Annotated in this window: 46 protein-coding genes (2 of these 46 cut by a window edge); 28 read left to right on the top strand and 18 right to left on the bottom strand. The window is 71.7% G+C overall.

What is annotated here, in order from left to right; translation table 11 throughout:
* A protein-coding gene (locus Aph01nite_RS00720) for a hypothetical protein (protein WP_204038708.1) crosses the window boundary here: on the bottom strand, positions 1-1,772 show its 5' portion. Its footprint begins 763 nt before the window's first position; 1,772 of the gene's 2,535 nt are visible here — the first part of the coding sequence; the start codon lies at positions 1,770-1,772; its stop codon lies beyond the left edge, outside the window.
* 307 nt (positions 1,773-2,079) lie between these two features.
* Between Aph01nite_RS00720 and pstC the strand changes: the two genes are divergently transcribed.
* The 5 genes from pstC to Aph01nite_RS00695 are packed head-to-tail and all read left to right on the top strand — an operon-like array spanning position 2,080 to position 9,349.
* The gene (gene pstC / locus Aph01nite_RS00715; RefSeq protein WP_204038707.1) at positions 2,080-3,084 is read left to right on the top strand and encodes a phosphate ABC transporter permease subunit PstC; all 1,005 of its coding nucleotides are present in this window, start codon (positions 2,080-2,082) and stop codon (positions 3,082-3,084) included.
* 1 nt (position 3,085) lies between these two features.
* Entirely contained in the window at positions 3,086-4,234 is a 1,149-nt protein-coding gene (gene pstA, locus Aph01nite_RS00710; RefSeq protein WP_204038706.1) for a phosphate ABC transporter permease PstA, read from the top strand.
* Positions 4,231-5,055 (top strand): phosphate ABC transporter ATP-binding protein, encoded by an 825-nt coding sequence (locus Aph01nite_RS00705; protein ID WP_204038705.1) that lies wholly within the window; start codon positions 4,231-4,233, stop codon positions 5,053-5,055. Before pstA ends, Aph01nite_RS00705 begins: the two co-directional genes overlap by 4 nt.
* Positions 5,052-6,974 (top strand): phosphate ABC transporter substrate-binding protein PstS, encoded by a 1,923-nt coding sequence (locus tag Aph01nite_RS00700; protein ID WP_204038704.1) that lies wholly within the window; start codon positions 5,052-5,054, stop codon positions 6,972-6,974. The genes Aph01nite_RS00705 and Aph01nite_RS00700 overlap by 4 nt, the downstream gene beginning before the upstream one ends.
* Before the next feature lie 17 nt (positions 6,975-6,991).
* Complete coding sequence (locus Aph01nite_RS00695; RefSeq protein ID WP_204038703.1) at positions 6,992-9,349, top strand: Ig-like domain-containing protein; 2,358 nt, start codon at positions 6,992-6,994, stop codon at positions 9,347-9,349.
* Here the strand turns inward: Aph01nite_RS00695 and Aph01nite_RS00690 are convergent.
* A complete protein-coding gene (locus Aph01nite_RS00690) occupies positions 9,346-10,209 on the bottom strand; it encodes a class I SAM-dependent methyltransferase (RefSeq protein WP_204038702.1) in 864 nt (287 codons plus the stop codon). The two genes, Aph01nite_RS00695 and Aph01nite_RS00690, sit on opposite strands and share 4 nt — an antisense overlap.
* Positions 10,210-10,478: 269 nt before the next feature.
* Here Aph01nite_RS00690 and Aph01nite_RS00685 point away from each other — a divergent pair, with 269 nt between their 5' ends.
* Positions 10,479-11,759 (top strand): phytase, encoded by a 1,281-nt coding sequence (locus Aph01nite_RS00685; RefSeq protein ID WP_204038701.1) that lies wholly within the window; start codon positions 10,479-10,481, stop codon positions 11,757-11,759.
* A gap of 15 nt (positions 11,760-11,774) precedes the next feature.
* Here the strand turns inward: Aph01nite_RS00685 and Aph01nite_RS00680 are convergent, their stop codons facing one another.
* From Aph01nite_RS00680 to Aph01nite_RS00660, 5 genes are all read right to left on the bottom strand, one after another.
* Complete coding sequence (locus tag Aph01nite_RS00680; RefSeq protein ID WP_239161295.1) at positions 11,775-12,239, bottom strand: XdhC family protein; 465 nt, start codon at positions 12,237-12,239, stop codon at positions 11,775-11,777.
* A 230-nt stretch (positions 12,240-12,469) separates the two neighbouring features.
* Positions 12,470-12,769: a hypothetical protein gene (locus tag Aph01nite_RS00675; RefSeq protein WP_204038699.1), complete on the bottom strand. Its 300-nt coding sequence runs from the start codon at positions 12,767-12,769 to the stop codon at positions 12,470-12,472.
* Between the two features lie 32 nt (positions 12,770-12,801).
* Positions 12,802-14,256: a heparinase II/III domain-containing protein gene (locus Aph01nite_RS00670; protein ID WP_204038794.1), complete on the bottom strand. Its 1,455-nt coding sequence runs from the start codon at positions 14,254-14,256 to the stop codon at positions 12,802-12,804.
* Between the two features lie 189 nt (positions 14,257-14,445).
* On the bottom strand, positions 14,446-15,456 hold the full coding sequence (locus Aph01nite_RS00665) for a CU044_5270 family protein (RefSeq protein ID WP_204038698.1): 1,011 nt from the start codon (positions 15,454-15,456) through the stop codon (positions 14,446-14,448).
* Entirely contained in the window at positions 15,449-16,051 is a 603-nt protein-coding gene (locus Aph01nite_RS00660) for an RNA polymerase sigma factor (protein ID WP_239161294.1), read from the bottom strand. The genes Aph01nite_RS00665 and Aph01nite_RS00660 overlap by 8 nt, the downstream gene beginning before the upstream one ends.
* 151 nt (positions 16,052-16,202) lie before the next feature.
* Between Aph01nite_RS00660 and Aph01nite_RS00655 the strand changes: the two genes are divergently transcribed.
* Together Aph01nite_RS00655 and Aph01nite_RS00650 are read left to right on the top strand one after the other, a co-directional pair.
* Complete coding sequence (locus Aph01nite_RS00655) at positions 16,203-16,703, top strand: SigE family RNA polymerase sigma factor (protein WP_204038696.1); 501 nt, start codon at positions 16,203-16,205, stop codon at positions 16,701-16,703.
* The gene (locus Aph01nite_RS00650; protein WP_204038695.1) at positions 16,700-17,896 is read left to right on the top strand and encodes a hypothetical protein; all 1,197 of its coding nucleotides are present in this window, start codon (positions 16,700-16,702) and stop codon (positions 17,894-17,896) included. Before Aph01nite_RS00655 ends, Aph01nite_RS00650 begins: the two co-directional genes overlap by 4 nt.
* A 48-nt stretch (positions 17,897-17,944) precedes the next feature.
* Here the strand turns inward: Aph01nite_RS00650 and Aph01nite_RS00645 are convergent, their stop codons facing one another.
* The 6 genes from Aph01nite_RS00645 to Aph01nite_RS00620 form a co-directional block, all read right to left on the bottom strand.
* Complete coding sequence (locus Aph01nite_RS00645) at positions 17,945-18,388, bottom strand: hypothetical protein (protein WP_204038694.1); 444 nt, start codon at positions 18,386-18,388, stop codon at positions 17,945-17,947.
* Positions 18,389-18,570: 182 nt separating this feature from the next.
* Positions 18,571-18,822, bottom strand: a complete 252-nt coding sequence (locus Aph01nite_RS00640; RefSeq protein ID WP_204038693.1) for a hypothetical protein — start codon at positions 18,820-18,822, stop codon at positions 18,571-18,573.
* A 307-nt stretch (positions 18,823-19,129) separates the two neighbouring features.
* On the bottom strand, positions 19,130-21,226 hold the full coding sequence (locus Aph01nite_RS00635) for a M6 family metalloprotease domain-containing protein (protein ID WP_239161293.1): 2,097 nt from the start codon (positions 21,224-21,226) through the stop codon (positions 19,130-19,132).
* Positions 21,227-21,322: 96 nt separating this feature from the next.
* Complete coding sequence (locus Aph01nite_RS00630; RefSeq protein ID WP_204038692.1) at positions 21,323-22,210, bottom strand: ADP-ribosylglycohydrolase family protein; 888 nt, start codon at positions 22,208-22,210, stop codon at positions 21,323-21,325.
* Entirely contained in the window at positions 22,200-24,146 is a 1,947-nt protein-coding gene (locus Aph01nite_RS00625) for a hypothetical protein (RefSeq protein WP_204038691.1), read from the bottom strand. Before Aph01nite_RS00625 ends, Aph01nite_RS00630 begins: the two co-directional genes overlap by 11 nt.
* Entirely contained in the window at positions 24,143-25,714 is a 1,572-nt protein-coding gene (locus Aph01nite_RS00620) for a P-loop ATPase, Sll1717 family (protein ID WP_204038690.1), read from the bottom strand. Before Aph01nite_RS00620 ends, Aph01nite_RS00625 begins: the two co-directional genes overlap by 4 nt.
* A 414-nt stretch (positions 25,715-26,128) precedes the next feature.
* Between Aph01nite_RS00620 and Aph01nite_RS00615 the strand changes: the two genes are divergently transcribed.
* The 5 genes from Aph01nite_RS00615 to Aph01nite_RS00595 are packed head-to-tail and all read left to right on the top strand — an operon-like array spanning position 26,129 to position 34,158.
* Complete coding sequence (locus tag Aph01nite_RS00615) at positions 26,129-27,391, top strand: glycosyltransferase family 2 protein (protein ID WP_204038689.1); 1,263 nt, start codon at positions 26,129-26,131, stop codon at positions 27,389-27,391.
* A gap of 1 nt (position 27,392) precedes the next feature.
* The gene (locus tag Aph01nite_RS00610) at positions 27,393-29,669 is read left to right on the top strand and encodes a right-handed parallel beta-helix repeat-containing protein (protein ID WP_204038688.1); all 2,277 of its coding nucleotides are present in this window, start codon (positions 27,393-27,395) and stop codon (positions 29,667-29,669) included.
* Positions 29,669-31,603, top strand: coding sequence for a right-handed parallel beta-helix repeat-containing protein (locus Aph01nite_RS00605; RefSeq protein ID WP_204038687.1), 1,935 nt, complete (start codon positions 29,669-29,671; stop codon positions 31,601-31,603). The genes Aph01nite_RS00610 and Aph01nite_RS00605 overlap by 1 nt, the downstream gene beginning before the upstream one ends.
* A 3-nt stretch (positions 31,604-31,606) precedes the next feature.
* Positions 31,607-32,788, top strand: a complete 1,182-nt coding sequence (locus tag Aph01nite_RS00600; RefSeq protein WP_204038686.1) for a NosD domain-containing protein — start codon at positions 31,607-31,609, stop codon at positions 32,786-32,788.
* Between the two features lie 38 nt (positions 32,789-32,826).
* A complete protein-coding gene (locus Aph01nite_RS00595; protein ID WP_204038685.1) occupies positions 32,827-34,158 on the top strand; it encodes a UDP-glucose dehydrogenase family protein in 1,332 nt (443 codons plus the stop codon).
* Between the two features lie 58 nt (positions 34,159-34,216).
* Here Aph01nite_RS00595 and Aph01nite_RS00590 read toward each other — a convergent pair whose 3' ends face one another.
* Positions 34,217-34,396, bottom strand: coding sequence for a hypothetical protein (locus tag Aph01nite_RS00590; RefSeq protein ID WP_204038684.1), 180 nt, complete (start codon positions 34,394-34,396; stop codon positions 34,217-34,219).
* Between the two features lie 515 nt (positions 34,397-34,911).
* Between Aph01nite_RS00590 and Aph01nite_RS00585 the strand changes: the two genes are divergently transcribed.
* On the top strand, positions 34,912-35,799 hold the full coding sequence (locus Aph01nite_RS00585) for a hypothetical protein (protein ID WP_204038683.1): 888 nt from the start codon (positions 34,912-34,914) through the stop codon (positions 35,797-35,799).
* Positions 35,800-35,888: 89 nt separating this feature from the next.
* Positions 35,889-36,527 carry a CpaB family protein gene (locus tag Aph01nite_RS00580; protein WP_204038682.1) on the top strand — a complete coding sequence of 213 codons (639 nt, stop codon included), beginning with the start codon at positions 35,889-35,891 and terminating at the stop codon, positions 36,525-36,527.
* A 3-nt stretch (positions 36,528-36,530) separates the two neighbouring features.
* On the opposite strand, the gene Aph01nite_RS00575 is transcribed toward Aph01nite_RS00580, so the two are convergent.
* On the bottom strand, positions 36,531-40,763 hold the full coding sequence (locus Aph01nite_RS00575) for an nSTAND1 domain-containing NTPase (protein ID WP_275418156.1): 4,233 nt from the start codon (positions 40,761-40,763) through the stop codon (positions 36,531-36,533).
* 168 nt (positions 40,764-40,931) lie between these two features.
* Positions 40,932-42,443, bottom strand: a complete 1,512-nt coding sequence (locus Aph01nite_RS00570; RefSeq protein ID WP_204038680.1) for an SDR family oxidoreductase — start codon at positions 42,441-42,443, stop codon at positions 40,932-40,934.
* A gap of 239 nt (positions 42,444-42,682) precedes the next feature.
* Between Aph01nite_RS00570 and Aph01nite_RS00565 the strand changes: the two genes are divergently transcribed.
* The 9 genes from Aph01nite_RS00565 to Aph01nite_RS00525 all read left to right on the top strand — a co-directional run bounded on the left by Aph01nite_RS00565 (position 42,683) and on the right by Aph01nite_RS00525 (position 51,131).
* Positions 42,683-42,949, top strand: a complete 267-nt coding sequence (locus tag Aph01nite_RS00565; RefSeq protein ID WP_239161301.1) for an MSMEG_0570 family nitrogen starvation response protein — start codon at positions 42,683-42,685, stop codon at positions 42,947-42,949.
* A complete protein-coding gene (locus Aph01nite_RS00560) occupies positions 42,946-44,217 on the top strand; it encodes an MSMEG_0569 family flavin-dependent oxidoreductase (RefSeq protein ID WP_239161292.1) in 1,272 nt (423 codons plus the stop codon). Before Aph01nite_RS00565 ends, Aph01nite_RS00560 begins: the two co-directional genes overlap by 4 nt.
* On the top strand, positions 44,217-45,032 hold the full coding sequence (locus tag Aph01nite_RS00555) for an amidohydrolase family protein (protein WP_204038678.1): 816 nt from the start codon (positions 44,217-44,219) through the stop codon (positions 45,030-45,032). The genes Aph01nite_RS00560 and Aph01nite_RS00555 overlap by 1 nt, the downstream gene beginning before the upstream one ends.
* Positions 45,033-45,043: 11 nt before the next feature.
* Positions 45,044-45,556, top strand: a complete 513-nt coding sequence (locus Aph01nite_RS00550) for an MSMEG_0572/Sll0783 family nitrogen starvation response protein (RefSeq protein ID WP_155334508.1) — start codon at positions 45,044-45,046, stop codon at positions 45,554-45,556.
* 8 nt (positions 45,557-45,564) lie between these two features.
* On the top strand, positions 45,565-46,611 hold the full coding sequence (locus Aph01nite_RS00545) for an MSMEG_0568 family radical SAM protein (RefSeq protein ID WP_204038677.1): 1,047 nt from the start codon (positions 45,565-45,567) through the stop codon (positions 46,609-46,611).
* A gap of 110 nt (positions 46,612-46,721) precedes the next feature.
* Positions 46,722-48,290, top strand: a complete 1,569-nt coding sequence (locus tag Aph01nite_RS00540) for an MSMEG_0567/sll0787 family protein (protein ID WP_239161291.1) — start codon at positions 46,722-46,724, stop codon at positions 48,288-48,290.
* Positions 48,287-49,126 carry a carbon-nitrogen hydrolase family protein gene (locus Aph01nite_RS00535; protein WP_204038675.1) on the top strand — a complete coding sequence of 280 codons (840 nt, stop codon included), beginning with the start codon at positions 48,287-48,289 and terminating at the stop codon, positions 49,124-49,126. The genes Aph01nite_RS00540 and Aph01nite_RS00535 overlap by 4 nt, the downstream gene beginning before the upstream one ends.
* A 107-nt stretch (positions 49,127-49,233) precedes the next feature.
* Entirely contained in the window at positions 49,234-50,070 is an 837-nt protein-coding gene (locus Aph01nite_RS00530; protein WP_204038674.1) for a carbon-nitrogen hydrolase family protein, read from the top strand.
* Positions 50,067-51,131: an MSMEG_0565 family glycosyltransferase gene (locus tag Aph01nite_RS00525; protein WP_204038673.1), complete on the top strand. Its 1,065-nt coding sequence runs from the start codon at positions 50,067-50,069 to the stop codon at positions 51,129-51,131. The genes Aph01nite_RS00530 and Aph01nite_RS00525 overlap by 4 nt, the downstream gene beginning before the upstream one ends.
* Here Aph01nite_RS00525 and Aph01nite_RS00520 read toward each other — a convergent pair.
* Positions 51,118-51,594, bottom strand: a complete 477-nt coding sequence (locus tag Aph01nite_RS00520; RefSeq protein ID WP_204038672.1) for a winged helix-turn-helix transcriptional regulator — start codon at positions 51,592-51,594, stop codon at positions 51,118-51,120. The two genes, Aph01nite_RS00525 and Aph01nite_RS00520, sit on opposite strands and share 14 nt — an antisense overlap.
* Positions 51,595-51,709: 115 nt before the next feature.
* On the opposite strand from Aph01nite_RS00520, the gene Aph01nite_RS00515 reads away from it, so the two are divergent.
* Positions 51,710-52,390 (top strand): SDR family oxidoreductase, encoded by a 681-nt coding sequence (locus tag Aph01nite_RS00515; RefSeq protein ID WP_204038671.1) that lies wholly within the window; start codon positions 51,710-51,712, stop codon positions 52,388-52,390.
* A gap of 12 nt (positions 52,391-52,402) precedes the next feature.
* Here Aph01nite_RS00515 and Aph01nite_RS00510 read toward each other — a convergent pair whose 3' ends face one another.
* Entirely contained in the window at positions 52,403-54,226 is a 1,824-nt protein-coding gene (locus tag Aph01nite_RS00510; RefSeq protein WP_239161290.1) for a glycoside hydrolase family 15 protein, read from the bottom strand.
* A gap of 215 nt (positions 54,227-54,441) precedes the next feature.
* Between Aph01nite_RS00510 and Aph01nite_RS00505 the strand changes: the two genes are divergently transcribed.
* The 3 genes in view from Aph01nite_RS00505 to Aph01nite_RS00495 are tightly spaced (at most 27 nt apart) and all read left to right on the top strand, a layout consistent with a single transcriptional unit that may run on beyond the window.
* A complete protein-coding gene (locus Aph01nite_RS00505; protein WP_204038669.1) occupies positions 54,442-55,932 on the top strand; it encodes a condensation domain-containing protein in 1,491 nt (496 codons plus the stop codon).
* Positions 55,933-55,936: 4 nt separating this feature from the next.
* Positions 55,937-57,190 (top strand): condensation domain-containing protein, encoded by a 1,254-nt coding sequence (locus Aph01nite_RS00500; protein ID WP_204038668.1) that lies wholly within the window; start codon positions 55,937-55,939, stop codon positions 57,188-57,190.
* 27 nt (positions 57,191-57,217) lie between these two features.
* Positions 57,218-57,671, top strand: partial view of a glycosyltransferase gene (locus tag Aph01nite_RS00495; RefSeq protein ID WP_239161300.1) — the 5' end (the start) only. The gene runs 716 nt beyond the window's last position; only the first 454 of its 1,170 coding nucleotides appear in the window; it begins with the start codon at positions 57,218-57,220; the stop codon falls past the right edge of the window.

Below are 57,671 nucleotides of genomic sequence, written 5' to 3'. Positions count from 1 at the left end.
CGGAGGAACCCGGCGACGGCCAGGCGTTTGCCCTCGGGCAACGGGTTGGCGCCGTCGCTCCCGTTCGCCGGGACCGCCAGGTAGTGGATCATCGGCATCGGGTACGCGCCGGCGGCCCCGGTGGCGCCGAACGCCGGGGTCCGCGTGCCGTCCGCGTTCTCCGTCATCAGGCCGAACCCGGCCAGGATCGAGGCCGCGTCCGGCGGCACGTACTTTCCGGCCGCGTTGCGCAGCGGCGACACGCCCAGCGGGAAGCCCCGCTCGGCCAGCGCGCCCACTTCGGTGACGTCCACGTAGCCGAGCCCGCCGGTCTCGCCGCGGACCCGGGCCGCGTTGGGGTCGTCGTCCTTGACCGTGCCGTACCGGCTGGCGATGCGCTCGCTGGCCTCCCAGCCGAAGATGTAGCCGCTGTAGCCCGGGTAGAGCGGCACCAGGCGGGTGCTGCCGGGCGGGGTCTCGAAGAGCTTGCCGTACTGGTCGGGGGTGAGGTTGGCGGCCATCCACTGGGAGAGCAGCCGGCTCTGGCCCGACGCGCCGAGCCGTACGCCCCGGTTGACGGTCTTCTTGGGCGGGAGCTCGCAGCCGCGGTTCTGGGCGGCGAGCAGGGTCGGACGGGTGGACCCGCCGAGGGATCCCCACCCGGGCACGTGGGTGGCGGACTCGCCCGAGTCGCCGTTGAGCATGCGGGCCACCGTGTCGGCGTCCAGGCGGGCGTCCCGCACGATCGCCCCGGCGTACTCGGCGCTGTTGGCGATGGCGAGCGCGGTGAGGGAGATCGGCGCGTACACCACCTTGCCGGTCAGCGCGCCGCTGTCCGGGGTGTCGAGCAGGTCGAACGGCACGCTGGTGACGGTGAAGTCGGCGCCGCGCGCGAACGCGCTGTCGAAGCCGGCCTTGAGGCTGGTCGCGCCCAGTTCGGACGTGGAACGGGTGACCGAGACGTCGACGTGCCGGGGGAGTTGGAGCGCGCCCTCGGTCCACGCCTCCATGACCGCCGCGATGTTGCTGCTCCCGGAGAGACTCACCTGGTCGCCGAGGCGGGGGGTGGTGGGCGGGTCGGGGAGGGGCGGGATGTTCGGTTCCGGCACCGGCGGTGGCTCCAGCGGCGGGATGTGCGTGGTGATCGGCGCTCCGGCGGCGTCGTTCTTGAAGCGGAGCAGGCCGCTGATCGCGGCGACCGCCACCCCGGCCGGGTCGCCGGGCGCGGTGGCGCGGGTGCGCGCGGTCGGCGGGGCGGTGGCGGGGTCCAGGTCGAGCGGCTGGCTCCACTCGCACTCGCTGACCACGATGGTGCAGGTCAGCTCCTGCGGCCTGGTCTTGTTCTGGCCGTTGCACGGGAACGGGAGGTTCGCGGCCCGGCCGCCGTTCTCCCACTCGGAGACCACGCTGGGGTCGATGATGCCGACCCGGACCGGGAAGGCCGCCGAGCCGGTGCCGTCGGGCCCGGTCATGCCGCGGACGCGGGTCTGGTGGGCGCACCCCTTGCGGTCGTCCCAGACCGGGAGCTGGCCGGTGATGCTGAAGTACATCCGGGACGGGTTGACGCACTGGGTGAGGGAGACCGCGGTGTTCGGGGCGAAGTTGCGCCACCGGACCGTCACCGTCTGGCCGGGGTCGAGGTCCACGACGCCGGGACCGTCGGCCCGGGTGCCCCCGGCCGGCTCGGTCCAGACCTCCACGGTGGGCAGTTCGGCCGCGGCGGCGGCCATGGCGCTGGTCGGTTCCCGGGGGGGAAGCGTCAGGACGGCCGCGGCGATCGCGATCGCCCCCACGACGGCGATAGTCCTGCGTGACGCTCGCAACACGGTGCTCTCCACTGGCGAATGGCAGTAATCCCCCAAAAGAAAAGCGTTCGGGTAGGCCCCCGGCAATGGCATCGACGCCCGCAGATGAGTGTTCACTGGCGCGTCGCGCCGCGGACACGGGAATCGCGGCGGAATTCACCTGACCTCGTCATTCGCCGCGACTGGCAATTGTCGCGCCCGTTCTCGTTAACCCGGGATTGGTGATGCGGACAGCTCACCATGGCGACACTTCGGACTGTCATATGCCTTCGAGAGGCTTAGTGAAAGGAAGACGGTGGAAGCGAACGACTCCGAGGGACCCACCGGCCTCGCGGCCCTCGGGCTGGGGGAGCCCCCGGAAGCGGACGGCCCGCGCCGGATCGAGGCCAGGATGAGCCGGAGCGACCGCTTCTACCGGGCGCTGGCGACGACCGGGGCCGGGATCACCCTGCTGATCATCGTGCTGATCGGCGTCTTCCTGCTGCTGGAGGCGCTGCCCGCGTTCCGGGCCGCCGGGTTCGGCTTCCTGACCACCCAGCGCTGGGACCCCGACTCCGTGCCGCCCGAGTTCGGGGTGGCCGCCATGATGTACGGCACCGCCGTGACCGCGATCGTGGCCATGCTGGCGACCGTGCCGCTGGCCCTCGCCACGGCCGTCTTCATCAACGAGTACGCCCCCAGGGCGCTGCGCGCCGCGCTCACCTCGCTGGTCGACCTGATGGCGGCCATCCCCAGCCTGATCTTCGCGCTCTGGGGGCTGTTCTTCCTGGTCCCGTGGCTGCAGCCGATCGAGGGCTGGCTGGTCGCCCAGCTGGGCGGCACGCTCCCCTTCATGCGGGCCATCGCGACCGGCTCCTCGCTCTTCAACGCCGGCCTGGTGATCGCGCTGATGGCCATCCCGATCACCACCTCGATCATTCGCGAGGTGCTCTCGCAGGCTCCCCGGCACGAGTGCGAGGGCGCGCTGGCGCTCGGCGGCACCCGATGGGGCATGATCACCACGGTCATCCTGCCGTTCGGGCGCACCGGCATCGTCGGCGGCTCGATGCTCGGGCTCGGCCGGGCGCTCGGCGAGACCATCGCGGCCACGCTGATCCTCAACATCCGCTTCGAGATCAAGCCGCAGATCCTGGAGACCGGGGGCATCACCGTGGCCAGCGGTATCGCCGTCGAGTTCTTCGACGCCCAGGAGCTGGGCCTGAGCGCGCTCATGGCGGCGGGTCTCTCGCTCTTCCTGGTGACCATCGTGATCAACCTGCTGGCCGCGACCGTGGTCGAGCGCGCGAAGTCGGCGGCCTGACATGGCCGCGACCCGCGCGATCGCCCCCAAGCCCGACGAAAAGCCTGATATTTCGGATAAATCGGCAGAAGTGGCGATGCGGGCGCCCCGGCGGAGGCCGCGGGCCTGGCGCTGGGCCGATGTCGGCGAGTTCGCCGGATCCGCCGCCTCCGCGCTGCTGCTGACCTGGCTGATCTTCGACAGGTTCCTCCCGTTCCGCATCCAGGGCGTGGCGTTCGCCGTCGCCTGGTACGCGCTCACGCTCCCCATCTACTGGCTGGTCGTCCGGGACGGCCACGGCCCGGTCGCCGCCCGGGACCGGCTGGCCTCCATCCTGATCACCACCGGCGCGGCCCTGGCCCTCTCCCCGATCTTCCTGGTGGTCGGGTACGTCACCATCCGCGGCCTGGGCGTGATCGACTTCGGCTTCCTGACCGAGACCATGGAGCTGACCGGGCCGCTCTCCGAGGCCGGCGACGGCGGGCTGCTCCACTCGCTCGTCGGAACCCTGCAGCAACTCGGCATCGCCACCCTCATCGCGGTGCCGCTCGGCGTGCTGACCGCCGTCTACCTGAGCGAGATCACCGGCCCGCTGGCCCGCCCCACCCGGCTGGTGGCCGACGCGATGACCGCGCTGCCCTCCATCGTGGCCGGGCTGTTCGTGTACTCGATCGTGGTCATCCGGACGGGGTGGGGGTTCTCCGGGTTCGCGGGCAGCCTGGCCCTGACCATCCTGATGCTGCCCACGGTGACCATCGCGGCCGAGCAGGTGCTCCGCGTGGTGCCCGGCAGCCTGCGCGAGGCGGCGCTGGCGCTCGGCTCGCCGTACTGGCGGAGTGTGCTGCTGGTGGTGCTGCCGACCGCGCGGGCGGGGCTGGCGACCGCGGTGATCCTCGGCATGGCCCGGGTGGTCGGGGAGACCGCGCCGGTGCTGCTCACGGTGGGCGGGACCAACATCCTCAACGTCAACCCCTTCTCCGACTACCAGGACAACATCCCGCTCTTCGTGTTCAACCAGATCAGAAGCTCCAAGGAGACCTTCGTGGAACGTGCCTGGGGCGGCGCGCTGCTGCTGCTCATCCTCGTGCTGGTGCTGTTCGTGCTGGCCCGGCTGGCGGGCGGCGCCGGCCCCGGCGGGAAGAGCCGCCGCCGGAGAGGGGCGGCGAAATGAGCACCCAGGAGACCGAGGCCCGCCAGGAAGCCACAGCTGTCGTCCAGCCGGCCGGGGGGACGCTGCGCGGGGTCGGGGTGTCGGCCTGGTTCGGCTCCCGCCGGGTGCTGGAAGGCGTCGACATCGACATGCGCGCCGGGGTCGTGACGGCGCTGATCGGCCCGTCCGGCTGCGGCAAGTCCACCTTCCTGCGGATCCTCAACCGCATGCACGAGCTCGTCCCGATCGCCACGCTGGCCGGGAGCGTGCTGCTGGACGGCGACGACATCTACGGCACCGCGCTGCCCATCACCGAGGTGCGGCGGCGGATCGGCATGGTCTTCCAGAAGCCCAACCCGTTCCCCGCCATGACGATCGGCGACAACGTCATGGCCGGGCTCAAGCTGACCGGCCGCAAGGCCCCCAACCGGGAGCAGCTCATCGAGGAGAGCCTGCGCCGCGCCGGCCTCTGGAACGAGGTGCGCAACCGCCTGAACGCCCCGGCGGGCGGGCTCTCCGGCGGCCAGCAGCAGCGGCTCTGCATCGCCAGGTCGCTGGCGGTCCGGCCGGACGTGCTGCTCATGGACGAGCCCTGTTCGGCGCTCGACCCGACCTCCACCCGCCGGATCGAGGAGACCATCCATGAACTCAAGGACCAGGTGACGATCGTGATCGTCACCCACAACATGCAGCAGGCCCAGCGGGTCTCCCAGCACTGCGCCTTCTTCCTGGCGGCCGAGGACGAGCCGGGCCGGGTCGTCGAGCAGGGCGCCACCGAGCACATCTTCGGCTCGCCCGAGGACCCGCGCACCGCCGACTACGTGAACGGGAGGTTCGGATGAGCCGCGTCGTGGTGTCGCTGCTGATGGTCGCGCTCTTCCTGGGGGCCGGGCCCGCGCCCGCGAGCGGCGCGGACCTGCCGACCGTGAACGGGGCCGGGTCCACCTTCGCCTACCTGGCGATCCAGCAGTGGATCGTGGACGTACGGCGGCAGGGGCTGTCGATCAACTACCAGCAGGTGGGGTCCACCGCCGGGCGGGACCGGTTCGCGAAGCGGGAGAACGCCGACTTCGCGTCCAGCGACGTGTCGTACCGGTTCCCGGAGGGGCTCGGGACCGAGGCGGTGCCGGAGTTCCCGTACACGTACATGCCGCTGGTGGGCGGGGGCACGGCCGTCATGTACAGCATCAAGGACAACGCCGGGCAGGCCATCACCGGGCTGAAGCTGTCCGGGCCGCTGCTGGTCAAGATCTTCACCAGCGCGTACTACACCCAGTACCGCGGCGAGCCGGAGATGTTCTGGGACGACGCCGACATCAAGGCCGAGAACCCGGAGATCGCCGCCCGGCTGCCCCACCACCCGATCTACCCAGTGGTGCGCAAGGGCGGCTCCGGGACGACCTCGGTGTTCACCGAGTACCTCAGCAAGCAGGCGGGGGACCGGTGGCGCGGGTACATGGAGGGCGGCTGCGCCCGGAGCGAGGGCTGTCCCGGCCTGCCGCCCGCCTCCCCGTCCGAGGACTGCAAGAACAACACCTGCGGCGCGACCGACGAGTGGCCGGAGAACCGCGGCTCGGGCGTCGAGTACAAGAACGGCTCCGACACGGTCGCCATCACCGTGCAGCAGGGGCAGGCGGGCAAGGGCGCCATCGGGTACGCCGAGTACGCCTACGCGATCCAGGTCGGCCTGCCGGTGGTCAAGCTGAAGAACGCCTCCGGCAACTACGCCGAGCCGACCGCCTGCAGCCAGGCCATCGCCCTGACCGCCGCCCGCCGCAAGAGCGACGGCACCTACGACCTGACCGACGTGTACGCGCATCCGCACGCCAACGCGTACCCCATCTCCAGCTACAACTACATCATCGTGCCGACCGACGGGTACGACGCCGCCAAGGGCGAGGTGATCAGCAAGTTCACCCTGCACGCGATCACCGACGGGCAGAAGAACGTCGACCAGATCGGCTACTCGCAGCTCCCGACCGAGCTCATCAACCAGGGCCTGAGCGCGCTCGCGTCGGTGCCCGGCCATCCGGCGCTGCCCACCGCCGGTGACCAGTGGGGCCAGTACTACAAGAGCCTCGCCCTGCCGAACGGGCAGAAATGCGGCGAGGAGGGCGAGGAGGCGGTCGAGGAGAATCCGCCCGGAAACAACAACCAGAATCAGAACAACGAGCAGAACAACAATAACAACGACCAGAACAACGAGAACAACAGCAACAACAACAGCAATAACAATAACAACAACAATGCGCAGAACAATTCGGCCAGTCCCAGTGCGAGTCCTTCCCCGGGAGCAAGTGGTTCCGGGGGCGGCGGGTCAGGCGGAAATCCCAGCGAATCCGCCAAGCCCGGCGGCTCCAGCCCGACCGGCGGCTCCGGCAAGCCGGGCACCGGCGGCACGGGGGACACGGGCGGGACGGGCGGCCTCACGCCGGACTCCGAGGACGGCGGCGGGGGCGACGCCCCGGGCACCGGCACGCCGACCGGCCAGGAGACGCCGGCGGTGACCGGCGAGGGGACCACGCCCGGCGTCGCCACCGACGGGCAGGTCCTCCCGCTGGCCGGCTCGGGCACCGGCGGCGGCAACAGCAGCATCAATCCGCAACTGGCCGGCGGCGCCGCGGTCGAGGTCAAGAAGGTGGCGGAGGCCGCCGGCACGCCCTGGACGCTGCTCACGATGGTCCTCGCGCTGGTCGCGGTCGTCTTCGGTCCCGCCCTGGCCGGGACGGTGGCCCGGCTGCGCCGCGCCCGCCGGCACTGAGAGACAGGCCATCGAACGTGAGAATCCGACGGCTCGTCGTCGCGGCCCTGCTGGGCGCGGCGGTCATCGTGGTCCCGCCGTTCGCCGGGAGCGCGGTCGCCGCGCCCACGGCGCAGATCATCACGCCCGGGGAGGGCACGCCGCACTCCCGCGCCCCCGTCACCGTCCGCGGCACCGCGACCGGGGCGGTCTCCGTCCGGGTCGCCGTCCAGGACCGCGCCGGCAAGCTCTGGTGGCGGCCGGGCGCCTGGGGCGACTACCAGGCGCAGAGCGTGGCCGTCGGCCCGGACGGCGCGTGGAGCTACACCTGGCCGGGCGGGGAGCCGGGTGACTACCTGGTTCAGGCCGTGGCGACCGCCGCCGACGGCTCCACCGACCCGGCCCTGCCGTTCCGCCGGTTCACCGTCACCGAACTGCCCGCCGCCACCGGGGCCCAGCCGGACGCCGCGATCGCCGAGCCCGCCAAGGACGCCATCGTCCCCCGGGGCCGGGAGCTGGTGCTGCGCGGCCTGGCCACCGACGACGTGGCGGTCACCGACATCCGGGTGGCCGTACGCAACGTGGGCACCCAGCAGTGGTGGCATCCGGACGGGACCTGGGACACCACGTACGAGGCCCTCCAGGCCGCGCCCGCCACCGGCACGGGGACGTTCGCGTGGACGTTCCGGTGGACGCCGCCGGAGGACGGCCAGTACACCTTCGCCGTCAAGGTGCGGGACGGGTCCGGCGCCACCCGCGACGTCAGCCGGAGCTTCTTCGCCGACGCCGGCGCCCCCACGGCCGGCGTCACGACCACCCGGCGGGCCTTCCCCGGCGGCGGGCCGGTGAAATGGGAGGGCGTCGCGGACGACGCGCGCGGCGTCGCCTCCGTCGCCGTGGCCCTGCTCGACCGGGGCACCGGCAAGTGGCTGCGCTCCGACGGGACCTGGGGCGCCTACCAGCGGCGCGCGGTCACGCTGACCGGGCCGCGCGACGGCGGCCGGGCCTCCGTGGCCAACGGGCAGCAGATCTTCACCCGGACCGGCTGGTCCTTCACGTGGACGCCACCCGGCCCCGGCGCCTACCAGGCCGAGTTCATCGCCGTCGACGCGGCCGGCCAGGAGGACCCGGCCTATCCGCGCGTGCCCTTCACGGTCGGCGGGCCGGACTCGGCCGCGTTCGCCCCCGAGGTGGCGATCACCGCGCCGGTTCCCGGCAAGGGGTACGGCACGGGCCCGATCGCCCTGTCCGGCACCGCCACCGACGACACCGCAGTGAGCGACGTACGCCTCCACGTCGTCAACCGGGACACCGGCCAGTACTGGCAGCCCGCCACCGGAGGCTGGGGCGCGGCCTTCGCCTTCTTCCGGCCCGTACGGCAGGGCGCGGCCTGGTCGGCCACCTGGACCCCGCCCTCGTACGGCAACTTCACCCTGCGCGTGGAAGCGGTGGACGACCGGGGCCTCACGGCCACGGCAGCCACGCCGTTCAGCCGGGGCAGCGGCGCCGGGCCCGGGTACGTCACGCTGCTCGCGAGCCGTACGCAGCTCGGCGCGGTCGACCAGAACTGCCTGCCCAGGCGCGGCTCCGTGCCGCTCTTCGGGGATCTCGCCGACGATCTGCGCGGCCGGGGCATCCCGGTGACCGGCTCGGTCGTGGTCCGCTACGCCGGCGAGAACGTCTGCGACGCCACCCTCGCCGACTACGCCACCTGGCCGGAGACCGAGCGGCTCCGCGACGAGTACGGCTGGAGCTTCGTCAGCCACAGCGCGAACTACCTCAACCTGACCCCGCCCGCCGGGCAGCCCCAGCCGTCCCCGCAGACCCTGCGCGCGGAGACCTGCGGGTCGCTCGACGCCTTCGCCGCGCACGGCCACCACCGGGCCTGGGGCCTGTTCCTCTACCCCGGGTACGCGGGCAGCCCGCCCACCCCGGCGGTCCAGCTCGACCCGGTGGCCACCTGCTTCGCCTACGCCCGCCAGTACGGCTACGGCGTGAATCTGCGGGAGCAGGCCGTCTCGCCGTACTTCGTGAGCGTGCAGGGACTGGCCGGCAACTGGTGCAACGACCCCGCCCTCACCTGCTACCACTGGGTGCCGGCGCTCGGGACGCGTACGGACGGGACCCGCTACACCCCGCCGGAGCAGGTGGCCGCGATGCTGTCGGGCGTGCCGGGGCAGTGGCGCATCCTCCAGATCTACAAGCTCCTGCGCGGCAAACGCCTGGGCGGCACCGGCACCCAGTGGGACTGCACCGGCGACTGGCGGACGCACTGGACCAGCGACGGGGAGTCGTACTGCGCGAACGACTTCGCCGCCGCGCTCAACCAGGCGCGCGGCGCGACGTACGCGGATCCGGCGACCGTCGCGACCGCGTGGGGCCGGGGCGGCCCCTAACGCGCGCAGACCACGCTGAAGGTCAGCGTGCCCAGATCCGTGCGATGCCGGTACGGCCTGGCCAGGCCGGGCCGTACCCGCTCGACGTAGGCGTCCGTGGCGACGCGGCCGGGCACGATGCGCGCCCGCCAGCCCGACGCCTCGGCCGCCGCCAGGTAGTCGCTCGCCCGCAGCCGGTTGGGCACGCCGGGGAAGCTCATCCGCCGGTAGGTCCAGTCGGAGTAGCGGAGCAGGTTGAGCGGGTCGCGGGGGCGGATGCCGCGCATGTGCACCATGCCGTCCACGTGGTGGGTCATGGTCGCCCCCGGCGCGGCCAGTTCGGCCAGCCGGGCGAACGTGGCGGGCACGTCGTCGAAGTGCTCCAGCGCGGCGCTGCTCACCACCACGTCGTAGGGCCCGGCCAGCCCCGGCAGCCCGGGGAACGCGGTCACGTGGTAGCCGAGCCGGTCCAGGTCCACGGGCACGCCCAGGCGTTCCCCGAGCGCGGCGTAGTAGGGCGCGCCCGCCTCCCCGGCCAGCGGGAACAGGTCCGCCGCCGTGTAGGAGACCGCGCCCCGGGACAGGATCACCGCGCCGGTCCCGAGGTCGGGGCCGGGCCCCAGCTCGAGCACGCGCAGGCCCTGCCAGCTCCGGACGCCGTCCGCCTCCCACCGGTCGACGACGGCGACCACGTAGTCCACGCTCCGCCCGACCTCCTCGGTCGAGTACGGCCTCGGCCGCCGGTATCCCCTCCCGCGGTGGCGTAACGCGTTGGCCAGGCCCAGGCCGAGGCCGAGGGTCCACCAGAGGGGGTTGGGATGGCGGGCGGCGGACAGGCTCAGCCGTCCCGGGCCGATGATCGGCGTGTCGGCGTTCGTCATGGGGGATTCCTAGCGAGACCCCGCCAACGGGGGCGATCCAGCCGGGGAACAGCCGGGGAACACCGGCCCGCGGGCGCGGCGTGGAGTTCTTCACCGGTCCATGCGTGGGTGTTGTCACGGCGTTCGCCCGGGGTTCGTCCCACTTCGCCATGATCGGCCGCCCTCGCTGTTGTTCGGCGTGGCTCGCCGTAAGTTCCCGACTGCGAATCCCGACTGCGAATCCCGACTGCGTTTTCCGACTGCGTTTCCGACAAGGTGGAGTGACTCCTGTGCGAAGGCTGCCGATCGCCGGGGCCGTGGTGGCCGCCGTCGCGCTGGTGACGGCGGTCTCCGCCGGCGTGGACCTGACCGGCACCGCCCTGCTGGCGGACCCGGAGGTCGACATCGTGGTGGCCCCCACGCCCGAGCAGCCGGCTCCCACGCCGGCCGCCACCGCGCAGCCGAAGCCGCGGACCGAGGCGGAACCCCGGAACCAACCCCGGAACCAGGCGCAGGGGCAGGTCTATGTGCGCCCGCGTGGCGTGGCCCAGGTCTCCGGCGGGGTGGCCGCCGGGGTGGGCATCTGGCGGCACCCGACCGACCGGCGCAAGAGCGTGGTCGTGGGCGCGGCCGAGGACGGCGGCATCGCCGCGTACGACCTGGCCGGCCGCCGCCTGCTCCGCCTGCACGGCCCGGGGGTCCGGCTGACCGGGGTGGACGTGCTGTACCGGTTCCGGTTCGACCCCGGGTGGACCAACGACCTCGCGGTGGTCGCCGACGGCGGGACCGGCAGGCTGCACGCGCTGGCGTTCCGCCCGGTGGCCGCGAGATTCGGGAACCCGCTCGTCGAGGAGGTCACCGCGCCCGAGGCGCCGGTGGTCTTCCCCGACGGGTCTCCGCGCGACGTCGCCGTCTGGCAGGACGGCAGCGGGGTGTACGCGGTCGTGGCCCAGGACGGCGCCGCCCGGCTCGCCCTGGTGCGGCTCGTGCCCGCCACCGGTCGCAAGGTCGTCTACGAGGTCGTCCGGACCATCGACCTGCCGACGGCCTTCGTCACCCACGACATGAACCCGTGGACGCCGTGCGGTCCCGCCCCCGTCGTGGGCCTGGCGGCCGACGCGTCCGCCCTCTACGTCGCGCAGCGCGGCGTCGGCATCTGGCAGCTCGCGCCGGACCTCGCCGGTGAACCCGAACTCGTCGACGTGGTCTCCCGGTTCGGCGCCCCGCAGGCCGCCGACGGCACCTGCGGCGTGGGCGAAGGCAGCGACAGGCTGGACGACGTCGGCGCGCTGGCCCTCTACCGCGCCCCCGGCGACACCGGCTACCTGATCGCCGCCACACCCGGAAACGGCCGCTTCGCCGTGTACGGCCGCCGGCCCGTCCGTTACCTCGGGAAGTTCCGCGTCGGCTCCGTCCCGGCGAACGGCAGCCTCGCCGTCAGCAATCTGGCCCTCGGCGCTCCGTACGGAAAGGGCATGCTGGCCGCGCGTACCGGGGGGAACGGGTTCGCACTGGTGCGATGGGACGAGCTGGCCCGGGGGATGGGTCTGATCGTGGACACCCGGAGCTGATTCACCCCGGCCGGCTCATCCGCCGAACTCGAAGCCGCCCGGGCGGTGGTTCCGGTCGGCGATCAGCCCGGCGAGCGTGGCGATGGCGATCTCCGGAGGGGTACGGGATCCGATGTCGAGCCCGATCGGGCGATGCACCCGGGCGATCTCCTCCGCCGGTACGCCCAGGTCGGTGAGGGCCTGGATGTGCGGTCCCCGGTGGCGGGGGCTGCCGATGATCCCGACCCAGCGGACCGGGCAGGCCAGCACGTCCCGGAGCACGGGGCCGATCCCGTCCCGGTGATGGTCGGTGACGACGACGTCGGCCGTCTCGTCGAACTCGGCGGTGGGCTCGGTGACGCGCTTGACTCCGGCGAGGTCGATCTGATGTTCCGGGTCCGGTTCGAACAGCAGCGGCCGATATCCCAGATCGGCGGCGTATTTCAGCAGAAATCCGGCCATCGGAGAGGCGAAGACCGCCACCAGCGTCCTCGTCTCCACACGGGGAGGAGCATCCCCATGGGCAACCGCGCAAGACGCATCATGAACGTGAACCATCTCGGCACCTCCTGGTCCTGTCAGAGTACGCCGCCGGGCTCGACCGAGCGGTTCTGAAGCCTCGAACGAAAGCGGTTCCGAGTCTCTGACGGATGCGGCCGGCGGCATTTGGCGCCGGTACGGCGAGTAGTGTCACCTGCGTCAACGGCGCCGGATAACGGTGAGAAGCGGTTTCAGAGGTGGCGCCGATGCGGCAGGGAGAGCGGTTCCGCGGCGGCGAGCCAGGCTTCGGCGTCGGTGGCGGTGATCGGGTAGACGTAGTGGAAGTCGGCGTGGCCGGAGGTGATGCTGTCCTCGCCCCACAGGCGTCCGCATCGCGTACAGCGGGCGACTCCGAGCCATCGCGAGTTGTCCCGGACCACGATGTCCAGAAGTTGCCGGATCTTGTCGTAGTGCAGGGAGAGGGCGTATCCGTCCTCCCACGTCACCGGCTCGAAGTACAAATCGTGGCCGCACGGGCATTGATCGCTCATACCGATATAAGGGCATGTGGGCGATGGCGGCGTCAAAGGCCACGCGGGAACGAGACGCCGCTGATCGTGACGACGCTGTCGGATACTGATATTTCGGGATTGTCCGTCCCTGGCACGATCAGGGTCAGCACCGACCTCGCCGGGGCGGAGAGCACCGTCGTCGTCTCCGCCTTGCGCAGGTAGCCGGGGGAGACGATCCCCGGGCGCACCTCCGCCCCGCCCGCCGGAAGCATGATCATGGTCGCCCGCCAGTCTCCGTCCGCGAGCACCACCCTGCCGTCGCGGTTCGAGACCACCCGGAGCGACGGCGCGAGATGCCACAGACTCCGGACCCTCGCCCGCCCGGGAACCTCGTCCAGCACCGCCATCACGTCGGGGCCATGGCTGACCCGCACCGACCGCGTCCGCACCACCCCGTACGCGTCGTCGGCCAGCTGGAACGTCTGCCGATCGGCGTCCGCGTGCTCAAGCCGTGTCGCCACACCCGGCCGGAACACCCCGCCCACCACGATCGGCACATTGTGCGCCTCCGGCGACGCCGTCCACTCCCGATACGCAGTCTTCTCGTACGAGTGGAAACCCGCCTCGACCAGGATGTCCCGGCCGTGCGCGTGATACGTCACGCCCAGGTGATCCTCGTGTCCGTGCAGCTTCCGTCCCGGTCCGAACCTGATGGAGTAATACGCGGATTTCCGGTCGTTCCATCGCGTACGCCCGAAGACGTAACCAGCGTCGAACACCTTGACGTTCGCCTCGTCGGCCCGGAAACCGGCCGGACGCGTGTCGGCGGGGCTGTCGCCGATCGGCGCGAGTCGCCCATCCGGCTGCGTGGCATGGCTGACGTACGCCTCCAGGGACCGCCGCCGCCGTACGAGATCCGCGGGTATCCCGACCCCGCAACCCTTGATCGCCTCCAGTGCGACTCCGAGCCGTTTGTGCACGTAGATGCCGTATCGGGGTGCCTGCTCGTGGAGTGCTCCCTGGTCGTCGATGGCGTACGCCGCCGACGCGGTCATCCTCCTGATCGCCAGTTCCGTCCAACGCCGCCGCCGGAACCGGCAGCCGATCATCAGCAGCGCGATGTCCTGATCCAGCCCGTGGTTGTGCCCATGCCGATAGAGCGAACGATCACACAGCACCCGCGCATGCTCCGCCAAACTCCTCGCCAGCCAGTCGGCGCGGACATGCGCGCTCAGCCGTACCAGCGCGGGAGCCCGCAACGCCACCGCGTGCTCGGCCCAGGCCCACGGACTGACCCCCGCCCTCCCCGCCGGATTCCCCCGCACCCACTGCTCCGCGATCCCCGCCGCCCGCTCCAGAACCCCCCGATCCCCCGACTTCTCGTACGCGACGACCAGCGCCCCCATCCACCGCAACGCATGCAGGTTCAACATCCACGACCGATTCCGATGCGGATCCGCCCGCCAATCGACCTCCCGCCCCAACTCCACAGCGGGCAACCCGACGAACCCGACCCGCCCTCGCATCACCTCGTCCACGTCGATGCTCGGCAGCCCACCGCTCCCGGCGACGACCGGCCCGTCAACGGCCAGTGAAAGCCGCGAATCCACCACCTTGTGGAAGGCATGACGAAACAAGCGATTGCTCCAATGAAGAGAGAGAAGTACGCCAGCGACCAGGGCCGTCGCTAACGAAAGAGGCCCTCGGCTACCGGTTTATGGGGTCCCGGGTGGCAGGTCCGGAGCGGTCGGCTTCTCGTTTGTCCAACCGGCTTCCAGGACCAGTTCGACCTGGTCGTCCCTGACGCCGGCCGCGTCGGTGACCGAGGAGAGGACCTGCGAACTCCCGGTGTCGATGATCAGAGTCCGTCGCACCAGGCCGATGGGCTCCCGCAAGGTGAATGTGAATGCCGCCCCGACACGACCGGACTCATCAGCGCGCTGACCGAGATACCTGACCTCGGGCAGCTCCGCGAGCGCCCGATAGGCGGCCGCCCGCACGTCCGGCGGAGAGGGTTTGCTCCACAGGAGACCACTCAGCGCATCCGCCACGAGACCGTCGTCCGCCCCCGTGGAGGACACGATCTCCTCAACCTCAGCCCGCAGCCCCACAGGATCAGTCGCCAGCGCCCGAATCCGCGCGAACGTCATCGATTTCCCGGCCATGCTGAACGCCACCCCACCCGGAACGGCCTCCAGCGTGCCCTTCCCGGCAGACGTGGACAGCCGATGCCCAGGCCACCGCACCGGCGACCCGTCCCGCCGCCACGCCTCCTCGTCGGCCCGGCCGGCAGGCGTCGCCCCCAACTCCGCAGAACCCGCCCAGACCTTCCCACTCCTGGACATCCACTGCTCGGCCACCCGCGACTCGGCCATCCAGTACCGGTTCTGGCCGCTCCCCAGCATCTCCGGGTACCGCTCCCGCACCAGCTTCCTGACCCGCCAGTACGCCCCGGCGTCAGCCGTACCCGACTCGGCAGTGATCGCGGCCGCCAGCAGAATCGACCGCCCCGACTCCACCCCGGGAGCCTCGTCGGGCGACTCGGCGGCCACCCCCGCGAGCACCACTCCCGCCACGACCGCCGCCGCCGCGAGACCGGCCACGGCCATGGACCACGGCCTGCGCAGCCGCCGCCGGGCCTCGGCCTCCAGCAGCGCGCCCACCCGGGTCTTCAGCGCCGGATCGGGCGCCGGCTCCCCGTAAAGCTCCCGCACCAGCTCATCCACGGCCGGCCTCCTCCGGATCGAGCATCGGATTGCTCTCTCCCAGCACCGCCCGCAACTTCCGCCGGGCCCTGCTCAACCGCGACCCCACCGTCCCGTACGGAATGCCCAGCGCGCTCGCGATCTCCTCATGACTGAGATCCGCCAGCGCGACCAGCAGCAGCACGTCCCGATCCCGCTGGTGCAGCCCGGCCAGCGCCGCCGCGATGCTCGGCCGCAGGCTCTGGGCGCTCACCTGCGCGCTGACCTCATCCTCATGTCCGGGAACATCCGGATCGGGACCGTGCCGTCCGAGGGCCCGCAGGGTGCGCAGCTCGGTGCGATGATGGCGGCGGATGAGGTTGGTCGCGATGCCGTACAGCCAGACGCGGACGCTCGCGCGCGACGGGTCGTACCGGGTGCGTTTGCGGAACGCGGTCAGGAACGTCTCCGCGACCACGTCCTCCGCGCTGTCGGCCCCCAGCCGCTGGGCCACGTACCGGTGGATCTCCCCGAAGTACGCGTCGAAGATCACGCTGAAGCGCTCGGACTCCACCAGCGACCCCCGCACCACCTCGGCGTCCCCGGCCAGGGGCCCGGCCCAGGACACCGTGGTCACGACGCTCTCCCCGTCATCTGCGTTCCTTCGGCTGCGATCAGCGGACATCCTGTATCTCCCGATCCGCCGATCCACTTTCACGCCGCCGGGATTCAACACTTTCGCACCCGCCGCCGTCAGAGGTACGTCGGACTGTGAAAGGTGGAGGCATTTGGAGAACGACTCGCGCTTCGAGGACTTCGTCGCCGAGCGTGCCGACGCCCTGCTGCGATACGGCTACGTGCTCAGCGGCAACCCGCACGACGCGGCCGACCTGACCCAGGAAGCGCTGATCCGGCTGCACCGGGCGTGGTCCCGGGTACGCCGCAAACAGGACCCCGAGCGCTACACCCGGGTGATCATGGCACGGCTGCACATCAGCGTGTGGCGGTCGCGGCGGCGGGAGCAGCTGGCCTGGGATCCGCCCGAGGAGACGCACCTGGACGCGCTCCCCTCCGACCTGGAGGAAGGGCTGTGGCAGGCCATGGACGGCCTGCCGCGCAAACAGCGGGCCGTGCTCGTGCTGCGCTACTACGAGCAGCTGACCGACGAGGAGATCGCCCGCGTGCTCGGGATCTCCCGGGGGACCGTCCGCAGCCACGCGTCACTCGGCCTGAGCAGACTCCGTACGACCATCGCCGGCCATGCCGCCGCGAACGGGAGCACCCGATGAACCAGGAGCTGGAAGCCGACATCCGCAGGGCCCTCGACCACGCCTCCGCCCGCGCGCCGCACGCGCCGACCGGCCTGGCGGACCGCATCGTCGCACGCTCACGCCGCCGCCGGACGCGCGCCCAGGCGCTGGTGGCCGCGCTCACGGTCGCGGCGGTGGCGGCCGGGGTCGGCGTGGCCGTACGCGGCGGGGACACGCTCGACCAGACCGCCGTGACCCCGACGCCGAGCCCGACGGCGACCGCGCCGCCCCCCGCCCCGGAACCGGTGGAGAAGGTGTGGCCGGAAGCCGTCTGGAAGATCCCCGCCAAGCTCCCGGACGGGCCTGCCCTGCGCCCGCGGGTGTTCATCTACGGCCGCACGCTGCTGCTGGAGACGTGGGCGAGCTTCGAGAAGGCCAACGCCCTCTACACGTACGACCTGGCCACCCAGGAGATCCGCAAGATCGCGGATATCCGTACGAAGAAGGGGGTCTACGCGTCCGGCTACGCCGCGGGGGCGGGCCTGGTCGTCTGGCAGACCATCGAGAAGGTCGAGGGCAGGATGTCCAGCAGGTTCTGGTCGGTACCGATCTCCGGGGGCGAACCGGCCGAGATCCGTACCGACTCGGTGCCCGGCCGGGCCGACACGCTGGCCGTGGCCGGCGACCGGCTGGCCTTCTCCGTCATGGAGGGCGGCGTGTTCACGGTTCCCCTCGGGGGCGGCACCGTGACGCCCGTCCCCGGCGCCGACCGGTACCACATCCTGCGCTGGCCCTTCGTCGGCAGCGTGGGCAGGTACACCCCGAACGGGGAGACCGCCTTCCAGGAACTCCTCAACGTCGACACCGGCGCCACCAGCAGGGCCGTGGTGCGCCCCGGCGAGAAGAACGTCGTCTGCGGCGTGTGGATGTGCAGCGGCGGCCGCCCGGACGGCACCCCGTTCTACCGCCCCCGCGACGGCTCCCAGGAACGCGACCTCCCCAGCTGGAGCCTCTTCGGCCTGGCCGCCGACCGCTTCATGACCCTGTACAGAGGCGACCTCGGCATCGACGTCCTCCACGACCTGCGCACCGGCAAATCCGGCGACTACGGCTACCGCGACGACGACTCCGGCAAATCCATCGGCGTGGAACCCGCCCTCGGCGACGGCCGCCTGCTCACCTACCCCCTCGGCGACCACAACGTGGTCATCGACCTGTCCCGGATCGACTGATCGCCGGGAGGCGGCGGCATCTCTCGCCCGCCGCCTCCCGTGTGGGTGTCACGCCACGACGCTGATGAGGCCGAGGTCGACGAAGCCGCCCATGGCGCCGGGGGTGCCGGCGACGTTGAGGTAGCTGAGGGAGGCGACGAGGGCGTAGCTGCTGCCGCCGGGGCCGGCGGGGAGGCCGTTGGTGACGATGATGTTGTCGGTGTACGCGTTGACGCCGGTGAGGGGCTTGAGCTGGGGGGTGGCGGGGAAGGGGGCGTCGTGGGGGCCGCCGATCTCGTCGATGAGGAGGCGGAGTTGCCAGGTGCCGCCGATCATCGGGGCGAGTGAGCCGGTGATCTCCCAGCTGAAGTTGACCTGGAAGGCGTCTCCGGCCTTGAGGACGTCGGCCGGTGGGCCGCCGCCCACATCCACGAATTCCGCCTGGATGTTTCCGCTGAGCAGGGCCGGGGCCAGGCCGAACGGAATCTGGAAACTGCCGGATTTGAATGCCATGCTTCCTCCCGATTGTTCTGATGGTTGAACAATAGGAAGAAGGGGTATTCGAGGGCTTCGGGGGTTGTGCCGGGGAGTTCCCTGGTGCCGCGGGCGCGAGTCTCCCGGGGTTCGGGGAGCACGGCGTCCCAAGGGTCTTTCCTAGGGCAGGGTCACCCGCGCGGGAACTTTGGGTTTCGGCGTCATTTTCCCAGCACGCGTTCGGTCAGTTTGTCCACCGACATCCAGGCCAGCGCGCATCCGGCGAGAGCGGCGAGAAGCGCCCACCAGGCCAGCCATTCCCAGAAGATCGCAGCCCAGACCCCGTAGCCGGTGGCGGCCACGGCGATGGACGCGATTCCGCCTTCCCTGCCGTATCGGGTGACGATGGCGAGGATCGAGCTCACCACCAGGATTCCCGCCATCAGGGCGATCGCCCACAGCACGATGCTCACGTTGCTGGGAACCTGGCCGGCCCCCGGAGCCCCTGGTGGTGACGTGCCGGGATTGTTCGGAGAATTTCTAATATCGACCATCAGGGCGATTATGGCCACAAAAAGTCCTAAGACTGCGGCTATGTCAGCGAGTATGGCTAAGGGGGATCGCCTCACAGTGACATTCTGCATCACGGGAACATCCGCATGACTCGCGAAGCCACCGAATCAGCGCATTTAAGAAATTTCACAAGCCGCGTCAAAATGGTGCCCGAGAACGGCTGAGCCGAGGGTACGGCCCACGCCGTGCCCCTCGGCTCAGTTCAGATCAGCGGCCGATGGCGAGACAGGTCGCCTTCGCCGTCTTGGTGGGGTCGCTCTCCGAGATGGCCGTCAGCTTGATCTTCGCGATCAGGCTGCCGCCCTTGGCGCGGAGCGCGTTCACCGGGACGGTGACCTGCTTGCCGAACTCGGCGGTGGCCAGGTGGTTGGGCAGCGAGACCGTCCAGCCGCGACCCTCCGCCTCGGCGGTCAGCCGGTAGACGTCGCCGTTGAGGTACGCGGACACGTCCTCGGGGTGCGCCGCCGTGACAGCCGCCTTCTTGCCGGTGTTGAACAGCGGGAACTTGCAGGTGGCGACGGAGTCGCCGGCGGTGATGTCGATGCTGGGGAGCAGCTTGACGCCGCGCTTCTGCGGGCCGGAGCCGTCCAGCGAGCGGACGGCCACCTTGTAGGTCAGCACGCCCTTGCTGCGCTTGAGGTCGAGCACGTAGAAGTGCAGGCGATTGGCCTCGTCCACGTACTCGTACTCGCTGCCCGAGTCGGCGCCCGCGTGGAACAGGGCGTCGGAGAGCTGCCGGTAGTCGCCGATGGTGATCGGGACCGCGGTGCCGTCCGGCAGGACGTAGTCGGTCATGCCGATGTCTTGCGGGTTGGCGTCGATGACCCACTCGAAGGGCGCCTGGTCGGCGTTCTTGGTCTTGGCCAGCAGGACGCCGGAGTCGGGCGTGAACGAGTCCGCGCCCATCCGGTCCACGACCTCGACCGTGTAGTTGTTGTAGCGGCCGCCGTCGCAGAGCGGGTCGGTGGTGGCGGAGCAGGTGGGGCTCAGGTCGGCGCCCATCGCGATGTTGACGCCCATCAGGCCGTTCGCCCCCGGCTGTACGGCGCGGGCGGTGACCTCCGCCACCACCAGGCCGGACTCGTCCAGCGCGTCCCGGTCCAGGCGCAGCACGTTGGCCTCGTCGACCATGTTCAGCTTGATCTTGTTACGCAGCATGTGCTGGGCGCCCATGGAGCCGCCCGAGGTGGGCGGGATCAGCCAGCGGCTGTGCGGGCCGCCGGGCCCGTTGAAGCTGCCCCGGCTGAGCATCTCCCAGATGCCGGTGTACGCGCGGCGCACCGGAATCGCGTACGGGTTGTTGTAGTTGTCGGCGATGCCCATGATGTGGCTCAGCTCGTGGGCGTACACGCCCATGCCGGAGCTCTCGGCCTGGACCGAGTCGACGCCGAAGCGGGCGTTGGGCCAGAAGGTGGAGCCGGCCTGCCACGAGGTCCACGAGACGTAGCGGGTGGGCGACCAGTTCGGCAACGCCGGGTCGTCGGGGCCCCACTCGTCGGTGACGTCGTTCTGGGTCGGGAACTTCATCATGCCGAACTCCTGCCAGGTGGACGACTCGTCCTGGCCGGCGCTGACGTAGAAGATGAAGTCGAACTGGGCCGCCGTCTCCGGGCCGACCGCCGCCAGCCAGGCCGCGTTGCCGTCGCGGCGCAGGTCCTTGTTGCAGGAGTCCCCGGCCGGGCAGGAGTTGCGCTGGTACTCAAGCGCGTACTCGTGGTCCTTGCCCGGCATTGTGTAAGGCCCGAAGCCGGTGAGGTCCACGCCGTAACGCCCGCCGGAGTCCTCCATCCAGTACTCGTGGATGGTGTGCCCGCGGTTGAGGTCGTTCGGGGTGTTGAGGAAGTCCTGGTAGAACTTGGCGACCTGGTCGCGGGGGATGTCGTGGGCCTCCGCGGTGGGGTTCTTGAAGACGGTCGAACCCTTGGGCTGGGTCACCACGAACGGCTGGTTCGGGTAGTCCAGCAGGACCAGCGCGCCCTTGAAGGTACGCACCGAGCCGGGCACGGAGGGATCGGCCCAGTTGGTGCCCGGCACCTTCTTGTAGTCGGCCCACGTCATGTGGTCCGGGTTCTTCCACTTCTGCGGGTCGATCGGGGCGGGGTGACCCGCTTGACCGCCCTGGGTGCGCAGCTGCTGCGCCGAGCTGGGTTCGTCCTGCTGCCACGGCTGGGTCTGCGGCCAGTGGTCGTAGCGCCAGGGGAGTTCCGGATCGGGGGCCGGTTCCGCGGTGGCCGAGGTAACGGGGAGTAATGAAAGGGGCAGGATTGCCACGGTCGCCAGGAGCAACCTGAGGGGGCGTCTCATACTATGTCACGTTATATAGGGGCAAATTGGAGATCAATTGACACACTGTCAGGAGAAATGACAGAGGCAGGGCACGGCCGGTTCGGCAGACGGGTGTCAGCGGGGAGAGGTCTCGTAGGCCCAGGCGGGCAGGGGTTCGCAGGAGTTCAGCCAGCCAGGGGGTAGCGGGGCACGGGTGCCGATGATGCCGCCGACGATCGCGCACGTGGTGTCGATGTCGCCGCCCGCGGCGGCGGTGGTCCAGAAGGCCTGCTCGTAGTCCCCGAGGTGGCGGGCGGCGGCCCACAGGGTGAAGGGCACCGTGTCCTGGGCGGAGACCTCGCGGCCGTTGCCGAGGGCGCGCGCGGCGAGGACGGGGTCGGCGAGGGGGAGCAGTCGCCGGGCTTCGGCGATGCCCTCACGGACCAGGCTCGGCGGGGTGTGCGAGAGGACCTGGTCGAGGAAGCTTCCCGGGGTCAGGTCGGCCGATCCGGCGGCGACGGAAGCGGCCACCGCCACGGCGACGGCGCCCGCGACGGCCTCCGGATGCGTGTGGGTGACCTCGGCCGACGCTCTCGCCTCCCGTACGGCCCGCGCGGGATCGCCGGCGAACCACGCGCCGAGCGGTGCCACCCGCATGGCGGCTCCGTTGCCCCACGAGCCACTGCCGTCGAAGAGCCCGGAGGCCAGGGCGCGCCAGTCGCCGCCCTCGCGGACCAGGCGCAGCATGCGGTTGGTGGCGGGGCCGTACCCGCGGTCGAAGTCGTGGCGGGCAGCGAAGCTGGCGGCGAGTTCGTCCTGGTCGATGGTGCCGCGGCGGGTGAGGACGCGGTGGACGGAGCAGGCCATCTCGGTGTCGTCGGTCCACTGCCAGGGGCCTGGCGGCAGCAGCCGGTCGTCGCGGGCCTGGCGGTTGGCGGGGACGTAGAACTGGGAACCGAGCGCGTCGCCCAGGGCCAGGCCGTAGAGGGAGTCGCTCGCGCGGGATCGGGATTCAGGCGGCATCACCGACGATTGTGTCATCGATCACGTTCGCCGGGCCGGGCGTGGCGGCGAACACCGGGATCAGGTCGGCGGCGACCAGGCCGCGCTGGAAGAGCCACCGGCCGAGCGCGATGTACGCGTCCACGTCCCGCGCGGCCAGGAACTGGTTCAGGGTCGAATGACGCGGGAAGGCCGTACGGTCGGCCGCCAGGGCGACGAGATCGCTGGGCATGTCCTTGCTGATGTGCGAACGCATCAGGATCAGGTACGCCTCGGGGTCGTCCTCCGTGTCGTCCGGATACCGGAACGGGATCTTCAGGACGGGCGCGCGGGATTCCAGCAGCAGCCCGTCCGCGTCGAACTCGACGCCCAGCTCGGCGCGGGCCAGCGAGATCATCCGCAGCGCGTTCCCCAGGCGGAACTCGTCGACGGAGGCGTCCACGGCGAACACCGTCCGGCAGCGCCTGCGCAGCAGCTCCACGACGCCGGAGTTGTCCCAGTGCCCGCCGTCGGAGATGAAGATGTGGCCGTGCGTGACCGAGAGGTCGCCCAGGGCCTCGCGCCACGTGGACAGCGGGCCAGGGGCGTACCAGGTGTCGGCGAGGCCGGCGGGGAGTAAGTCCCTGATCCGGTTCCCGGGCCGGCCGACCAGGGGGTTCTCCAGCCAGAGGCCGAGCCGGAGGTTCATCAGGGCGAGCGCGATCCGGCTCGCCCTGCCGGTGTAGCGGCCCATGTTGGGCGCGACGGCGGCGCCGGAGGCGGCGACCAGGCTGGCGGCGTCGAGCCGGCACGCGAACGCGGGCAGATCACCCGTCCCGATGGCGGCGCTGCCCACGTAGTCGGCGGAGAACACGAACGACGCGCAGCCCTCGCCCTGCGCGGACTCCTCGGCGCGCAGGTTGACCGAGGTGCACACCAGCAGCCGCGGCAGGCCGTCCGTGTGGGTGTCCGTGAGCAGCACCTCGGACAGGCGCACCGGACGCTCCCCGGCACGCACCACGTAGGCGCGGTCGAGCCGCCGCGAGTACGCCCGGTGCAGGGAGGTCCTGTTGGCCGGCACCAGCAGCCCGAAGACCAGCAGCAGGAGCACCGCCACCGCCGCGACCACCCCGATCGTCCGGTACGGCAACTGGCTGACATGCCCGATCGACAGCAGCAGCGGCAGCACCAGCACCGCGCCCATGATCGTGTCGAACAGGATCCGCACGAGCTGCCGCAGCGTCTGCCGGACCCGGCTGGCGGAGAACCCCCACTGCGAGCGGAACACCGCGAACGCCACGGCGGCCATGAGCGCGCCGAGCCCGAGCAGCCGGGGGATGGACGAGCCGTCGAACATGCTCGCCCGCAGGACGTGGGTGCCGGCGGCGACCACGTCGGGCAGCAGCAGGACGAGGACGACGCCGAGCACCACCCGGCGGACCACCCTCTCGGCCCGGCCGAGCTTGAACTCCGCCAGCACCGCGACGGCGGCGATCACGGCGGCCACCGTCCAGCGGGCTTCGGGGAACCGCGCGTACAGGGCGTCCTCCCCGCCGAGCAGCGCGCCGGCCTTGTAGACGCCGCCGAGGACGCAGGCGGCCAGCGCGACGGCGGCGGCGAAGGGCACCAGGTTGAGCACCGCGCTGACCAGGTAGCGGACCATGCTGAGGAAGAGGTCGGGGAAGTCCTCGCCCAGGTAGCGCAGGTTCCTGCGAAGATGGGCCTCCTCCGGCGAACCGTGGCTCCACGGGGCCGCTCCACCCTCGGGCCGGGACGCCGCCCGGGCGGAGATGAAGGCCGTGGCGGTGTAACTCCCGCCGGAGACCGCCGACACGTACGCGGTCCTGCCCAGCAGGCCCGACTCCTCCGCCACCTGCAGGGCGCCCAAGCCCAGGCAGGCGGCCCGGACGCCGCCACCCGCCAGGGCGATGCCGATCCCGTCCGCCTGGGTGCCGACGTAGTGGTACCGCGTGCTCATGGTGCTCCCTCCGGGGTCCCCGACGGATAGACCGGTTTGCCGCCCTTCTGCGGCGACCGCACGTCCTTGGCGTTGTACCGGCGCACGAACAGCGGATGCAGGCAGTACTCCTCGTCCGGGGACAGCACCATCTGGCCCTCCGCCGCGTACGCGAACTCGGCCCGCAGATAACGCTCCGTCTCGTCCTGGAAGCGCCCGATGACGCCCACGTCAGTGAACATCTCGCGGACCTCCAGGTAACCGAGCCCGAACTCCGCCCTGATCCCGGCCCGGTTGCACATCCGGTGCAGGTACGGATCGTCGAACCGGAACGGCAGGTACGGGATGAGCCGCCGCGCCACCGCGTGCGCCTGCGGGTACCGGAACCGGTGCGCGGAGAACACCTCGGCGCACAGCGTGACCTCGGTCTCCGCGATGGTCGCCAGCAGGTGCTCCGCCCGCAGGTACGGCCTGCCGGTGCTCGCGATCGACCGGTGCAGGGCCTCGTTGAAGACGTACAGGACCTGGCGGGGCAGCAGCTGGGTGTGGCGCAGCAGGTACGCGATGGTGGGTTCCGCCCTCCCGGTGGGAGAGGTCAGGCTCGGCGGCAGCAGCCGGTACACCAGCTCCTCGGGGTCGGCTGCCGGCAGCCCCTTGAGCTCTCCCGGGAAGTGCAGCCGCAGGAAGGTGTGCAGCCGCCCGCCGACGGCCTTCACGAGATCCTTCCAGTGCCAGCGCAGCACCATGCGCCCGCTGAAGTCCTTGACCGGGTTCGCCGCCACGTGGACCAGCGCCGGCCACAGCTCGCTGGGGAAGCAGCACTGCACCCGGAAACCGGTCCGGCCGGTCCGCAGCCCGATGCCGCCGACCAGGTGGAACAGCCCCTGCAGGCAGCTCTGGATGGGCTCGATGTGGCCGCCGATGTCCTCCAGCGAGTCGATCAGCACGAAGACGGGCGTACGGCGCGCGCGGATGAGCTCGCCCGCCACGTCGACCGCCTCGCTCCAGGGGCGGCGGCCGAGCCGGAAGCCGCGCCTGAGGTTCTCCAGGCTGATCGAGGTCCCGCCGTTCTTGACGTGGTCGATGAGCCGGAGGGTGGCGAAGTCGAGGGCGTCGTCGTCCTGGGTGGCCGGGTCGCCGAGGTGGTGGCGGATGGCCGCCGTCTCGTCCCAGAGCAGCTGCCTGGCCCGCGGCGGGTCGGCCGGGGACGGCGGCTGCGAGACGACGAGCCGGGTGATGACGGGCGCCCACAGGAGCATCTCCCAGATCTGGGCCACCCCCTCGACCGTGAGCATCATCGAGTCGCCGATGAGCCGCACGGCGGCCTGGATCCGGGAGAAGACGCCGGCGGCGCTCAGCCGTACGGACAGGGTCTGGGCGTCGAACTCGCGGGAGAGCAGCAACGACGTCTTGCCGGAGCCGCGGCGGCCCACGATGAAGGTGGGCGGGCTGGTCTCCGACTGGAGGTGCAGGTTGACGCGGGTGTCGTAGAGGGCCCGCAGGACCGGCAGGCTCTCGCGGTCGGAGATCGCGATGGGGCCCAGCGGGTTCTTCATGGTGAACAGGGCGTCAAGGCCATTGGCGGACATGGCACTCCACGTGATGAGATTGCCGCTCGTCGTCACCTCTAGGAGTGCGGTCCCGCCGCGTTGATACAGCGTGCGGGGAAATTTCGGTGAAGTCATACCGAAGTTATGGATAACATCCTCGGCGGATCATGACCGAGTAGCGTTTGCCCTGGTCATAGTTAAGGTGGCTTCCCATAAAATGTGATCTAAATCACATTTGGATCATGTAACGAAGCCCGTCCGATATGGGATGATCTTAGCCCCTGTCTCATTAGCCCCATATACCCCATGTGCAAAGTTCGTCAGGCTTATAACAATTGCAACGTTCCCGCCGATGTACAGCACCTTGACCCATAGGTTCTCCACGTCTGTGAAGGGCTAGTTTGCCCAGGATGATTTGGGCATATGGGGGCGAATCGCCCAGGAGGATCAAACGTGGCGTCAGATTCGAACTGGCTTGATGCTGCCTATGAATGGGTCGTCCGGTCCAGTGCCAACGGGACCTGGCGAGACCTGATCCCGCTGGGTCTGGCCGGCCTGCTCGTCTGGGGTCTCTGGCTCTATCGGGTGGTGCTGTCCCGGCTCGCGAAACCGGTCGTGAACAGTTATCGCACGACCGTCTCCGTCGTCGTCCCGTCCTACCGTGAGGACGCCGAGATCCTGGTCCGCTGCCTCGCCAGCTGGCTGGAGCAGGACCCGTACGAAGTGATCATCGTGGTGGACGTGGCCGACACCGAGTGTCACGCCAAGCTGCACGAGGTGACCGACCCCCGGCTGAAGGTCCTGGTCTACGAGCACTCCGGCAAGCGCTCCGCGCTGGGGGTGGGCATCAGGGCCGCCCGGGGCGAGCTCGTGGTCTTCGCCGACTCCGACACCTGGTGGCAGCCCGGCCTGCTGGACGCGGTGCAGATGCCGTTCGAGGACCCGGCGGTCGGTGGCGTCGGCACCCAGCAGAACGTCTACCAGCGCACCAGCAGCGTCTGGCGGCGCATCGCCGACTGGCTGGTCAACCTCCGCTACTACGACTACGTGCCGGCCATGGGCAGCCGCGGCGGCGTGGCCTGCCTGTCCGGCCGGACCGCCGCCTACCGGCGCTCGGCCATCCTCCCGGTCGTGCACAACCTGGAGAACGAGTTCTTCCTCGGCCGGCGGTGCATCGCCGGCGACGACGGCCGGCTCACCTGGCTGGTGCTGGCCTCCGGGTACAAGACGGTGCACCAGTCCTCGGCCCGCGCCATCTCGATGTTCCCCGACTCCTTCCGCGCCTTCGTCAAGCAGCGGGTCCGGTGGAGCCGCAACTCCTACCGCTGCTACCTGACCGCGCTGTGGAAGGGGTGGCTCTGGAAGACGCCGCTGGTCACCAAGGTGACCGTGCTGCAGATCCTGCTCACCCCGGTGACCATGGGCGTCACGCTGGCGTACCTGTTCTTCAGCCGGCTGGAGCTGACGGCGCTGGGCATCTCGCTGGCCGTCGGGTGGCTGCTGCTGGGCCGGGGCATCCGCGGCTGGTCGCACCTGCGCCGCCACCCGGGAGAGATCCTGCTGCTGCCGCTGCTCTGCCTGGTGGTCATCATGATCGCCCTGCCGATCAAGCTGTACGCGTTCCTGTCGATGAACAAGCAGGGCTGGCTGACCCGTACGTCCGACCAGGTGGGCGGAGCGGGCCAGAGCGCGGCCACGCTCAAGGGAATGGTCTGAGATGGCGCGTACCGCCACATGGCACGCCGCGATCTCGGTCGCGGGACTGGTGTTGTGCCTGAGCGCGGCTCCCGCCGCGGCCTCGCCCGCCTTACTGGCCGAGAACGCCGGCAGCCCTGTCGAGCCCGCCGGACCCACCGCGTTCCCCGAACCCACCCCGTCGCCCGAGCCGAGCCCGTCGGCCGAACCGAGCCCGTCGCCCAAGTCCACCCCGTCGGCCAAGCCGAGCCCGTCGCCCAAGTCCACCCCGTCGGCCAGGTCCACTCCGTTGGTCAAGCCGAGCCCGACGGCCAAGTCCACCCCGTCGGCCAAGTCCATCTCGCCCCCAGTGCCCGTCCTGTCCCCCGAGCCGACCCTGTCCGCCGAGCCGACCTTGGCCGCTGAGTCCGGCGGGTCCGCGGACCCCTTCGACCCGAGCTTCACGGTCTCCGCGGAGGACGCCGAGACGCAGGCCGCGCTGGTGGACATGGAGGACCAGCGGCTCGTGCAGACCAGGGCGGCCCTCACCGCCCTGCTCCAGACCGGCGGCATCGAGGCCGCCACGCGCAAGCAGCCCCAGGTCTTCGTCTCCTCGCACGGCCGCACGCTGGTGCTGCCCGCGCGCAACACCACGGCCCCGTACACGCTGCGCGACCTGATGGCCGTCGAGAAGGGCCGCTACGTCCGCCGGATGAAGGACGGCTCCTACCTGCTCGGCGTGCACGTCTTCGTCGCCGACGGCGCCAAGCTCCAGCTGCGCGGACCCCTGACGCTGCGCATGGGCAGCCTGCCCGGCTCGTTCAGCTCCATCATCGCGTTCGGCGGCGGCATCGAGATCAAGGGCGCCCCGGGCAAGCTCGTACAGATCACCAGCTGGGACGTGACGACGAACCAGCCGGACCGTTCCACGGCCGACGGCCGCGCCTACATCCGCGCGGTCGGCGGCGAGTTCAAGATGGAGTACGCCAACGTCTCCCACCTGGGCTTCTGGAGCGGCCGTACCGGCGGGATCGCGCTCACCGGCACCGAGCGGCCGGCCAGCGCGTACCGGCACAGGACCAAGTCGCAGCGCCACCAGGACAAGGCGGACCGGCTCTCCCGGACCCCCTCGCGGGGCAGCGGCAGCTACGGCGACGTGGAGACCATCCCGATCGGCCCCGGCACCGCCTCCCACCTGCTCGGCGACGAGCTCGTGTCCGGGTCGATCACCAACAGCCGCATCACCGGCGACGCGTACGGGCTGTTCGTCTCCGGCTCCAACCAGACGAAGATCGTCGACAACATGATCGTGGACAGCGTGGTGCACGGCGTCTTCATGCACCGGTTCGCCAAGAACGCCACGATCGAGTCGACCAAGGTGATCAACAGCGGCGGTGACGGCTTCGTGCTGTCCCGGGCCACCGAGAAGGTCCGGGTCACCGACTGCGTGGCCGAGCGGAACGGCCGCAACGGCTTCACCCTGAACGGCCGCGCCCTCGCCATCGGCCCGTCCGCGAGCGGCGAGTCCCTGGCCGTGTACGGCGACAGCTCCGTCAACAACAGCGTCGCCCGCGACAACGGCCGGTACGGCATCGAGGTGCTCGGCGGCAGCCGCCTGGCCGTGCAGACCAGCGAGGTCATCGGCGGCGACATGGGCATCGTGGTCCGGGAGGGCGCCAGCGGGGTGCAGATCTCCGGCAACAAGCTCACCAACCAGCGCCGCCAGGCGATCGCGCTCCGCGACGGCACGACCGACGCGCACGTGGCCGGCAACACCATCAGGGGCGCCCCCACCGGCATCTACCTGCGCGACGCCGACGGCATGGTGGTCGGAAACAAGATCACGACGCTGCGCACGCCGAAGTCCCACGGCATCACCGTGGTCGGCGACGCCGGCGACTCCGAGATCACCCGCAACACCCTGATCGGCTCGGGCACCAGCGCGGTCAGCGTCTCCCGGGCCGCGGACCGGGTGAACAAGCACAACAACGACGAGGACAAGTGGGTTGACACCTCGACGTTCTGGGTGCAGGCCAAGCGGTACGTGAAGCCGATGAACGTGATCTGGGCCGGCGTCTTCCTGCTGGTGGTCGTCTCGGCCATCCGGTCGCGCGGGATCATGGAGCGGCAGCGCCGCCGGGCCGGGATCCGCGATCCGTACGAGCACCAGAAGTGGCTGGAGGAGAAGCCGATCATGCTGCTCCGCCACGCGACGCCCTCTCCGATGGAGCGGCACGTCACCAACGGGCACGCCAACCGGCACCTGCACCCGTCGGTGCCGATGCACGCCGGATCCACTCCCACGGCAGGGGGCAGCTGATGAGCCGCAAACTCCTGACCATCCTGGTGATGGCGCTGACGGCGGCCGGCACCTGGGCCTACCTCTCCTGGATCGAGCGCCCGCCGCCCACGCCGGGCGTCAACGAGGTGCCGGCGGCGGAGGCGCAGCAGCAGTCCACCCTGGTCGACCAGGAGGACCTGCGGATCATGGAGACCCGGGCCACGCTCACCTCGGCGCTGGCCCGGGGCGGGCCCGCCGCCGCGCGGGTGCGGGTGCCGCACATCTCCAGTTCGGCCAACGGGCAGACGCTGGTGCTGCCGCAGCGGCGGGAGCCGTACCGGGTGGCGGATCTGGAGAAGCTGGGGCTGGAGCAGTTCCAGAAGCAGGAGGACGGCTCGTACGTGCTCAGCATCAACGTGTTCGCCGGTCCGGGCGCCAAGCTGGTGCTCCAGAACGCGACGGGCCCGCTGGTGATCCGCATGCGCAGCGAGCCGGGCTCCTTCGTCTCCATCGTGGGCTTCGGCGCGAGCATCCGGATCAACGGCTCCGCGCAGAACCCCGTACGGCTGACCAGCTGGGACTCCCACACCAGGACGGCGGACACCAAGGTGGCCGACGGCCGGGCCTACCTGCGGGCGGTCGGCGGCGAGCTCAAGATGAGCTACGCGGTGGTCGAGCACCTCGGCTTCTGGAGCGGCCCCACCGGCGGCGTCGCGCTGACCGGCAGCGACCGGCCGACCAGGAACGCGGAGCGGGTGATCGCGCCCGTCGGGCAGGCCTCGCCCGGGGCGACACCGTCCGCCACCCCGACCGCGTCGCCCGATCAGACCGGCCGGCGCCTGGTGCTCCTGCCCAACGGCAGGTACGCGCCGAGCGGCGGCGGTGACGACGAGATCGAGATCAACGACGGCACGGGCGGCCGGAAGGTGGCCTACCAGCTGCCGGAGGCCAACCTGGTGACCGGCGACATCACCGACACCACGATCACCGGCAACGCGTACGGCATCTTCATCACGGCCTCCAACGAGACCCGGCTGACCAACGTCACCGTCACCGGCAGCCTGGTGCACGGCGTGCTGCTGCACCGGTTCGCGCGCAACGCCTCGATCGAGAACACCACCGTGCGCAACAGCCGGGGCGACGGGTTCGTCCTGTCGCGCGGCACCCAGAACGTCACGATCACCGGCTCCTTCGCCGAGCGCAACGGCGGCAACGGCTTCACCATCAGCGGCCTGCCGCTGGCCCGGGGCCCGTCGGCGTCGGGGGAGTCGCTGCGCAGCTTCGGCGGCAGCTCGGTGATCAGCAGCACGGCGCGGGACAACGGCCGCTACGGCGTGGAGATCAAGGGCGGTCTCAAGCTGTCCGTGCAGACCAGCGAGGTCATCGGCGGCGAGATGGGCATCGTGGTGAGTGAGGACGCCACCGGGGTACAGGTGTCCGGAAACCGGCTCACCGACCAGCGCAGCCAGGGGATCGCGTTGCGGGACGGCGTCCGGGCGGCCCGGATCAGCGGGAACATCGTGCGAGGCACGCAGACCGCGATCTACCTCAGGGACGCCGAGGCGACCATCTCCGGCAACACGGTCCAGTCGGCCTCGCTGCACGCGATCTCGCTGCTCGGCGACGCCACCGGCACCAAGATCACAGGCAACACCCTGGGCGGGGCGGGCCGCAGCGCGATCGACACCGTGCGCGCGACCGGCGCCAGCGCCGTCTCGGGCAACAACATGGACGGCTGGCAGAACACGGCCGGGTTCTGGACCATGGTCAGGCGCGTCGCCAAGCCGATGAACCTGATCTGGTTCGGGGTGATCGCCCTGATCGTGATCTCCGCACTGCGGGCGCTGCGCAACGACGGACCGCGGGTCGGCCGTCAGTTCGTCCACCCCTATGAGAGGCAGTCACTGCTGGAGGAACGGCCGTCGCGGGTCCTGGAGACCGTCGCCGGCAAGACCCCGGCCGGGAGGAGCTAAGGCATGCGCCTGGACATCGACCGCAAAACGCTGAGCGGGATGCTGGCCGGGGCGATCATCACGGTGATCGTCGTGGTCATCGTCCGCGGGCTTTTCGGCGGATCCGGCGACCCGACCATGCGGGTTGAGGATGTTCGTCCGCTAAATGATGGAACGAGCGACTCCTCCCAAACGTCCCAAGAACAACAGGAAACGCCTGATTTGCAGGTGGAGGATGAGAAGGAGGACGACGACGTGGTCGAGTTCACCCCCCTGCAGGAGCCGCCCGCCATCGCCGTCCCCACCGGCGACGGAATGATCGAGTGCCCGGACGCCACGGTCACCGTCAGCGACTCCGCCGGCCTCACCGAGGCGCTGGCGGCGGCCGAGCCCGGCACGGTCATCCACCTGGAGCCCGGCGTCTACCTGGGCAAGTTCGTCGCCACCACCCCCGGCACCAAGGATGACCCGATCTTCGTCTGCGGCACCGCCGAGGCGATCATCGACGGCGGCGGCGTCAAGAAGGGCTACGCCTTCCACCTCAACGGAGTCGACCACTGGCGGCTCATCGGCTTCTCCGTCCGCAACAGCCAGAAGGGCGTGATGGCGGACAAGACCAACCACTCGATCATCCAGGGCCTCACCGTGCACCACATCGGCGACGAGGCCATCCACCTGCGCAACTTCAGCAGCGACAACGTCGTGCAGTACTGCATGGTGTACGCCACCGGGCTGCGCAGGGAGAAGTTCGGCGAAGGCGTCTACCTCGGCACCGCGGAGAGCAACTGGGCCACCTTCTCCGGCGGGCAGATGGACCGCAGCGACCGCAACCTCGTACGCGGCAACGTCATCAGGGCCACCGCCGAGGCGATCGACATCAAGGAGGGCACCACCGGCGGCCGGATCGTCGGCAACATCTTCGACGGCTCCGTCCTCGGCGGCTCCAAGCACAACGACTCCTGGGTGGACGTCAAGGGCAACGACTACGTGATCGAGCGCAACAGCGGCAGCAACACCAACGCGGACGGTTTCCAGACCCACAAGATCGTGGACGGCTGGGGCGTCGGCAACGTGTTCCGCGCCAACATCATCGACCTCGGCAACTCCGGCGGATTCGGCATCAACGACACCGTGGGCGGCAACACGATCGCCTGCGACAACAAGGTGACCGGCGGCCCGCTGGTCAAAAAGGGCAGCTGTTCCTGAGCACCGAGCTCGACGACACTCGAAAGGAAATCACTGACATGAGCGAAGCCGTACTCCCCCGGCTTACAGTCATCGGGACCGGCTACCTCGGGGCGACGCACGCGGTATGCATGGCCTCGCTGGGATACGACGTGCTCGGCCTCGACGTGGACGCGAACAAGATCAAGAAGTTGCAGTCCGGCGAGGTGCCGTTCTTCGAGCCAGGGCTGCCCGAACTGCTGGCCAAGACCATGGAGTCGGGCCGGCTCCGCTTCACCACCTCCTTCGAGGAGGCCGCCGCCCACGGCGACGTGCACTTCGTCTGCGTGGGCACGCCGCAGCAGCCCGGTTCGGACGCCTGCGACCTGAGCTACGTGGACGCCGCCATCCGCGGCCTGGCCCCGTACCTGACCCGGCGCAGCCTGGTCGTCGGCAAGTCGACCGTCCCCGTCGGCACCGCCGAGCGGCTGACCGGCATGCTGCGCGAACTCGCCCCCGCCGGGGACGAGGTCGAGCTGGCCTGGAACCCCGAGTTCCTGCGTGAAGGCTTCGCGGTCGACGACACGCTGCGCCCCGACCGGCTCGTGTTCGGCGTGGCCTCCGACTGGGCGCGCGACCAGCTGACCGCCTCCTTCCAGCCGATCCTGGACCTGGGCACGCCCATCGTGGTCACCGACCTGGCCACCGCGGAGCTGGTCAAGGTGGCCGCCAACTCGTTCCTGGCCACCAAGATCTCCTACATCAACGCGATGGCGGAGGTCTGCGAGGCCACCGGCGCCGACGTACGCGACCTGGCCAAGGCCCTCGCCTACGACGACCGCATCGGCGGCCGGTTCCTCCAGCCCGGCCTCGGCTTCGGCGGCGGCTGCCTGCCCAAGGACATCCGCGCCTTCGCGCACCGCGCCGAGGAGATCGGCGTCGGCCAGGCCGTCTCCTTCCTCCGCGAGGTCGACGCCATCAACCGCCGCCGCCGCTCCCGCACCATCGACCTGGTCAGGGAGCTGCTCGGCGGCCAGCTCGACGGCAAGCGGGTGGCCTGCCTGGGCGCCGCCTTCAAGCCCAACTCCGACGACATCCGGGACGCCCCCGCCCTGGACGTCGCCCGTACCATGCACGGCCTCGGCGCCAACGTCCGCGTGTACGACCCGGCCGCCCTCGACAACGCCCGCCGCGCCTACCCCGAGCTCCGCTACGGCACCAGCGCCCTGGACGTCGCCCAGGACGCCGACGTGGTCGTCCTCCTCACCGAGTGGGCCGAGTTCCGCGAGGTCCAGCCCTCCGCCCTGGCCGCGGTCGTCAAACACCGCCGCATCGTCGACGGCCGCCACGCCCTCGACGCCGAAGTCTGGCGCGCCGCCGGCTGGGAGTACCGCGCCCTCGGCTCCCCGTGACGCCCCCGCCCTGACACCCAGGACCCCGCACCGCCCCACGGTGCGGGGTCCTCGCCGTTCAGGCGGGCCATTCGCCGAGTATCAGCGCCGCGTCGACGAAGAGTTCCTCGCCCACGAGGGCCCGATCGAACCAGCCGGTGGGCGGCAGCCTCGGCGCGACGGCGGCCGGGGCATGAAAGTGCCGTTTGGCCGAGCCGAGGCTTCGGAGCAGTGCGGCGTAGTCGACGTCCCCTGGCATGCTTCACGTTTAACACATAAACGACCGCATTATGAGTGGCGACTATTGCCGCATCATTCGATTGACGAAAACGGTGTTGTCGGCCGGTCGTTGACAGGTGCGCGACGGGCGCTCAAAGTTCGCATCGAGTGTGGTTTTCGCTGACCGGGTTCTCTGCCCTTAGAGGGGGAGGCGATGAGCCCTGGTAGTTCGCGACTGTCCGGGAATGTTCCGCCTGATGGGGACGGGCGCCGCTGTTATGAGGCATGCCCGTGCGGCAAGGTCGTCGCCCGCAGGGTTCCTGGCACGATGTGTCCCCGCGGTCATCAGCGCGTGCAGGTGAGGGTTCAGCTGAGCTGTCCGGAGTGCCCGTGGGAGTCGTCAGGCTGGTACCTGTTCCAGCCCAGCTGCCCGGACGCACCGAATCGGGGCCATCGCCTACAAGTCCTGAGATACTCCTACCTATGATCGACAGTCTGCTCGACCGGGCCACATCGGTCCTCGAGCGGCGCTTTCTGCGCAATGCGTTTCTTCCCATGTTGCTTTTCCTTCCGGTGACGGTCACTCCTTCCGTACTGCAGGGGGATTTGCTGGAAACGGCGCTGACCGGCTGGGAAGGCCGGTCGTTCACGCTGAAGATCGTGACTGTCGTCGGGTATTTCACCTTCTGCTGGTTCGGCGCGGCGATCATCGCCAGTCAGTGGAGGAGCATCATCAGGCTTTTCGAGGGATATCCGCTGGCGCGGCTGCCCTGGCTCGAAGGCGTGGGAGTCCGGTGGCACCGGGCCAGACTGGCGGAGCTGACCACCCACGAGGAGCACGGATCCCATGCGGTGAGCGCGACCGAGTTGCGCTACTGGGCCTATCCGTCCACCGCCGTGTTGCCGACCCGCCTCGGCAACGTGCTGCGCGCGGCCGAGTTCTACCCGCTCCGGCGGTACGGCATCAGCCTGATCATGATCTGGCCGCGTCTGCACAAGATCCTGCCCCGGGAGACGGCGGAGGACGTCGAAGACGCCCGCGCCACCATGGAGTTCCTGCTGGTGCTCTGTCTGTGGCTGGTCGGGTTCGCCCTGCTCAACCCCTTGGTCGCGATGGCCCTCGGGACGTCGCTGCCGATCTCCCTGCTCTGCTTCGCGCTCGGTCTCCTCCTCGCCTACTGGGCATACCTTTCCGCCATCCCGGCGGCGGCGGAGTACGGCGACCACCTCCGGGCCGCGTTCGAAGTGCATCGGCACGAACTCCTGAAAAGGCTCCGGTTCCCGCAGCCGGGCACGTTGGCCGAGGAGCGGGCGCGATGGCGGGAGATCGATCATTTCGTGCTGACCGGGACCAGATTCGACTGGCGGTACGAACCCGATGCCGCCGAGGAACTGCGGGTGCGACTCGTCGACGGTGAGCGGTCCGGGACGGGTGGCGCGTGATGTCATCACCGGACGACGCGGCTGCCGCGAGCCGGCGACCCGCTCGTGCCCCGGCCGGAGACGCCGAGCCGCCGTCGGTAGGTGAACCCGTGTATGAGGTGGGCGAGGAGCCGGATCTTTCTGATCCGTCGGTTGCCGTGTCGCCGCGTCCCCGGGTCACCCGAGGACCGTTCTCCGGGGCGATCCTGCTCCTCGTCGCCACGGGTGTGGTCGTCGCGCTGGTCTGGATGCTGATGAGCGAGCGCCAGGTGCCCGTCCTCGTCGCCGGCGCGGATCTGCCCGCCTACCACGAGCTGAACATGAACGATCTCACCATCGACGTGCGCACGGCCCTGGACGGCGAGGGTTATGCCACGGTCCCCGTCGAAGGCCGCCTCACGTTGAAGGCCATCAAGAAAGGCGAACCGCTTCTCACCTCCGATGTGTCGCCCAGCGTGCGGCGGCTCATCAGTGGCGCGCTCACCGTCGTCGGCCTCGATGTCTCCCGCGCCGACGTGCTCGGCGGCGCGCTGCGCAGCGGCGACCTCATCCAGGTCCTGCTCGTCCAGCGAGGCCGCCCGTCCACCGAAGTGCGCGCGGTCGTCCTGTCGGCGTCGGAGCCCGCGCGGGCCGGCGCGGACTGGTCCCTGGTGCTCGCGATGAACGAGCGCACGGCGCGCAGGCACGCGGCGCTGCTCGCCGAGTCCGAAGTCGTCATCTTCAAGGACCCGACCGCGTCGGTCCGGTAGGGCTCACGTCCCGGCGCAGGTGTGGTGGTACGGCTCCGCCGGGAGGTACAGCGTCCAGTCGGCCGGGGTGAGGTCGTGGCCGATCTCGTGGCAGAGGCGGGAGGTGGCGGTGGCGGGGGAGAGGGACCAGTGGATGACCTTGCCGTCGCCGCCGCCGGAGACCAGGGTGCCGGCGGGGGTGAAGGCGAGGGCGCGGACGGGGGAGTCGTGGCCGGTCAGGGTGGCGGTGCGGGTCCAGGTGGCGGTGTCCCAGACGCTGATGGTCTGGTCCTCGCCGGCGGCGGCGAGGGTGCGGCCGTCCCGGCTGAAGGCGACGACCTGGACGGCGGCGGTGTGGCTGGTCAGGGTGGCCATGGCCGCGCCGGTGCGGACGTTCCAGACCTTGACGGTGCGGTCGGCCCCGGCGGTGGCGACGAGCGTGCCGGCGGGGTCGAGGGCGATGTCGCGGACCTCGCCCTGGCCGGTGGCCCAGTCCTTGAGGCGCTGGTCGGTCGCGGTGTCCCAGACCAGGACGCTGCCCGCGGGGCTGCCGGAGACGAGCAGGCTCCCGTCGCGGCTGTACTCCAGGGTGGTGGCGATGTACGGCGCCCCGGGGATCGGCCGTTCCGTCATGGCGGGGGCGTCCCAGCGGAACCGCCCCTGGGAGGCCGTGGCGACGGCGGAGCCGCCGGGATGGTGGGTGATGTCGGTGGAGGAGGCCAGCCCCGCGTACGGGACGGTGGTGACGCGTTTCCCGAGGGCGACGTCCCAGACGACGATGGTGTGGTCGCGGGTGAGGGCGAGGAGCCGGTCCCCGGCGGGGTCGAAGGTGATGGCCTGCACGTGGTCGGAGTGGTCGCCGAGCACGTCCAGCTGCCTGCCGTCCTGGTCCCAGAGGCGGACGGTCCGGTCGGAGCCTGCGGTGGCGACGAGCCGCCCGTCGGGGCTTGTCTCGATGTCGTTGACGGCTCCGCTGTGCCCGATGAAGGGCGGCACGGCCTGGTCGCGGATGACGATGGTCCGGCCGAGGCCGGCGGTGGCGAGGGTCCGGCCGTCCCGGCTGAGGGCCGCGGCTCTGGCCTCGGCGCGGCCCCGGTCGGGGTAGGTCGTGATCGGCTGGTGGCGGGCGGTGTCCCAGACGGTGACGCGGCCGTACTCGTCGGTGATGGCGATGCGGCCGTTGACGGGCTCGGAGACCACCCAGGCGAGGGCCTCCTGGGGCGGGATGCCGCCGAGCGGGCGCGGCTTGCCGCCGGCGCCGGCCCCGGCGACGTCCCAGAACTCCACGCCGCCGGAGTTGGTGCTGGTCGCGAGCCGTCCGGTGCCCGCGTCGAAGGCGACCACGTGGGCTTCGGAGGCGGGTACGGTGGCGACGCGCTCGCCGGTCGCCGGGTCCCACAGGACCGGGCCGCCCTTGCCGTCGGCGGAGGCCAGCAGCCTGCCGTCGGGGCTGAGCGACAGGGAGATGATCTCGCCGCCGGTCCGCACCTCCCGGCGGTTCCCCGCGCGCAGGTCGCGGATCTCGAAGCCGTCGCCGGTGCCGACGACCACGGTGGCGCCGTCCGCGCTGAAGGCCAGGGTGCCGCTCAGCGCCGGATAGTCGTGCTTGACCAGTGCCCGCTTGCCCGGCACGTCCCAGATGATCAACGATCCGGGGGTGGCGGTGATGCCGGCCGCGCTGGCGACGGAGGCCAGCCGGGTGGAGTCGCCGCTGAAGGCGACACTCCTGACGTAGTGGTCCACCCCGTCGGCGTGGCCGGTCAGCGTGCCCAGGCGGGTACGGCCCGCGGGGTCCCACAGCCCGACGCCCCCGTCCCGCCCGGCCGAGGCGAGCAGCTTGCCGTCGGGGCTGAGCGCGATGCCGAAGATCGGGGTGCCGCCGGTGTTGAGGTCGATCCGCCGCCGGGCCGCGGCGGCGGCGCTCAGCAGCGCGCCCCGCGTGTCCGGGTCCGCGCGCAGGCGGTACGCCTCGGCCGCCAGCAGCCCGGCCCGGTCGGGGTCGGTGGCCAGCAGCCGCCGGGAGCTCAGGGCGAGCTGGTGGGAGGTCTCGATGAGCTGCTGCCGCCGCGCCTCCGCGCCCTGCCGTACGGCGGTGACGCCGCCGAGGACGGCGAGCAGCAGCATCGCGGCCAGCCCGGCGGCCAGCCGTTTGAGGTGGCGGGCGCGGCGCTGCGCGGCCAGGCGTTCCCCGTCGGCGGCCTCCCGCCCGGCCGCCAGGAACGCGGCTTCGAGCTGGTTCAGCTCCTGCGGGTTCTCCTCGGCCCAGCCGCTCGCGGTGAGCAGCCGCAGCCCCCGGTAGAGCACGCCGGGGTCGCGGTCGAGCTCCTGCCAGGTGCGGGCGTCCTCGGTCAGCCGCCGGTGCGCCAGGAGTTCGGCCCGGTCGTCGGTGAGCCAGCGGTGCAGCCGGGGCCAGTGCCGGATGAGCGCCTCGTGGGCGACCTCGACCCGGTTCCCGTCCAGGACGATCAGGCGGGCGGCGGCCAGGCCGTCCAGGACGCCGTCCACGAGCTCCCGGTCGGCGAGGCCGTCGAGTTCGGCCCGGTCCATGGGGCGGCGGGTGTCCTCGGTGCCCTCGCCGAGCGCGGTGAGGCGGACGAAGACGCGGCGGGCCACCCGCTGCTCGGGCTCGGTGAGCGTGCCGTACTCGCGTTCGGCGGTCTGGGCGATGGCGCCGCGGACCCCGCCGCCGGCCTGGTAGGCGGCCAGGCTCAGGGCGGAGCCCGTACGGTTGCGCCAGGTTTCCAGGAGGGCGTGGGAGAGCAGCGGCAGGGCGCCGGGGCCGTTGCCGGTGTCGGCCAGGACGGTGGCCAGCAGGTCGGCGTCGACGGTGAGGCCGGCGCGTTCGGCGGGCCGTACGATCATCTCCCGCAGGTCGGTGAGGGCGGGCGGGCCGACGAGCAGCGTGGCCTCGTCCTCCAGTGCCGCCACCAGGTCCACGCACTGGGACAGGGGGGCCAGGAAGTCGGCGCGCACGCCGAGGACGACCGTGGTGCGCCGGTCGTCGCCCAGGGCGGCGTCCAGCAGGCACTCGATGAACCGGTCGCGTTCCGCGGCGTCGGCGCAGAGGGTGAAGACCTCCTCGAACTGGTCCACGATGAGCAGCGCCCGGGTCTCGGGCGGGCTCGCGGCGAGCGCGTTGCGGAGGGTCACGTCCAGCTGGGAGTGGTCGCGCGCCAGGTCCTCGCGCAGCCGGTCGGCGTCCAGGCCGGCCAGCTTGGCGACCTGCCCGGCCAGCGCCTCCAGCGGGCGGTCCGAGGGCGTCATCAGCATGGCCTGCCAGCGCGGGTCGCGGGCGGCCTGGCCGAGCAGCCCGGCCCGCAGCAGCGACGACTTGCCGCTGCCCGACGCGCCCAGCACGCTGACCAGCGGCAGCCGCTCCACCCTCCCGCGCAGCCGCTCGACCAGGTGGGCGCGGCCGAAGAACCACTCCTCCTGCTCCGGCTCGAAGGCCCGCATGCCCTGGAACGGCGGCTCCGCGTCCACCGGCTCGCGCGGCACGACCCTCCTGGCCCGATCCGGTACGGCCAGGCGCCGGTCCCCCCGCAGCACCGCCTCGTGCAGCCGCCGCAACTCCGGCCCCGGCTCGACGCCCAGCTGCTCGGCCAGCAGCGCCCGGGTACGGCGGAAGACCTCCAGTGCCTCCGCCTGCCTGCCGGACCGGTAGAGGGCGACCATCAGATGCGCGCGCACCGACTCCCGGTAGGGATGCGCCTCCGACAGCGCGGTCAGCTCGGCGACGACGTCGGCGTGGCGGCCCAGCTTCAGGTCGGCCAGCACGCGCTCCTCGTTGGCGCGCAGCCGCGTCTCCTCCAGCTGGAGCGCCGCCTGCCTGATCACGGGCGTCTCGGCGAGGTCGCCGTACGCGGGGCCGCGCCAGAGGGTGAGCGCCCCGGCCAGCAGGTCGCGGGCCGCGGCCGGGTCGTCGGCGGACAGGGCGCCGGCGGCGGTCACGTCCCGGTCGAACCGGTGGGCGTCCAGTTCGTCCGGCCCGACTCGGATCGAGTAGCCGTACGCGTCGCGGATGATGCGCTCGCCGTCCTTGAGGGCGCGGCGCAGCTGGTAGACGTACAGGCGGAGGTTCTCGGAGGCGGAGGCGGGCGGGCGGTCCCAGAGCGCCTCGGCCAGCTGGGCCGGCGGCACCGGGACGTTGGCCTGGCTGAGCAGCACCCCCAGCAGGATCCGCTGCTTGGTCGATCGCAGCGGGAGCGCGGCACCGTCGATCTCCACGGCGAGCGGGCCGAGCACGCGGAACTCCACGGGCGTCTCCAGGTCAGGAGGGGGTCGAGGGACGTCGCCGCACGTTATCGACTCGAATGTACGCACGACAAGTGCCGATATACGGCCCATATACGCGCGTTACACGCCCGCCTCCGCACACTGGACGCACGCCGCGCCCGCCACCGGCCCGAATTGGCGGGCGCGGCTTCAGCGGGGAGCGCCGGTCCTGGATCGCACGAGGCGCAGGCCGGCCGCCCGCCGCCGTTCCGCCGTCCGCGCGATGTTGCGGGGCATCCGGCCGAAGATCAGGCGGTGGAAGGGCGAGATCGTCTGCCAGTACAGGTGCCCGAGCAGGCCGTGCGGGTGGAACACCGCCCGCTGCCGGTAGTGCGTGCGGTCCGGCGAAGCGCCCGGCTCGGCGGAGAGTTCGAGCCAGGCGAGGCCGGGCAGCCGCATCTCCGCGCGCAGCCGCAGCAGCCGGCCGGGTTCGATCTCCTCCACCCGCCAGAAGTCGACCACGTCCCCCACCCGCAGCCGGTACGGATCCCGGCGGCCCCGGCGCAGCCCCACACCCCCCATCAAACGGTCGATCAGCCCCCGCAGCCGCCAGGCCACCGGCAGCGAGTACCAGCCGTTCGCGCCGCCGATCTCCTGGATCACCCGCCAGACGGCGGCCGGCGGCGCGGCCACCTCGCGGGTGCGCTCGTCCACGTAGAGGCTGCCGCCCGTCCAGTCGGGGTCGGTGGGCAGCGGGTCGCTGGGCGCGCCGGGCGTGGAGGCGGAGGACCAGCGGGTGGCGACGTCGGCCTCCTTGATGCGGCGCAGGGCGAGCCGGACCGACTGGCCGAACCCGATCAGCCCGTACGGCGGATCAGGAACGTATGTGGAAATATCGTGCTCCGCGCAGACGGCCTCGTGGCGGAGGGACTCCACCAGGGGCCGCGCGATGCTCGCGGGCACCGGGGTGACGAGGCCGACCCACTGGCTGGACAGCCCCGGGGTGAGCACCGGCACCGGGATGATCACCCGGCGGGGGAGGCCGGAGATCTCGGCGTACCCGCGCATCATGTCGCCGTAGGTGAGCACGTCGGGGCCGCCGATGTCGAAGGCGCGGTTCACCTCCTCCGGGACGGTGGCCCAGGCGACCAGGTAGCGCAGCACGTCGCGGATCGCGATCGGCTGGGTGGGGGTGTGCACCCAGCGCGGCGTCGTCATCACCGGCAGCCGCTCGGTCAGGTGGCGCAGCATCTCGAAGGACGCGGAGCCGGAACCGATGATCATCGCGGCGCGGAGGACGACGGTGGGCACGGGGGAGTCCAGGAAGATCTCCCCGACCTCGGTCCGCGATCCCATGTGCGGGGAGAGCCGCCCGCGTTCGTGGGTGAGGCCGCCCAGGTAGACGATCCGCCGCACTCCGGCGTCCTGCGCCGCCTGGGCGAAGCCGGTGGCCGCCCGCCGGTCCCGTTCCTCGAACTCGGGCCCCGCGGCCATCGAGTGCACCAGGTAGTACGCGATCTTGACTCCGCGCATCGCCTCCCGCATCGCCTCCGCGTCGGCCACGTCGCCCACCGCCACGCGTACCCGCCCGGCCCACGGCACGTCCCGCAGCCGTTCCGGCCGCCGTACGACGCAGGTCACCTCATGCCCGGCGCCGATCAGTTCGGGCACCAGACGCCCGCCCACGTAGCCGGTCGCCCCCGTCACCAGCACATGTCCCATAACCAGAGCTTCGCATCCCCCCGCCGCCCGGTTGCACCCACCCACACCCTATTTAGACTCATATATCACGTTTTATACGGATGCTTGGCTTGCGGGCAGGTTTAGATTTCCGCGCGGATTGAAACATGGCATGGTCCCGGTAACTGCGTTTTATTCCGGATGAAACCGTCCGGTAATCGCGCGGATTTGGAATCTTAGGCACACGGACCGATTCTCCGGTGGAGGAGCGAGTGCCTGAAATGTATTTCCGGGTGCGCTGGCCGGATGGCTCCACGCAGCGCTGCTACTCGCCCTCCCTCGTGGTCGAAGACTATCTAACCCCAGGTCAGACCTACTCCGTGCCCGATTTCGTGGACCGCTGCGAAAACGCGCTGCGAATCGCGGGCGAACGGGTCGCGGCCAAATACGGATTCGCCTGTACGGCTGCCGCCCAGCAACTGACCGAGATTACCGAGAAAGCCGCCGGCCAGCCCGGCGAGGTGCTCGTCGAAGGATTCGAGAAATGAATCTGGACGGCGCCCACCACCCGGTGGCCATCATCGGAGCCGGTCAGGCGGGACTGTCCATGAGCCACTGCCTGACCCGGCGCGGCGTCGGCCACGTGGTGCTGGAACGCGGCCGCCTGGGCGAGGAGTGGCGCTCCCGGCGCTGGGACTCCTTCTGCCTGGTGACCCCCAACTGGCAGTGCCGCCTGCCGGGCTTCCCGTACCCGGGGGAGGACCGGGACGGCTTCATGCTCCGCGACGAGATCGTGGCCTACCTGGAGGCGTACGCGGCCTCGTTCGCCCCGCCCGTGCGGGAGGGCGTGACCGCGCTGCGGCTCACCGCGGGGGAGCGGTTCTCGATCGTCACCGACCAGGGCACGCTCACCGCCGACCAGGTGGTGGTCGCCACCGGGCCGTACCAGACGCCGTACGTGCCGCGGATCGGCGAGCGGGTCGCGGTGCCGCAGCTGCATTCGGCGGACTACCGCAGTCCGGAGGCGCTGCCGCCCGGGGAGGTGCTGGTGGTCGGCAGCGGCCAGTCCGGCTGCCAGATCGCCGAGGACCTGCACCTGGCCGGCCGGACGGTGCACCTGGCGGTCGGCGGCGCGCCCCGGGTGGCCCGGCGCTACCGTGGCAGGGACGTGGTCGCCTGGCTGGACCTGATGGGCCACTACGACCGGCCGATCAGCGAGTTCGACGACCCCGACGCGGTCAGGGCCCGCGCCAACCACTACGTGACCGGCCGGGACGGCGGACGCGACATCGACCTGCGCGCCTTCGCCCGCGACGGCATGCGCCTGTACGGCCGGCTGGCCTCCGTCACCGGCCGCGTCCTGCGCTTCGCCGACGACCTGCGCCGCAACCTGGACCACGCCGACGCGGTCTCCGAGAGCGTCAAGGACTCCATCGACACCTTCATCGACCTCAACGGCGTCGACGCCCCCGCCGAAGCCCGCTACGTCCCGGTCTGGCAGCCGCCCGAAGGGCCCGGCGAACTCGACGCCGCCGGACTGGCCGCGATCGTCTGGGCCACCGGCTTCCGGCGCGACTACAGCTGGATCCGCGTCCCCGTCTTCGACGGCACCGGCTACCCGGCGCACGAGCGCGGCGTCACCCGCTGCCCCGGCCTCTACTTCCTGGGCCTGCCCTGGCAGCACACCTGGGGCTCCGGCCGGTTCGTCGGCGTCGGCAGGGACGCCGAGCACCTGGCCAGGCACATCGCCTCCGCCGCTGCCCCGGCCAAGCCCAAGCCCGCCTACTTCGTCCACCCCGAACTGCTGGGGACGTGATGACCGCCGACGCCCACCGCCACCTCGGCGTGCTGCCCAGCCACCACTTCTACGGCGGCCCGCCGGTCAACCCCGACATCGGCGCCCGCGCCACCGTCGCCGCGCTCCTCGCCGACATGGACGCGGAAGGCACCGAACGCGCCCTGGTCATCCCCAACTACGGGGTGCCCGACCCGGAGATCGCCTTCTCCTTCAACGAGCTCTGCCTGGAGGCGGCCAATCGAGACGATCGCGTCCGGTGCGGCCTGTGGGTCTCGCCGCGGCCCGCCGACCAGGCCCGTACGGAGGCGGCCCTCGCCCTGGCCGGGGAACCGGGCGTGCGCGCGCTCAAACTCAGCTTCCTGCTCGGCGGCCACCCCGGCGACCCCGCCTGCCGTCCCCTGCTGGACCAGATCTTCGCCACCGCCCTCCGCCACGACCTGGTCGTCCACGTGCACACCTCGCCCGGCGCCGCCTCCGACATCGACGAGATCGGCCGCCTCGTCGACTGGTACGGCGACCGCGTGGCCATCCACCTCGTGCACTTCGGCGGCGGCGCGAGCGGCCACATCAAACTCGCCGGGCACCGGTTCTTCGACTGGATCGAAGCCGGCAAACGCGTCTACACCGACCTCTCCTGGGCCATCGGATTCACCCCCCGCTGGCTGGTCCGGGAGATCGACCGCCGTGGCGTCGGCCACGACCGGCTGCTGTTCGCCAGCGACGAACCCTGGGGCGACCACCCCGGGGAGTACGCCCGGCTCCGCGCCGCCGTCGGCGACGGCGAGCTGTCCCGCCTGGTCTTCCACGAAACCTTCGACAAGCTCTACCGATAAGGAGAACCCCCATGGCCGACCTCACCGAACTGGAGCAGGCTAGCCTCACCGAGATCCCGCACCCGTCGCTCCCCGAGGGCTCCAGCCTGTACGGCGACACCAAGGTCTTCCCCGACTACAAGGCCGAGGACGGCGAGACCTACTTCACCCTCGTCCACGGCATCGCCCACGAGTCCTCCGTCAGCTTCGTGGCGATCCTCCAGGCCACCCGCGCGCTCCGCAAAGGCTTCGAGTCGGCCATCTACTTCTACGGCCCCGGCTCACTCAACTGCCTGGCCACCCGCGGCTTTCCCACCACCGGCAACTCGGCCTTCCCCGGCGAGCACAACATCAACAACTCGCTCAAGACCTTCATCGCCGAGGGCGGCAAGGTCTTCTGCTGCCGCTTCGGCCTGTCCCTGCACGGCGCCCGCGAGGAGGACCTGATGGAGGGCGTGATCCCGACGCATCCGCTGGACGTGCAGGACGCGCTCATCCATTACGCCCGCAAGGGCGCGATCATCAACTCGACGTACATGTTCTGATGGACCGGATGGGAACCCGGGTCGACGTCGCCATCCGCGGCGTACGGCTCGACGCGCCGGTCCGGCGGGCCGGGGGAGCGGGGCCGAGCGACGACGGCCACCTGGTGGTCGACGGCGCGAACGCCGCGATCCCCCTCAACCCCGACAGTCCGTACGTGGTCCGCGAAGGGCGTCTCTACCTGGGCGGCACGGACACCGGCCTGGCCATCCGCCCGGTACGGCGCCCGCGCTTCTACGACCTGGCCACCGCCGACGGCGTGCCGTACGAGAAGATCGCCAAGCTGCACGGCTCCGACGTGCTGGCCACCACCGTCGTCCAGACCTGCGTCCGGTACGGCGAAGCCGACCGCTGCCGGTTCTGCGCCATCGAGGAGTCCCTCCGCTCCGGCGCGACGGTCGCCGCCAAGACCCCGGCGCAGCTGGCCGAGGTCGCCGAGGCGGCCGTCCGCCTGGACGGCGTGCGCCAGATGGTGATGACCACGGGTACCACCAGCGGCCCCGACCGGGGAGCCCGGGTGCTCGTGCGGAGCGTGCGCGCGGTGCTGGCGGCCGTGCCCGGGCTGCCCATCCAGGTGCAGTGCGAGCCGCCCGGCGACCTGGCCTGGATCGGCCGGCTGCGCGCCGCGGGAGCCGCGGCCATCGGCATCCACGTGGAGTCGCTGGACGACGAGGTCCGGCGGCGGTGGATGCCGGGCAAGGCGAGCGTGCCCCTGGCGGCGTACGAGTCGGCGTGGGACGAGGCGGTACGGGTCTTCGGCAGGAACCGCGTCTCCACGTACCTGCTGGTCGGCCTGGGGGAGGACCCCGGCGAACTGGTCGCGGGCGCGGCCCGGCTGATCGAGCGGGGCGTCTACCCTTTCGTGGTCCCGCTGCGCCCGATGGCGGGCACGCTGGCCCGGCGCGACGGCGTTCCCGCCCCCGCCAAGGAGCTCGTCAGGGATGTCACGGAGCGGGTGGCGGTGCTGCTCAAGGCCGCCGGGATGACGGGGGCCGAGCAGCGGGCGGGGTGCGCGGCCTGCGGGGCGTGCAGCGCGCTGGCCATGGCAGGCGGGTGACACAAACCATGCACCCCACGCCCAACACCCCACGAAAGCCGGAACTTCCAATCACGCCACCGGCGCCAACGGCGTTGAACGTCCCAGCCGCCCCAGCCGGGCCGACCGCGTTGACCGGGCCGACCGCGTTGACCGCGTCGCTCAGGCATTCCGTCTATGCGGCGCACTCCGCGCAGTCCAGATCGGCCAGGCCGACTGTTCACGTCAGGCTCACCAAGCAGACCCGGTTCGCCGGGTCGGTCTGCGACACCCTGCTCGGAGTCGAGGGCCGGCTGGCCGAGCCGTGGCCGGCCGAGCTGGACGTGCCGGCCATCCTCGGCGGCGGTGGCACCCGGCCGCCGCGGCCGTTCACCATCGGCCCCGCCGCCGACCGGGGCGCCGTGCTCGCCTACCGCATGCTGCGGCGGCGGGTGTTCGTGGAGGACCAGGCGCTGTTCGCCGACAGTGACCTGGACTTCCGCGACGACGATCCGCGGACCGTGGTGCTGGTCGCCCGCGACCCCGCCGGGACCGTGCTCGGCGGGGTCCGGCTGGGACCCGCCGACGACGGGCCCGACATCGGGTGGTGGCGCGGCGGGCGGCTGGTGGTCGCGCCGGGGCAGCGGGGCGCGCCCGGCGTCGGCCCGGCCCTGGTCCGCGCCGCCTGCGCGTACGCCGAGGAGGCCGGGGTGCTGCGCTTCGAGGCCGACGTGCAGGCCAGGCACGAGTCGCTGTTCGCCCGCCTCGGCTGGCGCCGGGTCCGCCCGGTGCGCGTGGAGGGCGTGCCGCACGTGCTGATGCGCTGGCCGATCGGCAGGATCGCGGCCGCCGCCGACACCAAGGCCCCGCTGGGGCCGCTGCTGCGCGGGCTCGCTCCCGGCGGGCGCGGCTTCGTGGGCGACGACGGCGCGCCCGTGCCCGGCAGCGACCTGGTCGCCTGCTGCGACGCCATCCTGCCGTCGATGGTGGAACGCGACCCCGACTGGGCCGGGTGGTGCGCCGTGCTGGTCAACGTCAACGACCTGGCCGCCATGGGCGCGACCCCGTCCGGGCTGCTGGACGCGCTCGCCGCCAGGGACGCCTCCTTCGCCGCCCGGGTCCTGGCCGGCCTGTACCGCGCCGCCGAGGCGTACGGCGTGCCGGTGCTCGGCGGTCACACCCAGCTCGGCGTCCCTGCCGCGCTCTCGGTGACCGCCATCGGCCGCGCCGCCCAGCCGGTGCCGGGCGGCGGCGGCCGTCCCGGCCACCGGATCCGGCTCACCGCCGACCTGGGCGGACGCTGGCGCCCCGGCTACACCGGACGCCAGTGGGACTCCACCTCCACCCGCACCACCGCGGACCTGCGCGCCATGATCGGCGCGGTCGGCGCGGCCAGGCCCGCCGCCGCCAAGGACGTGTCCATGGCCGGGATCGCCGGCACCCTCGGCATGCTCGCCGAGGCCGGCTCCTGCGGCGCCGTCCTGGACATGGCCGACCTGCCCCGCCCCCCGGACGCCACCGTGGGCGACTGGCTGACCTGCTTCCCCGGCTTCGCCATGCTCACCGCCGACGCCCCGGGCGCCCCCGCCCTCCCTGCCGGACCCGCCACCGGCGCCGAGTGCGGCGAGCTGACCCAAGGCCGCGGCGTACGGCTCCGCTGGCCGGACGGCGAACTGACCGAGGCGTTCCCCGGCCCGGTCACCGGCCTGGGACCCGCATGATCAGGATGGCCGCGGTGGCGGCCCCGTTCGGCCGGGACATGGCGGAGTGCTTCACCCGCGTCGAGGGCCTGATCGGCCGGGCCAGAGCTAACGGGGTCCAGGTCCTGGCCCTGCCGGAGGCCTGCCTCGGCGGCTACCTGGCCAACCTGGAGGGCGACGCGGAGGGGCCGCCCGCGCTCGCCGCCGACGGCCCCGAACTGCGGCGGCTGCGTGACCTCGCCGGTGACATGGTGGTCTGCGCCGGATACTGCGAGGCGGACGGCGACCTGCGCTACAACAGCGTCGTCTGCGTGACCGGCGACGGCGTGCTCGGCCATCACCGCAAGGTGCACCAGCCGCTCGCGGAGGACAGCTCCTACGCGGCCGGGGACGGGTTCGCCGCCTTCGACACCCCGGCGGGCAGGCTGGGCATGCTGATCTGCTACGACAAGGCGTTCCCCGAGGCGGCGCGGGCCCTGGCGCTGGACGGGGCCGAGATCGTGGTGTGCGTGTCGGCGTGGCCGGCCAGCCGTACGGATCCGGCTCCGGATCTGGCGGAGGACCGGTGGACGCGCAGGTTCGACCTGTTCGACCAGGCGCGGGCGCTGGAGAACCAGGTGGTCTGGCTGTCGGCCAACCAGTCGGGCAGCTTCGGGGACCTGCGTTTCGTCGGCCGGGCCAAGATCGTCGCACCGGGCGGGGAGATCCTCGCGGCGACGCCGGTGGAGGGCGGGATGGCCGTGGCGGAGCTGGACGTGCGGGCCGCGCTCGCCGCCGCCCGCCGCTCCATGGGCCACCTGCGCGACCGCCGCCCCGAAACCTATATCCGGAAACCCCTGCCGTGGACGGCCGCGTGACCGGCGGGCCGGGCGTCCGTGGTCCCCGGGGCGCTCGGGGTGCCCGGGATGTCCGAAACGTCATGTGCTTCATGGGCTTCGCGGGTTTCCCGGGAGGATCCTGACCCATGGCCACCGTACGGATCGCCGCCGCCTCCGCGAGCTTCGGCCGCGACCTGGAGTTCGACCTGCGCCGGATCGCCAAGCTGATCGCCGACGCGCGTACGGCCGGCGCGGGCCTGCTCGTGCTGCCCGACGCGGCCCTCGGCGGCTACCTCGCCGACCTGCGCGACCCCGACCCCGAGGCGCTGCCGCCCGCGCTCGCCCCGGACGACCCGCTGCTCAAGCAGGTCGCCGAACTGGCGGCCGGCATGGTCGTCTGCGTCGGCTACCGCGAGGCCGACGGCGAACGCCGCTTCAACGCCGCCGTCTGCGTGACCGGCGACGGCGTGCTCGGCCGCCACCGCAAGGTGCACCTGCCCGCCGGGGAGGCCGCCGCCTACGACCCCGGCGACCGGTTCGACGCGTTCGACACCCCCGTGGGCCGGATCGGCATGCTGATCGACTACGACAAGACCTTCCCCGAGTCGGCCCGCAGCCTGGTTCTGGACGGAGCCGAGATCATCGCCTGCCTGTCCGCCTGGCCCACCAGCATCACCAACCGCGCCCCCCGCATGGCCCAGGACCGCCAGTCCCGCCTCTTCGACCTGTACGACTGCGCCCGCGCCGCCGAGAACCAGGTCGTCCTGGCCTCCTCCAACCAGACCGGCGCGCTCGGCGGCATGCGCTTCCTCGGCCAGGCCAAGGTGGTCGGCCCCGGCGGCGACATCCTGGCCAGGACCTGGTCCAAGGCCGGCCTGGCGGTCGCCGAACTGGACGTGGCCGCCGAGATCGCCACCGCCCGCCGGGTGCTCAAGCACATCGCCGAACGCCGGCCGGCCAGCTACCGGGCCGGTTCCGGATGAGGATCGCGCTGCTCACGTACTCGACCAAGCCGCGCGGCGGGGTCGTGCACACGCTCGCGCTCGCCGAGGCCCTGGCCGAGGAGGGCGCGGAGGTGACCGTGTGGTCCCTCGGCCGGGGCGGCGACCTGGGCTTCTTCCGGCCGGTCGACCCCCGCGTGCGGGTCAGGATCGTGCCCTGCCCCGATGTCGAGGGCGAACCCCTGGGCACGCGGGTGCTGCGCTCGATCGCCCTGCTCGCCGACGCCTTCGACCCCGCCGCGTACGACCTGGTGCACGCCCAGGACTGCATCAGCGCCAACGCGGCCGGCCCCTGCGTCCGCACGGTCCACCACCTCGACCGGTTCACCACCCCGGAACTGGCCGCCTGCCACGAACGGGCCATCGTACGGCCGTGGGCGCACGTCTGCGTCTCCGGCGCGGTCGCCGCCGAACTGGCCGCCGGATGGGGCATCACGGCCACGGTCATCCCCAACGGCGTCGAGGCGGCCAGGTTCGCCGCGGCCTCCGGCGAGTCGTGGCGCGCGACCCTCGGCCCGTACGTGCTGACCGTGGGCGGGATCGAACCCCGGAAGGGCTCCCTCGACCTGCTGGAGGCGTACGCGCTGGACCCGGCCGGGCGCCGGCTGGTGATCGCGGGCGGCGAGACCCTGTTCGACTACCGCGACTACCGGGCGGCCTGGGAGGCCCGCGCCGCCGAGCTCGGGGTCCGCCCGCTGGTCCTCGGCCCGGTGGCCCACGACGCCTTGCCCGGCCTGGTCGCCGGGGCCGCCGTGTTCGCCTTCCCGTCCACCAAGGAGGGTTTCGGCCTGGCCGCGATGGAGGCGCTCGCCGCCGGGGTGCCCCTGGTCACCCGCGACCTGCCCGTCTTCCGCGAGGTCTTCGGGGACGCCGCCCGGTACGCGGCCGACGTGCCCGCCTTCGCCGCCGCCATCCGCGAGGCCGCCGACGTCCCCGGCCCGGCCCGGCGCGCCGCGGGCCGCGCGCTCGCCTTCCGCCACACCTGGCGGGCCGCCGCCCGCGCCCACCTCGACCTCTACGCCGCCCTGCTCACCCGCCGCTGACCGCCTGTGCGGCCGACGGCACGAACGTCACGTCGTCGAGCGGCACCGCCTGGCCGGACTCGCCGACGAAGGCCACCTCCAGCCGCTCACCCGTGGCCCGGCTGCGCCGCACGATGGTCGGGGCCGCGCCCCGCAGCCGGTGCGCGTCGCCCCACTGCTGGAGCGCGCCGAGCACGACCCGCAGCTCGCCGCCCATGGGGGTCACCAGGTACTCGAACCGCGAGCGTCTCCCGGGCTCGCTGTACGGCCGCTTCTCCAGGACCCCCGCCTCGACGAGGGTCGCCAGCCGGTCGGTGAGCAGGTCGGTGGAGATGCCGATGGCGGTGACGAAGTCACCGAAGCGGGTGGTGCCCAGGAACGCCTCCCGCAGGATGAGCACCGTCCACGGGTCCCCGATCACGTCGAGGCTGCGCTGGATCGAGCAGCTGCCGTCCTGCAGGGCACGGAGCGTCGTCGTTCTCACCCGCCCAGGCTACCCCTTACTTGCCTAATCCAAGCTTGGTGCTAACTTGGTTGTTCAAAGCCAGGCCGGGCCGTAGCGTCGGTGACCGGCGTACTCGCAGGTGAGAGGAAGACCGATGAAGATCGAAGACTCCGTGGCGCTCGTGACCGGCGGTAACCGGGGGCTCGGACGGCACTTCGTCACGCAGTTGGTCGAGCGCGGGGCCAGGGTCTACGCCACCGCCCGCCGGCTGGAGGCCGTGGACGTGCCGGGCGTGACGCCGCTCCAGTTGGACATCACCGACCCCGAGTCGGTCGCCGCGGCGGCCCGGATCGCCACCGACGTCACCCTGCTGATCAACAACGCGGGCGTGTCCACCCGCACCTCGGTGCTGGAGGGCGACATGGACAACATTCGCCTGGAGATGGAGACCCACTACTTCGGCCCCCTCAACGTCACCCGCGCGTTCGCGCCGGTCATCGAGGCGAACGGCGGCGGCGCGATCCTCAACGTGCTGTCCGTGCTCTCCTGGTTCCCCATGCCGCAGACCGGGGCGTACGTGGCGGGCAAGGCGGCCGGCTGGGCGCTGACCAACCTGCTCAGGCAGGAGCTGGCCCCCAAGGGCATCCGCGTGTCCAGCCTGCACGTCGGCTACATGGACACCGACATGGCCTCCTTCATCCCCCCGGAGAACAAGCTGGACCCGGCCGGGATCGCCGCGCAGGGCCTGGACGGCATCGCCGCCGGCACGGCCGAGATCCTCGCCGACGACCTCAGCCGCACGGTCAAGCGCGGCCTGTCGGAACCGGTGGAGTGAGCCCGCCCTCGATCAGCCGAGGGCGTGGTCGAGGTTGAAGGCGGCGCTGATCAGCGCCAGGTGGGTGAGGGCCTGCGGGAAGTTGCCGAGCTGCTCGCCGGTGTGGCTGATCTGCTCGGCGTACAGGCCGACGTGGTTGGCGTAGGTGAGCATCTTCTCGAAGGCGAGGCGGGCCTCGTCCAGCCGTCCGGCTCGGGCGAGGGCCTCCACGTACCAGAACGAGCAGACCGAGAAGGTGCCCTCCCGGCCGGGCAGGCCGTCGGGGCTGACGTCCGGGTCGTAGCGGTAGACCAGCGAGTCGGAGACCAGCTTGTCGCCGAGCGCGTCCAGGGTGGACAGCCACTTCGGGTCGGTGGGGGCGACGAACTTGGCCAGCGGCATCATCAGCACCGAGGCGTCGAGCACGTCGTCGTCGAAGTGCTGGACGAACGCGCCGGCCTCCTCGGACCAGCCGCATCGCATGATCTGCCGGTAGATCGTGTCCCTCACCCGCTGCCAGGCCGGGATGTCGGCGGGCAGCCCGCGCTGGTTGGCCACCCGGATGGCGCGCTCGATGGCGACCCAGCACATCAGCCGCGAGTAGACGAAGTTCTTGCGCCCGCCCCGGGTCTCCCAGATGCCCTCGTCCGGCTGATCCCAGTGCGCGCAGATCCAGTCGACGATGCAGGACAGCTCCTCCCAGCGTTCGCTGGAGATCGGCCGGCCCCACTTGTTGTACAGGTAGAGGGCGTCCACGAGCGCGCCGTAGATGTCCAGCTGGAGCTGGCCGGCGGCGTCGTTGCCGACCCGTACGGGGGCCGAGTTCCGGTAGCCCTCCAGGTGGGGGAGCACGCGTTCGGGGAGGTCGCGGCGGCCGTCGATGCCGTACATGATCTGGAGGGGGCCGGTCGGGCAGTCGGGGCCGAGCATGGCGTGCCGGGTGAGGAAGTCGATGAACGCCTCGGCCTCCTCGGTGAAGCCGAGCCGTAGCAGCGCGTAGCCGCAGAACGCGGCGTCGCGGATCCACACGTAGCGGTAGTCCCAGTTGCGGGGGCCGCCGAGCTGCTCGGGCAGGCTGGTGGTCGGGGCGGCGACGATGCCGCCGCTGGGGGCGTAGGTGAGCAGCTTCAGGGTGAGCGCCGAGCGGTGCACCACCTCCCGCCACCGGCCCCGGTACCGGGACTGCGACAGCCAGCGCCGCCAGTACCGCACGGTGGCGAGGAACTGGTCCTGCGCCTGCTGGACCGGGCAGGTGCGCGGCTGGATCGTGTCGCCGACCTGGTCCAGCGCGAGCACCGCCTGCTCACCCTCGGCGAGGGTGAAGCGCGCCCGCACGTCCTGCCCGTCGGTCTCGAACGGGACGGTGGAGGTCAGGTTGAGGGTCAGCTTGGCCGACTCGAAGGTGGCGTGGCCCTCGGTGGTCCGCACGGTGTGCGGGAGCGTCGCGTACTCGAAGCGGGGGGCGATCAGGGCGCGGAACGGGATGGTGCCGCGCACACAGGTCACCTGCCGGATCAGCCGGTGCCGGTCCACCTCGGGGCCGCCGCCGGTGACGGGCATGAAGTCCCGCACCTCGCCCACGCCGTCCGGCGCGTAGAACCGGGTGATCAGGACGTTGGTGTCGGGGAAGTAGAACTGCTTGGTGTCCGCCGGGGTGTCGGCGGCCAGCTCGAAGGAGCCGCCCCGCCCGGCGTCCACCAGCGAGCCGAACACGCTGGGCGCGTCGAAGTCGGGGCAGCAGTACCAGTCGATCGTGCCGTTGGTCCCCACCAGGGCGACCGTGCGCAGGTCGCCGATGAGGCCGTGCTCCCCGATCGGCAGGTAACGCGCCCCCGCTGCCTCGTCCGGAGTGCTCATGCACCTCAAACTACGCATGACGTACGCGGTGCTGCCTCAGGCGAGGGTCAAATGGCGGCAGATCTTCCCGGCGATACGGGTACTCCGCAGTAGCTTGACGGTCGAGATCCCGAATCCTACCCTCTTGCCGTGGGAGCGTTCCCACCGGTCGGGTACGCAGGCGTTCTCGAAAGCTCCGGTACGGGCGGTCTCTTCCCGTCCGATGGAGGGTACGAATGCCTCACACCCCTGCCTCGCCGCTGCAGCGCGGCATGTGGATCAACGAACTGGCCGGATCCGGCGCCGCCTACCAGATGCCGCTGGCGATCACCTTCGAGGGCCCGCTCGACGTGCCCGCGCTCCTCGCGGCGTGCGCGTCCGTGCTGGAGCGCCACGAACTCCTCGGCTCGGCGTTCCAGGAGGGCGACGGTGAGTTACGCGTCGTCCGCGCCTCCGACCCGCCGACCGTGACCTACGGCCCCGAGCAGCCCCCGGACTTCGACGTCCGGTACGGCCCGCTCGCCCGTTTCACCCTGACCGAGACCGGGCCGGACCGGCACCGGCTCCTGTTCATCGCCCACCACCTGGTCTTCGACGGCATGTCCAAGGACATCCTGGTCCGCGACCTCGCCGACGCGTACGCGGGCCGCCCGACCAGGCCCGCCGCGCCGCCGTACGGGGAGGCGATCCAGGCCGAGGCGCAGCGCGTCGAGGAGGCGCTGCCGGCGGCCGAGACCTTCTGGAAGTCCCGGTGGCGGGACCAGTTCGAGGTCTACACGCCCGCCGGCCAGATCACCGCGTCCCGGCGGCCGGGACCGGGCGGCAGCGTGGCGGCCCTCTCCGGCCTGCCCGACGCCGGCGACCTGGGCGTCACCACGTTCGAGCGCGTCCTGGCCGCCCTGCACGCCCTGCTCCACCGGTACGGCGCCCGCGAGCCGATCATCTCGGTGGACCTCTCCACCCGCGGCGGGGACACGGCCGAGACCGTGGGCCTGCTGGTCAACGAGCTGCCCGTGGTCTGCCGTCCCGAGCCGGGCGGCACCTTCCGCGAGCTGGCCCACCAGGTACGCGAGGAGCTGCGCGCCGTCTACGCCTTCCGCGAGGTGCCGCTGGCCCGGGCCCTCGGCGGCCTGTCCCCGCGCGGCTCGCTCACCCCGGTCTCGGTGAGCTACCGGCGGCGCGGGCCCGACCCCGGCTTCCCCGGCCTGGCCGTGACCGTGGACTGGGCGATGTTCAACGGCGGCGCCCGCGGCGCGCTGCACCTTCAGGCGATCGAGGGCGCGGGCGGCCCCGGCACACTGGAAGCCTGGCTGCGCCACGACCCCCGGGTGGTCTCCGGCGAGGACGCGGCGCTCATCGCTACCGACCTGCGGGCCGTGCTGAGCCAGCCGCCGGACACCCCGCTGGCCGACCTGGTCCTGCCGTCGGCGGGCGCGCGCGCCGCCCAGGCGGTGGCCCCCGCCCCCGCCGCGGCCATCGCGACCGCGCCCCCCGAGATCGTCGAGGCGGTGACCCGGATCTGGTGCGACGTGCTCCGCCTCAAGCACGTCGGCCCCCACGAGGACCTGTTCGACCTGGGCGGGCACTCGATCTCGATCATCAACATCATCGCCAGGATCGGCAAGCAGTACGACGTGGAGCTGCCCATGGACGTGTTCTTCGACAACCCGACCGTGGTGGGCGTGGCCGAAGCCGTCGCGCAGGCCTCCCGCGACGCCGGGGCCTGACCGGATGCGGGCACAGTTCCACACGGGCGAACAGGACTGGACCGGCGAGCTCGCCTGGGGCCAGCGCTCCATCTGGGGGGCGATCACCCACGTCGGCCCGGCCGCGGACCGGTACTTCAACTTCAGCAGGGTGGTGCCGGTCCCGCGTGGCGCGCCCGCCGCCGACGTGGCCACCGTCGTACGCGCGCTCGGCGTCGTGGTGGCCCGCCACGACTCGCTGCGCACGCGCGTACGGCGGGACGCGGGCGGCGAGCCGTACCAGGTGGTGGGGGGCGGCGGGGAGATCCCGGTCGAGATCGTGGAGTCGGCCGCCGAGGTGGAGCGCCTGGAGGGGCTCAGGTTCGAGTTCGCCGAGGACTGGCCGCTCCGGGCGGCCCTGGTGGTGGCGGACGACCGGGTCCGCGAGGTGCTCCTGGTCTTCTGCCACGTCGCCGCCGACGGGTACGCGGCCGACCTGGTGGTCAGGGACCTGCGGCTGACCCTGCTGCGCGGCGCGCCCCCCGGCGAGCCGGAGCAGCTGCGGGACCTCGTCGCCGCCCAGTCGGGTCCGGACGTCTCCCGCAGCGAGCGCGCCCTGGACTTCTGGGTGGCGCAGTCCCTCGGCGGGCCGCTGCTCGACCGGCCGCTGCCCGCCGCGGAGGGCCCCCGCTACCAGCGGGCGGTGATCTTCTCGCCGGCCATGGACAGGGCCTCCCGGGTGCTGGCCCAGCGCCACGGCGTCAACGGCTCCACCATCCTGCTGGTGGCCGCCTGCGCGCTGGTGGGCCGGGCGGCCGGGCGGCCCAGGTCGGCCATGACGCCGCTGGTCAACAACCGTTTCCTGGCCCGGCACAGCGAGGTGGTCACCTCGCTCGCCCAGCTCGGCCTGCTCGTGGTGGACTCCGGCCCGGCCGACTTCAACGAGCTGATGGCGGGGGCCAGGGCGGCGGCGCTCCGCGCGTACCGGCACGCCTACTACGACCAGGCGGCGCTCAACGCCAGGCTCGGCGGGGGAGACCCGCTGTGCTGCTTCAACGACCAGCGGTCGGCGGAGACGACCGGGGTGCCGATCCCCGCCGGGACGGGGTCCGGCGAGACCGTGGTGGAGCCGGAGAGCGGGCTGGACGAGCTGAACTGCCGGTTCTGCGTGCACGTCACCGGCGACCCGGGACAGCTGAAGATCATGGTGACCGCCGACACCCGCTACCTGCGGGCCGGGGACCTGGAGACGCTGTTACGCGGGATGGAGTCGCTGGTCGTGGCGGGCGCGGCCGGATAGGACGAAGGGAGATCCGCCGTGGCGACAATGCTGATGTCCACCCAGGGCACGGACGGGGACGTGCTCCCCTTCATCCGCCTCGGCGGGGAGCTGCGGCGGGCGGGCCATGACGTCACGCTGTTCTCGCACGCGCCCTTCGCGGAGCGCGCCGCCCGCGCCGGGCTGGACTTCGTCGCCGTCGACACCGACGCGGGCTACGCGCGGCACATGGCGGACACCACGGCCCTCATCGGCACCCGCGACCTGTCCTGGGCCGACCTGTTCCGCCGCCACGGCCTCTACGGGCAGCTCGCCTGGGAGGTCAGGGAGATGGCCGCCCGGCACAGACCCGGCGACACGGTCCTGATCGGTCGGCACACCTCCACCTTCTCCGTACGGTTCGCCGCCGAACTGCTGGGCGCGCCCGCCGTGTGGGTGGCGCTCTCCCCGTCCCAGCTGATGCTGGTCGGCATGGCCGTGCACAGCTGCCGGACGCAGCTCG

Origin of the sequence: Acrocarpospora phusangensis (genome assembly GCF_016862995.1) — a bacterium.
Taxonomy (GTDB): domain Bacteria; phylum Actinomycetota; class Actinomycetes; order Streptosporangiales; family Streptosporangiaceae; genus Acrocarpospora; species Acrocarpospora phusangensis.
Note: the sequence above shows the minus strand (reverse complement) of the source record. Positions and strands in the feature narration are given on the sequence as shown.

What these genes read in the sequence shown, in the direction of transcription:
- Aph01nite_RS00705 (WP_204038705.1), top strand. Translation starts at nt 4,231, where the DNA reads ATGAGCACCCAGGAGACCGAGGCCCGCCAGGAAGCCACAGCTGTCGTC.
- Aph01nite_RS00535 (WP_204038675.1), top strand. Translation starts at nt 48,287, where the DNA reads ATGATCAGGATGGCCGCGGTGGCGGCCCCGTTCGGCCGGGACATGGCG.
- Aph01nite_RS00565 (WP_239161301.1), top strand. Translation starts at nt 42,683, where the DNA reads ATGTATTTCCGGGTGCGCTGGCCGGATGGCTCCACGCAGCGCTGCTAC.
- Aph01nite_RS00690 (WP_204038702.1), bottom strand. Translation starts at nt 10,209, where the DNA reads ATGACGAACGCCGACACGCCGATCATCGGCCCGGGACGGCTGAGCCTG.
- Aph01nite_RS00645 (WP_204038694.1), bottom strand. Translation starts at nt 18,388, where the DNA reads ATGGCATTCAAATCCGGCAGTTTCCAGATTCCGTTCGGCCTGGCCCCG.
- Aph01nite_RS00550 (WP_155334508.1), top strand. Translation starts at nt 45,044, where the DNA reads ATGGCCGACCTCACCGAACTGGAGCAGGCTAGCCTCACCGAGATCCCG.
- Aph01nite_RS00510 (WP_239161290.1), bottom strand. Translation starts at nt 54,226, where the DNA reads ATGAGCACTCCGGACGAGGCAGCGGGGGCGCGTTACCTGCCGATCGGG.
- Aph01nite_RS00530 (WP_204038674.1), top strand. Translation starts at nt 49,234, where the DNA reads ATGGCCACCGTACGGATCGCCGCCGCCTCCGCGAGCTTCGGCCGCGAC.
- Aph01nite_RS00555 (WP_204038678.1), top strand. Translation starts at nt 44,217, where the DNA reads ATGACCGCCGACGCCCACCGCCACCTCGGCGTGCTGCCCAGCCACCAC.
- Aph01nite_RS00635 (WP_239161293.1), bottom strand. Translation starts at nt 21,226, where the DNA reads ATGAGACGCCCCCTCAGGTTGCTCCTGGCGACCGTGGCAATCCTGCCC.
- Aph01nite_RS00585 (WP_204038683.1), top strand. Translation starts at nt 34,912, where the DNA reads ATGTTGCTTTTCCTTCCGGTGACGGTCACTCCTTCCGTACTGCAGGGG.
- Aph01nite_RS00605 (WP_204038687.1), top strand. Translation starts at nt 29,669, where the DNA reads ATGAGCCGCAAACTCCTGACCATCCTGGTGATGGCGCTGACGGCGGCC.
- Aph01nite_RS00625 (WP_204038691.1), bottom strand. Translation starts at nt 24,146, where the DNA reads ATGAGCACGCGGTACCACTACGTCGGCACCCAGGCGGACGGGATCGGC.
- Aph01nite_RS00515 (WP_204038671.1), top strand. Translation starts at nt 51,710, where the DNA reads ATGAAGATCGAAGACTCCGTGGCGCTCGTGACCGGCGGTAACCGGGGG.
- Aph01nite_RS00595 (WP_204038685.1), top strand. Translation starts at nt 32,827, where the DNA reads ATGAGCGAAGCCGTACTCCCCCGGCTTACAGTCATCGGGACCGGCTAC.
- Aph01nite_RS00630 (WP_204038692.1), bottom strand. Translation starts at nt 22,210, where the DNA reads ATGCCGCCTGAATCCCGATCCCGCGCGAGCGACTCCCTCTACGGCCTG.
- Aph01nite_RS00560 (WP_239161292.1), top strand. Translation starts at nt 42,946, where the DNA reads ATGAATCTGGACGGCGCCCACCACCCGGTGGCCATCATCGGAGCCGGT.
- Aph01nite_RS00505 (WP_204038669.1), top strand. Translation starts at nt 54,442, where the DNA reads ATGCCTCACACCCCTGCCTCGCCGCTGCAGCGCGGCATGTGGATCAAC.
- Aph01nite_RS00545 (WP_204038677.1), top strand. Translation starts at nt 45,565, where the DNA reads ATGGGAACCCGGGTCGACGTCGCCATCCGCGGCGTACGGCTCGACGCG.
- Aph01nite_RS00500 (WP_204038668.1), top strand. Translation starts at nt 55,937, where the DNA reads ATGCGGGCACAGTTCCACACGGGCGAACAGGACTGGACCGGCGAGCTC.
- Aph01nite_RS00590 (WP_204038684.1), bottom strand. Translation starts at nt 34,396, where the DNA reads ATGCCAGGGGACGTCGACTACGCCGCACTGCTCCGAAGCCTCGGCTCG.
- Aph01nite_RS00650 (WP_204038695.1), top strand. Translation starts at nt 16,700, where the DNA reads ATGAACCAGGAGCTGGAAGCCGACATCCGCAGGGCCCTCGACCACGCC.
- Aph01nite_RS00600 (WP_204038686.1), top strand. Translation starts at nt 31,607, where the DNA reads ATGCGCCTGGACATCGACCGCAAAACGCTGAGCGGGATGCTGGCCGGG.
- Aph01nite_RS00570 (WP_204038680.1), bottom strand. Translation starts at nt 42,443, where the DNA reads ATGGGACATGTGCTGGTGACGGGGGCGACCGGCTACGTGGGCGGGCGT.
- Aph01nite_RS00675 (WP_204038699.1), bottom strand. Translation starts at nt 12,769, where the DNA reads ATGAGCGATCAATGCCCGTGCGGCCACGATTTGTACTTCGAGCCGGTG.
- Aph01nite_RS00700 (WP_204038704.1), top strand. Translation starts at nt 5,052, where the DNA reads ATGAGCCGCGTCGTGGTGTCGCTGCTGATGGTCGCGCTCTTCCTGGGG.
- Aph01nite_RS00525 (WP_204038673.1), top strand. Translation starts at nt 50,067, where the DNA reads ATGAGGATCGCGCTGCTCACGTACTCGACCAAGCCGCGCGGCGGGGTC.
- Aph01nite_RS00610 (WP_204038688.1), top strand. Translation starts at nt 27,393, where the DNA reads ATGGCGCGTACCGCCACATGGCACGCCGCGATCTCGGTCGCGGGACTG.
- Aph01nite_RS00620 (WP_204038690.1), bottom strand. Translation starts at nt 25,714, where the DNA reads ATGTCCGCCAATGGCCTTGACGCCCTGTTCACCATGAAGAACCCGCTG.
- pstA (WP_204038706.1), top strand. Translation starts at nt 3,086, where the DNA reads ATGGCCGCGACCCGCGCGATCGCCCCCAAGCCCGACGAAAAGCCTGAT.
- Aph01nite_RS00670 (WP_204038794.1), bottom strand. Translation starts at nt 14,256, where the DNA reads ATGCGAGGGCGGGTCGGGTTCGTCGGGTTGCCCGCTGTGGAGTTGGGG.